The 53,442-nt window shown below is 63.3% G+C and carries 52 protein-coding genes and 5 tRNA genes (1 of these 57 only partly in view); 25 read left to right on the top strand and 32 right to left on the bottom strand.

Annotated elements, in window-relative coordinates; genetic code table 11:
* The coding region (locus KBX17_RS04265) for a helix-turn-helix domain-containing protein (RefSeq protein WP_256018644.1) at window positions 1-181 on the bottom strand (181 nt) is incomplete at its 3' end.
* Between the two features lie 334 nt (window positions 182-515).
* Between KBX17_RS04265 and KBX17_RS04260 the strand changes: the two genes are divergently transcribed.
* Window positions 516-1,013 carry a hypothetical protein gene (locus tag KBX17_RS04260; RefSeq protein WP_256018642.1) on the top strand — a complete coding sequence of 166 codons (498 nt, stop codon included), beginning with the start codon at window positions 516-518 and terminating at the stop codon, window positions 1,011-1,013.
* Window positions 1,014-1,030: 17 nt separating this feature from the next.
* Here the strand turns inward: KBX17_RS04260 and KBX17_RS04255 are convergent, their stop codons facing one another.
* The 5 genes from KBX17_RS04255 to KBX17_RS04235 form a co-directional block, all read right to left on the bottom strand.
* On the bottom strand, window positions 1,031-1,753 hold the full coding sequence (locus KBX17_RS04255) for an RraA family protein (RefSeq protein WP_005287318.1): 723 nt from the start codon (window positions 1,751-1,753) through the stop codon (window positions 1,031-1,033).
* A 97-nt stretch (window positions 1,754-1,850) separates the two neighbouring features.
* Entirely contained in the window at window positions 1,851-4,925 is a 3,075-nt protein-coding gene (locus KBX17_RS04250; protein ID WP_256018640.1) for a prealbumin-like fold domain-containing protein, read from the bottom strand.
* A gap of 344 nt (window positions 4,926-5,269) precedes the next feature.
* Window positions 5,270-6,193 carry a tRNA glutamyl-Q(34) synthetase GluQRS gene (gluQRS, locus tag KBX17_RS04245; RefSeq protein ID WP_256018639.1) on the bottom strand — a complete coding sequence of 308 codons (924 nt, stop codon included), beginning with the start codon at window positions 6,191-6,193 and terminating at the stop codon, window positions 5,270-5,272.
* Entirely contained in the window at window positions 6,190-7,002 is an 813-nt protein-coding gene (locus KBX17_RS04240; RefSeq protein ID WP_256018637.1) for a nucleotidyl transferase AbiEii/AbiGii toxin family protein, read from the bottom strand. Before KBX17_RS04240 ends, gluQRS begins: the two co-directional genes overlap by 4 nt.
* On the bottom strand, window positions 6,989-8,053 hold the full coding sequence (locus tag KBX17_RS04235; RefSeq protein WP_256018635.1) for a type IV toxin-antitoxin system AbiEi family antitoxin: 1,065 nt from the start codon (window positions 8,051-8,053) through the stop codon (window positions 6,989-6,991). Before KBX17_RS04235 ends, KBX17_RS04240 begins: the two co-directional genes overlap by 14 nt.
* 142 nt (window positions 8,054-8,195) lie before the next feature.
* Between KBX17_RS04235 and KBX17_RS04230 the strand changes: the two genes are divergently transcribed.
* Window positions 8,196-8,852, top strand: coding sequence for a queuosine precursor transporter (locus tag KBX17_RS04230; RefSeq protein WP_156774784.1), 657 nt, complete (start codon window positions 8,196-8,198; stop codon window positions 8,850-8,852).
* Between the two features lie 7 nt (window positions 8,853-8,859).
* Here the strand turns inward: KBX17_RS04230 and tgt are convergent, their stop codons facing one another.
* From tgt to KBX17_RS04200, 6 genes are all read right to left on the bottom strand, one after another.
* Window positions 8,860-10,113 carry a tRNA guanosine(34) transglycosylase Tgt gene (tgt, locus tag KBX17_RS04225; protein WP_256018634.1) on the bottom strand — a complete coding sequence of 418 codons (1,254 nt, stop codon included), beginning with the start codon at window positions 10,111-10,113 and terminating at the stop codon, window positions 8,860-8,862.
* A complete protein-coding gene (locus tag KBX17_RS04220) occupies window positions 10,110-12,509 on the bottom strand; it encodes an MMPL family transporter (protein ID WP_256018632.1) in 2,400 nt (799 codons plus the stop codon). The genes tgt and KBX17_RS04220 overlap by 4 nt, the downstream gene beginning before the upstream one ends.
* Window positions 12,510-12,596: 87 nt before the next feature.
* Window positions 12,597-12,684 (bottom strand) — tRNA-Ser (locus KBX17_RS04215).
* A gap of 56 nt (window positions 12,685-12,740) precedes the next feature.
* Complete coding sequence (locus KBX17_RS04210) at window positions 12,741-12,953, bottom strand: CsbD family protein (RefSeq protein WP_005287340.1); 213 nt, start codon at window positions 12,951-12,953, stop codon at window positions 12,741-12,743.
* A gap of 93 nt (window positions 12,954-13,046) precedes the next feature.
* Entirely contained in the window at window positions 13,047-13,535 is a 489-nt protein-coding gene (locus tag KBX17_RS04205) for a nucleoside deaminase (RefSeq protein WP_370687268.1), read from the bottom strand.
* A gap of 7 nt (window positions 13,536-13,542) precedes the next feature.
* On the bottom strand, window positions 13,543-14,031 hold the full coding sequence (locus KBX17_RS04200; protein WP_005287348.1) for a tRNA adenosine deaminase-associated protein: 489 nt from the start codon (window positions 14,029-14,031) through the stop codon (window positions 13,543-13,545).
* A 39-nt stretch (window positions 14,032-14,070) separates the two neighbouring features.
* Between KBX17_RS04200 and KBX17_RS04195 the strand changes: the two genes are divergently transcribed.
* From KBX17_RS04195 to KBX17_RS04180, 4 genes are all read left to right on the top strand, one after another.
* The gene (locus tag KBX17_RS04195; protein ID WP_255994726.1) at window positions 14,071-15,114 is read left to right on the top strand and encodes a prephenate dehydrogenase; all 1,044 of its coding nucleotides are present in this window, start codon (window positions 14,071-14,073) and stop codon (window positions 15,112-15,114) included.
* Window positions 15,115-15,260: 146 nt separating this feature from the next.
* Window positions 15,261-16,526, top strand: a complete 1,266-nt coding sequence (locus KBX17_RS04190; protein WP_256018630.1) for a glycine betaine/L-proline ABC transporter ATP-binding protein — start codon at window positions 15,261-15,263, stop codon at window positions 16,524-16,526.
* Window positions 16,526-17,407 carry a proline/glycine betaine ABC transporter permease gene (locus tag KBX17_RS04185; protein WP_255994724.1) on the top strand — a complete coding sequence of 294 codons (882 nt, stop codon included), beginning with the start codon at window positions 16,526-16,528 and terminating at the stop codon, window positions 17,405-17,407. Before KBX17_RS04190 ends, KBX17_RS04185 begins: the two co-directional genes overlap by 1 nt.
* Window positions 17,408-17,612: 205 nt before the next feature.
* Entirely contained in the window at window positions 17,613-18,518 is a 906-nt protein-coding gene (locus tag KBX17_RS04180; protein WP_256018628.1) for a glycine betaine ABC transporter substrate-binding protein, read from the top strand.
* 97 nt (window positions 18,519-18,615) lie between these two features.
* Here KBX17_RS04180 and KBX17_RS04175 read toward each other — a convergent pair.
* From KBX17_RS04175 to KBX17_RS04160, 4 genes are all read right to left on the bottom strand, one after another.
* Window positions 18,616-18,691: transfer RNA gene (locus tag KBX17_RS04175), tRNA-Arg, on the bottom strand.
* A gap of 60 nt (window positions 18,692-18,751) precedes the next feature.
* Window positions 18,752-20,116, bottom strand: a complete 1,365-nt coding sequence (gene mgtE / locus KBX17_RS04170; protein WP_256018626.1) for a magnesium transporter — start codon at window positions 20,114-20,116, stop codon at window positions 18,752-18,754.
* Between the two features lie 83 nt (window positions 20,117-20,199).
* Window positions 20,200-20,275 (bottom strand) — tRNA-Arg (locus KBX17_RS04165).
* Window position 20,276: 1 nt separating this feature from the next.
* Window positions 20,277-20,366: transfer RNA gene (locus KBX17_RS04160), tRNA-Ser, on the bottom strand.
* A 78-nt stretch (window positions 20,367-20,444) separates the two neighbouring features.
* On the opposite strand from KBX17_RS04160, the gene KBX17_RS04155 reads away from it, so the two are divergent.
* From KBX17_RS04155 to KBX17_RS04145, 3 genes are read left to right on the top strand one after another with little or no spacing between them, the layout of a single operon-like run.
* Window positions 20,445-21,476, top strand: a complete 1,032-nt coding sequence (locus KBX17_RS04155; RefSeq protein WP_256018625.1) for a histidinol-phosphate transaminase — start codon at window positions 20,445-20,447, stop codon at window positions 21,474-21,476.
* A gap of 42 nt (window positions 21,477-21,518) precedes the next feature.
* Window positions 21,519-21,932: a hypothetical protein gene (locus KBX17_RS04150; protein WP_256018623.1), complete on the top strand. Its 414-nt coding sequence runs from the start codon at window positions 21,519-21,521 to the stop codon at window positions 21,930-21,932.
* 30 nt (window positions 21,933-21,962) lie between these two features.
* The gene (locus KBX17_RS04145) at window positions 21,963-22,346 is read left to right on the top strand and encodes a phage holin family protein (RefSeq protein WP_005287384.1); all 384 of its coding nucleotides are present in this window, start codon (window positions 21,963-21,965) and stop codon (window positions 22,344-22,346) included.
* 65 nt (window positions 22,347-22,411) lie between these two features.
* Here the strand turns inward: KBX17_RS04145 and KBX17_RS04140 are convergent.
* Window positions 22,412-22,499 (bottom strand) — tRNA-Ser (locus KBX17_RS04140).
* A 48-nt stretch (window positions 22,500-22,547) separates the two neighbouring features.
* Between KBX17_RS04140 and KBX17_RS04135 the strand changes: the two genes are divergently transcribed.
* On the top strand, window positions 22,548-23,507 hold the full coding sequence (locus tag KBX17_RS04135; RefSeq protein WP_256018622.1) for an NAD(P)H-quinone oxidoreductase: 960 nt from the start codon (window positions 22,548-22,550) through the stop codon (window positions 23,505-23,507).
* A gap of 11 nt (window positions 23,508-23,518) precedes the next feature.
* On the opposite strand, the gene KBX17_RS04130 is transcribed toward KBX17_RS04135, so the two are convergent.
* On the bottom strand, window positions 23,519-24,781 hold the full coding sequence (locus KBX17_RS04130) for an aminotransferase class V-fold PLP-dependent enzyme (protein WP_005287390.1): 1,263 nt from the start codon (window positions 24,779-24,781) through the stop codon (window positions 23,519-23,521).
* A 118-nt stretch (window positions 24,782-24,899) separates the two neighbouring features.
* On the opposite strand from KBX17_RS04130, the gene KBX17_RS04125 reads away from it, so the two are divergent.
* Together KBX17_RS04125 and KBX17_RS04120 are read left to right on the top strand one after the other, a co-directional pair.
* Window positions 24,900-25,748: an ABC transporter permease gene (locus KBX17_RS04125; protein ID WP_255994744.1), complete on the top strand. Its 849-nt coding sequence runs from the start codon at window positions 24,900-24,902 to the stop codon at window positions 25,746-25,748.
* Between the two features lie 10 nt (window positions 25,749-25,758).
* Window positions 25,759-26,577, top strand: a complete 819-nt coding sequence (locus KBX17_RS04120; protein ID WP_255994718.1) for an ABC transporter ATP-binding protein — start codon at window positions 25,759-25,761, stop codon at window positions 26,575-26,577.
* 186 nt (window positions 26,578-26,763) lie between these two features.
* On the opposite strand, the gene KBX17_RS04115 is transcribed toward KBX17_RS04120, so the two are convergent.
* Window positions 26,764-27,684: a hypothetical protein gene (locus KBX17_RS04115; RefSeq protein ID WP_255994717.1), complete on the bottom strand. Its 921-nt coding sequence runs from the start codon at window positions 27,682-27,684 to the stop codon at window positions 26,764-26,766.
* Between the two features lie 89 nt (window positions 27,685-27,773).
* Here KBX17_RS04115 and KBX17_RS04110 point away from each other — a divergent pair, with 89 nt between their 5' ends.
* Window positions 27,774-28,688 (top strand): glycosyltransferase, encoded by a 915-nt coding sequence (locus KBX17_RS04110; protein WP_256018620.1) that lies wholly within the window; start codon window positions 27,774-27,776, stop codon window positions 28,686-28,688.
* Window positions 28,689-28,706: 18 nt separating this feature from the next.
* Here KBX17_RS04110 and KBX17_RS04105 read toward each other — a convergent pair whose 3' ends face one another.
* A complete protein-coding gene (locus KBX17_RS04105; protein ID WP_256018619.1) occupies window positions 28,707-29,165 on the bottom strand; it encodes a GtrA family protein in 459 nt (152 codons plus the stop codon).
* 24 nt (window positions 29,166-29,189) lie between these two features.
* A complete protein-coding gene (locus tag KBX17_RS04100; protein WP_005287409.1) occupies window positions 29,190-30,035 on the bottom strand; it encodes a hypothetical protein in 846 nt (281 codons plus the stop codon).
* Window positions 30,036-30,076: 41 nt separating this feature from the next.
* On the opposite strand from KBX17_RS04100, the gene KBX17_RS04095 reads away from it, so the two are divergent.
* The 8 genes from KBX17_RS04095 to KBX17_RS04060 all read left to right on the top strand — a co-directional run bounded on the left by KBX17_RS04095 (window position 30,077) and on the right by KBX17_RS04060 (window position 42,297).
* Entirely contained in the window at window positions 30,077-30,295 is a 219-nt protein-coding gene (locus tag KBX17_RS04095; RefSeq protein WP_005287412.1) for a hypothetical protein, read from the top strand.
* Window positions 30,296-30,311: 16 nt separating this feature from the next.
* Complete coding sequence (locus tag KBX17_RS04090) at window positions 30,312-31,727, top strand: FAD-binding oxidoreductase (protein WP_255994713.1); 1,416 nt, start codon at window positions 30,312-30,314, stop codon at window positions 31,725-31,727.
* 40 nt (window positions 31,728-31,767) lie between these two features.
* The gene (locus KBX17_RS04085; RefSeq protein ID WP_256018617.1) at window positions 31,768-32,532 is read left to right on the top strand and encodes a decaprenylphospho-beta-D-erythro-pentofuranosid-2-ulose 2-reductase; all 765 of its coding nucleotides are present in this window, start codon (window positions 31,768-31,770) and stop codon (window positions 32,530-32,532) included.
* Window positions 32,533-32,583: 51 nt separating this feature from the next.
* The gene (locus KBX17_RS04080; RefSeq protein ID WP_256018616.1) at window positions 32,584-34,590 is read left to right on the top strand and encodes a galactan 5-O-arabinofuranosyltransferase; all 2,007 of its coding nucleotides are present in this window, start codon (window positions 32,584-32,586) and stop codon (window positions 34,588-34,590) included.
* Window positions 34,587-38,090, top strand: a complete 3,504-nt coding sequence (locus KBX17_RS04075) for an arabinosyltransferase domain-containing protein (protein WP_256018614.1) — start codon at window positions 34,587-34,589, stop codon at window positions 38,088-38,090. Before KBX17_RS04080 ends, KBX17_RS04075 begins: the two co-directional genes overlap by 4 nt.
* 10 nt (window positions 38,091-38,100) lie before the next feature.
* The gene (locus KBX17_RS04070; protein WP_256018612.1) at window positions 38,101-40,041 is read left to right on the top strand and encodes a M13 family metallopeptidase; all 1,941 of its coding nucleotides are present in this window, start codon (window positions 38,101-38,103) and stop codon (window positions 40,039-40,041) included.
* Window positions 40,041-41,078 carry an alpha/beta hydrolase gene (locus tag KBX17_RS04065; RefSeq protein WP_256018611.1) on the top strand — a complete coding sequence of 346 codons (1,038 nt, stop codon included), beginning with the start codon at window positions 40,041-40,043 and terminating at the stop codon, window positions 41,076-41,078. The genes KBX17_RS04070 and KBX17_RS04065 overlap by 1 nt, the downstream gene beginning before the upstream one ends.
* A 97-nt stretch (window positions 41,079-41,175) precedes the next feature.
* A complete protein-coding gene (locus KBX17_RS04060; protein ID WP_256018609.1) occupies window positions 41,176-42,297 on the top strand; it encodes an HNH endonuclease signature motif containing protein in 1,122 nt (373 codons plus the stop codon).
* A gap of 28 nt (window positions 42,298-42,325) precedes the next feature.
* Here KBX17_RS04060 and KBX17_RS04055 read toward each other — a convergent pair whose 3' ends face one another.
* The 8 genes from KBX17_RS04055 to KBX17_RS04020 form a co-directional block, all read right to left on the bottom strand.
* Window positions 42,326-43,252, bottom strand: coding sequence for a hypothetical protein (locus KBX17_RS04055; RefSeq protein ID WP_256018608.1), 927 nt, complete (start codon window positions 43,250-43,252; stop codon window positions 42,326-42,328).
* A gap of 9 nt (window positions 43,253-43,261) precedes the next feature.
* Window positions 43,262-44,116: a VOC family protein gene (locus KBX17_RS04050; RefSeq protein WP_256018606.1), complete on the bottom strand. Its 855-nt coding sequence runs from the start codon at window positions 44,114-44,116 to the stop codon at window positions 43,262-43,264.
* Between the two features lie 3 nt (window positions 44,117-44,119).
* The gene (locus KBX17_RS04045) at window positions 44,120-44,392 is read right to left on the bottom strand and encodes an RNA-binding S4 domain-containing protein (RefSeq protein WP_255997195.1); all 273 of its coding nucleotides are present in this window, start codon (window positions 44,390-44,392) and stop codon (window positions 44,120-44,122) included.
* Window positions 44,392-44,712, bottom strand: coding sequence for a heavy metal-binding domain-containing protein (locus tag KBX17_RS04040; protein ID WP_255997196.1), 321 nt, complete (start codon window positions 44,710-44,712; stop codon window positions 44,392-44,394). Before KBX17_RS04040 ends, KBX17_RS04045 begins: the two co-directional genes overlap by 1 nt.
* Window positions 44,709-45,311, bottom strand: a complete 603-nt coding sequence (locus KBX17_RS04035) for a hypothetical protein (RefSeq protein ID WP_256018605.1) — start codon at window positions 45,309-45,311, stop codon at window positions 44,709-44,711. The genes KBX17_RS04040 and KBX17_RS04035 overlap by 4 nt, the downstream gene beginning before the upstream one ends.
* A 24-nt stretch (window positions 45,312-45,335) precedes the next feature.
* A complete protein-coding gene (locus tag KBX17_RS04030; protein ID WP_256018603.1) occupies window positions 45,336-45,542 on the bottom strand; it encodes a hypothetical protein in 207 nt (68 codons plus the stop codon).
* Between the two features lie 119 nt (window positions 45,543-45,661).
* Window positions 45,662-46,336, bottom strand: coding sequence for a LysE family translocator (locus KBX17_RS04025; RefSeq protein WP_256018601.1), 675 nt, complete (start codon window positions 46,334-46,336; stop codon window positions 45,662-45,664).
* Between the two features lie 16 nt (window positions 46,337-46,352).
* Entirely contained in the window at window positions 46,353-47,057 is a 705-nt protein-coding gene (locus KBX17_RS04020) for an SDR family oxidoreductase (protein ID WP_256018599.1), read from the bottom strand.
* Window positions 47,058-47,081: 24 nt separating this feature from the next.
* Here KBX17_RS04020 and KBX17_RS04015 point away from each other — a divergent pair, with 24 nt between their 5' ends.
* Window positions 47,082-47,666: a sugar O-acetyltransferase gene (locus tag KBX17_RS04015; RefSeq protein WP_256018598.1), complete on the top strand. Its 585-nt coding sequence runs from the start codon at window positions 47,082-47,084 to the stop codon at window positions 47,664-47,666.
* On the opposite strand, the gene KBX17_RS04010 is transcribed toward KBX17_RS04015, so the two are convergent.
* Complete coding sequence (locus tag KBX17_RS04010; protein WP_256018597.1) at window positions 47,663-48,448, bottom strand: hypothetical protein; 786 nt, start codon at window positions 48,446-48,448, stop codon at window positions 47,663-47,665. The two genes, KBX17_RS04015 and KBX17_RS04010, sit on opposite strands and share 4 nt — an antisense overlap.
* 97 nt (window positions 48,449-48,545) lie before the next feature.
* On the opposite strand from KBX17_RS04010, the gene KBX17_RS04005 reads away from it, so the two are divergent.
* A complete protein-coding gene (locus tag KBX17_RS04005) occupies window positions 48,546-50,789 on the top strand; it encodes an ATP-dependent RNA helicase (RefSeq protein ID WP_256018596.1) in 2,244 nt (747 codons plus the stop codon).
* Window positions 50,790-50,823: 34 nt separating this feature from the next.
* Entirely contained in the window at window positions 50,824-52,305 is a 1,482-nt protein-coding gene (locus KBX17_RS04000; RefSeq protein WP_256018594.1) for an amino acid permease, read from the top strand.
* On the opposite strand, the gene KBX17_RS03995 is transcribed toward KBX17_RS04000, so the two are convergent.
* Together KBX17_RS03995 and KBX17_RS03990 are read right to left on the bottom strand one after the other, a co-directional pair.
* The gene (locus KBX17_RS03995; protein WP_256018592.1) at window positions 52,280-52,579 is read right to left on the bottom strand and encodes a hypothetical protein; all 300 of its coding nucleotides are present in this window, start codon (window positions 52,577-52,579) and stop codon (window positions 52,280-52,282) included. The two genes, KBX17_RS04000 and KBX17_RS03995, sit on opposite strands and share 26 nt — an antisense overlap.
* 43 nt (window positions 52,580-52,622) lie before the next feature.
* On the bottom strand, window positions 52,623-53,381 hold the full coding sequence (locus tag KBX17_RS03990; RefSeq protein WP_256018591.1) for a TSUP family transporter: 759 nt from the start codon (window positions 53,379-53,381) through the stop codon (window positions 52,623-52,625).
* A gap of 8 nt (window positions 53,382-53,389) precedes the next feature.
* On the opposite strand from KBX17_RS03990, the gene KBX17_RS03985 reads away from it, so the two are divergent.
* A protein-coding gene (locus tag KBX17_RS03985) for an AbrB family transcriptional regulator (protein WP_256018589.1) crosses the window boundary here: on the top strand, window positions 53,390-53,442 show its beginning. 982 nt of this gene lie beyond the right edge of the window; only the first 53 of its 1,035 coding nucleotides appear in the window; it begins with the start codon at window positions 53,390-53,392; the stop codon falls past the right edge of the window.

Below are 53,442 nucleotides of genomic sequence, written 5' to 3'. Positions count from 1 at the left end.
GACATGGTGGTAGATTACCTTTCTTCCCAGCCCAACCGGGCTGGATATCAGGTGTCCACCAAAAAGGGGTCAGGTCCATGCGTTGGCGGGAGATGCCGAATCGTTTGGCGACTTTGGTGACTGGTTCGCCTTGATCGCGGACGGCTTTGACGATGGCGAGATTTCGGTTCGGGCTGTTCATCTGTCAACGATGTCCCGACTGATACCAGCACCGTCACTAAACACGCGGGGGTGGCGGGAGGTGTCAATGATGTCGCGACTGAGGTGTCAACCATCACCCCAGATTGTTTCTACCCCCTAAGTGTCAACAATGTCGCGACTGACCTGTCAACCATCAGGAATGCTGTCCCAGGCACGCCGTGTCAACTATGTCATGACTTCAGACACCACATCCTCCGCCACACGAAATGCCCTGTCTGCACTGTTCAGGCCAGGGCATTTTGCTTATCGACGCCCCCGCTGCCCCCAGCTTTAAACTGACAACCTATGTCCATCAGTGCGCAGGCGGCGTTGGCGTGATCGCCGTAGTCATAACGGTGGTTGCCGTCGGGGGCCTTGTCATTGTCGCTGATGCGACGAGCGCCCACTCCGCAATCTTCGTCCTCATGGTGACTCTCACGGGATTCGGATGGGCGCCGTTCGTCGGCAATTCGCTAGAACGCTATATCCCGCACTCCCTGTGGGATCGAATGTCCATGTCACACGAAACCTCTCGTCGATGGGGAGTCTCGCAGTTCAATTCTTTCCTATCGCGGATCGGCTGGAACAAGCTCATCTTCGCTATGCGGGAGGATAGCGCGACCGGAGAGCGAGACCGCTGGGACCCACGGCACATGAGGTCGGCCGCTGCTGGCCATGGGTGGGGGTTCCTGCTTCATGCCGCGACCGCAATCTGGGCTGGCGCGTCCGGAGGGTGGATGGCTTTGATAGTCCTTCTGCTGGCCGGGGTTGTCCTCCACCTCTACCCGGTTCTGCTGCAGATTCGTGTGCTGACCCGCTTGCGTGAACGCTAGTCCTGCACCCTAAGGGTTTAGCGCTCCTCGTCGACTTCCTCTTCTGTTTCGGGAGTGACAGTGCCCGGGTTATCCTGGCCGATGTCACCGCGCCTCTTGGCGGGCACCCATTCCTCGCTGATCTTCCGGAAGAAGTCCTTCTCTTTCTTTTCAGAATCGGCGATGTTGTCGAGGACTTCCTGGATGCGGCCGGCAGGGACGACAGTGACACCGTCGTTGTCGGCGATGATGAGGTCCCCGCCTTTGACCACCGTGCCAGCGCAGGCGACCGGGTAGCCCACCTCCGCCGGGCCGAAACGAGTCGGACCCATCGGCGTCGTACCGGTGGCGAAGACCTGCAGGCCGTACTCTTCCAGATCGTTCACATCGCGGACAGGTCCGTCGACGACGCAGCCGAGCACGCCCGCTTCCACCATCATGCGGGCGATCTGGCCGCCGATGATGGCCGATCCGTCAGCTCCGCGCGCGTTGATGACGAAGATGTCGCCCTCTTGCGCGTCGTCAAGCGCGCGCCACACGCCGAGATTGTCACCAGGGGTGCAGTTGATCGGGAATGCGTTGCCGATGGCGCTGCCTTCGCCGGTGATGCGGCGGATCCGGCCTGCCATCGTGGTCAGGTGGCCGAGAGTGTCACCCACGACGGCGGCTTCGGCATCGTGGAGGCGGTTCAGGGTGGACAGGTCGTAGCGCTTCCAAGGGTCATTGACACGGACGTTGGACAGATCAGCATCGAAGAGCATGCGCCCCACTGTATGCACAACTGCCACGGTGGGGAGAGCCCCATAATTGGGCTTTCGCCAGGTCAGTCACGCCAGACGAACGGTTCGCGCGGCAGCGCTAGATGAGAAGCCGTCTCCTGGCACCCTGAGAGTCATTAATCACGGACATACTTCCCAGAGCCAGCAACAAGAGCCCAAATGCGCCTAAACGGTGCACACCGGGACCGCCAGTTTTCGGTAGTTGTGGCTGCTCAACATTGACAACTGTCAGAGCAACACCATCCACGCCACCCGCATCTCGGACCTTTTGAGCTTTCGGATCATCTGGGGGAAGCGCCACTCCGACGCTCGTCGGTTGACTCAATAGCTGGAGTTGGGAGCGACCATCCTGCCCGCGGGTGATCATGAACTCAATCGGTTGCGCAAGCCGAAGGTAGCCCGGAGGCGCTTGCGTCTCTACCAAAAGGTACGGTTTGTCGAATTCCAGGCCACTGACCGAGTAGCCGCTCGCCGGGTTAGGGACGATGTCTGAAACCTTCGCGCCCAGTCCATCGGCAGCATTCTCGTCCTTTTCATGAAGCGCGAACTTAGCTCCATCGAGCAGCTCCAAGTTGTCGCGTCCGTCATTATCGGCCATCTTGAACAGCGCCAACGAGGTTTTCTCTGCCCCAGTAGAGTTGCTGAACCTACACGTCACGGCCTGCAGGCCGGGGTTTGAAGGAATCGTCAGCCTACTCTCGATGTCAGACCTATCAGTCAGGTCTGACAGTGCTTCCGTCGGAACCACTGTCCCGTTCGCGGACCACGCATGGCCTTCAACACATTTGAGCGCGGACGAATACTGCTCAGTGTGCTCCTTGGCTAGCTTCTCGCCGTCTCCATCGCGGAACCCCTCAAAGATCCCGTACGTTTCACCACGTTTGACATAGCTAAAAGCAACCTGGTCCTGCAGCCCGGTCTCAGGCGTTGATGCCGTAACGGCCCCTTCCAAATAGGTGCGCCTATTCGTCAGCGATGACGGGTCTCGATAGGCCCCCAGTTGGAATTGGTCATCGTCTTCGACACGATCGCCCGTGACCTCTTTTTCGATCCGTAGAATCAATTCATTAACCGGGCCCGAATCATAAATCGAGGTGGCCCCCCACAGAGATTGGTTCGGTTTAAATATTCCGTACGGAGTGCTTTCAACCGTTGCTTTTAATTCATCACCCTCAAGGTCGTATCCACCCTCTCCATCCGAGACAAAGTGAGACCACACAAGACCGGAGTTGGCAACGCGATCGTGAGTTCCCTCCGTTTGCGTCGAAAGAATGTACTCACCAAAGCGGCCCATGCCATAAGTTGGGCGGGGAAGGTTTCCTATAATTTCTCCTTCCTTGCTACGCCCCGCATCCGGGTTACCTGGCTCCAAAGCCGGCCAGCGGACAATAACGGACTCAGATCTGGAAAATCCCGAGTCAGTAGTGCCGGCTCCAAACAGGCTTCCGTCTGACCCCACGAAGAAGTCACCTGCAGACGATACTTCTTTTCTTCCACTATCTGGCCACCTAAGGTCCAGCTCTTCAATATCTGCGCCAAGCTCGCATACAGAGTTCAAAGCTGGATCTTTCACGCAAGAGGGATCGAGCTTCCAAATGGGACTGTATCCCTTAGTTTTCTTCGGTGTAGAGAAGAGTAGCTTGCCATCGTAGTCAAAGGTCAAAGAATTGAGCTGCCCACCATCTGTCAAAGCGCTACCGGCCGCAGATGCTCCCAGGTTGAACGAACCTCGGCCTACGTGAGCACCGGTACGAGCATCGTATTTATCCATGACGAAACCGTTAGAGTTCGTAGATTGACCCACAAACTGGACGGCGTAAAGGTACTTACCGTCCTTGGTTACCGCGATATCGCCGTACCCGAGTTTGGCGGGAAACTGCCGACCGATCCTTATGGACCCTAAATCCGGGGAAATGTCGTACCTAGTGAACTGGGACGCAGTATTCACCCAATAGGTATGTTCTGTCGGGGTTCCGGATAGCCCAGAATCAGGCTCGACCTCATACCCTTCGCGTGTGAGTTTGTAGCGAACCGTGAGGGTGTCACCGTTCTTAATCGTTGGCCTTTTACTGAAGATTAAGAAGTGAGTGGAAGACCAAACATCGAGAGGTGCGCCCGCTCCCTTTTCGTCCACTGAGTGCTCGACCAACTTCCTGAGCCCCCGTTCCTGCGCAGACAGCGAATTCTCCGGGTTCGTGTCCTTACTGTCGTTGAGCCACATATACTCCAGCCCCTCGAGCTTGGCCCCTTGTTCGAGAATGAACCAACCGCGGGGGTTGAATCGAAGCTCGTTGAACGGCCCACCCTGGGGACCCATGCCGTCAACTTGGAACGTGAAACGAATCGTCGCTACCTTGCCATCATCCTCTTCTGGCACGATTTCGGTCAGCTGGAAAGTCGGATTCTTACCGAGGGAGAAGTTGTCCCCGCCACCCTTGTACTCCTGAATCTTCCATATATCCGCTTGCGGATCGTCTGCCGCTGCATACTGTCGGCTTCGGAAGAGCTCTAGGGAGATGGAAAGCTCGCTGTCGAGAGCCTCATCAGCCGTTTCCAGGCGCCACGACTGCCCGCTGAAGACACTTCCTGCATCCACCTCGACATCCACTTCAACCAGGTTCGTGTCGGTCACGTGAGTTGGGCGTTTAAGGCTAATGATTTGCCTATCCTGATCATCAACGCCTTCTGATACCTCAACTTCATCCGAGTTGAAACGCGCCTCTACCGCGTTCACTTGGGCTCCGGCATCTTGGCGGACGAGCCTGATGTATTCATCTTGCCCCAGCTCGGCGGAAGACACCTTACTGGCGAGTGTGTACAGAAGATTCCCCTCGGCATTGGATCCCTTGGGAATCGAGATGACGTCACCAAAGCGCGCCGAGTTCAACGAATCAATGGTTTGATCTCCGGCACTCGGCGTTCGGTCGTCGGGCGCATCGCTCCCAGCCGCAGTCCCGCCACCGTTATCTCCCATTCCGTCAGCCGGCATATCCAAGGGAGTTTCTCCCGCATCGGAAACAGATGCTTCGTCCGAGGCCGACTCGGTTGCGGTTTGGGAGACCGCAACCGGCGCAACACTACCGATAAGCAGGGCACCGGCAGCCGAAACTGAGCACAAGAACCCCCGCACACGAGTATGTGAACGTTTGGTCATCGTCCTAGCTCCTTTAGTTTCCGGTATCTAGCCGTGCCCAAAAAGCTTGACTCCAGTTTCGAGCGAACAGGATCGTTTATGTTGGGAAAACTTCTTTTGCGATCTCTCTGGGGGCGGTAATCGTGGTCGAAGCTAACCCACCCCTTGCAGTATGTCAATTACCTGTCATACCCCTCACTACATGCGTAAAGAACATTTAAAATTAGACTTAAGCCCGGTTAATTAACCGCTTTATGTTCTCTCGGAACCCTCTGGCATTCTTCGGGGATGCTTCTCACAATTGCAGCTAATGCTCCGCAGGGATAAGGGAAGAAAACTCAAGGGTGCCTGTCTCGGTACTGTTCTCAGTCGCACCAGACGAACGGCTCGCGCGGAAGCGCTTCCGGATCGAATTCCTGGAGCAACAAGGCCATGTCCGCGCCTGGGTAACCCAGCGACTCTGCGATCGCGCCTGGGACGTCCACGGCGCCAGCGTTCATCTCGCGCAGCGTGACGGCTCCGTCGCGCTTGGCTAGCCTGCGCCCCTCCTTGTTCACCACCAGCGGCACGTGCACGTATTCCGGCTCGGCGTATCCCAGCTCGTGCGCCAGGTAGGCCTGCGCCGGGGCGGAGGCGAGCAGGTCATCCCCGCGCACTACCTGGTCGACACGCTGGTCGCCGTCGTCCACGACCACCGCGAGGTTGTAGGCCCAGTCCCCTGCCTGCGCCTGTTCAAGGTTGCCGCCGCGGCGCAAGATGACATCGTCGACGGGGCCGGTGAACTCGCCGTGATAGAAGTCCCGCACCGTCCACTGCTCCGCCTGGGACTTCAGGCGAAGAGCGGGAAGGCGGTTTTCGGCGCGGAGGAGGGCACGTTTCTGGGCGCGGGTCTCGTCGTCAAGCTCTCTGCACGTGCCTGGATACATGCCGGGCTGAACATGCGGGGCGGACGCTGCTTCGCGGATGTCGCGGCGCGTGCAATAGCACTCGTAGACCAGGCCTTTTTCGGTGAGCGTGGCGAGTGCGGCCTCGTACGCCTCGGAGCGATTCGACTGGTAGATGACCGGCTCGTCCCACTCGATGCCGACCGCCGCGAGGTCCTCGAGCTGGCGCCGGGCCGATTCCGCCGACGACCGCTCCGAATCAACATCCTCCACCCGCATGTAAAATCGTCGGCCCGACTGGCGCGCGAACAACCACGCCAGCACCGCCGTGCGCAGGTTGCCAAAGTGGAGATCACCGCTGGGGCTGGGGGCGTACCTGGCTGCGGGGGCATCGAACGGGGTCATATGCTCATACCTCTGATCCCCTCGTTGAGCCCGTCCAACAGAGAATCTACTTGGGCTCGCCTGCGATCCTTTGGGAGAGAGTGTTCACCACGACAGGTCAACTCTTTGGCAAGGAGTTCAATGCCATTCTCAGGCTCACGCTCGAACCTCTCATGCAGAATGGACGCGGCCTCCACACCCAGCTCTACGGCTACATCTGCCCCGAGGACGAAAGCGGCCAGTTGGTCATCTGGGAAAATTTCCTCCGGCTCCCGGTATTCCAAGAACCGATCAAACAGTCGTTCAGCTTGAGGCTCTCCGTACCAAGCCATGATCAGGGCGAGGTCATAAGCGTCTTTGTAGTTCCCCTTCAGATAGCGGTCTAACCATGCATGCAGCTTTAAAGCCGCTAGACCAGGAACAGTAGGAATCTTGATCTGCATACCGTTAGACAACGTGTGGAGGTCTGCATTATCAAACGCTTCCTGAAATCCGGCGACATTCATTTGGATCCCGTCATCTGTGACGACAGTCCCAGGAGGGGTCTCCAAGGGCCCAAAGGGCACCAGATCAACAGGGATATCACCGATCTTCACCTCTTGCCAGGCGCTCGAGTGTGGTGAGAACGCAGAACGGAGAGCCAAGAAGGCACCCCAATCTTCAACCGCAAGGCCTAAATCCACATCCCCGGTGGCGCGAGCCGGTTCCGCGTTGCGGAAACTGGACTGGTGAATGTCACGACAGGCCGCCCCAACGACCATCACGCTATCGAGTGAAATAAACTCCCCCACCTGCTCTAAGACAGTGCACATATGTTCATCGTTGTGCATCGATATCCCTAAGCAACTGCGCTCTGATGGTTTGCGACACTTCGACCAAGCGAGGATCACGAGTCGCTGCGAGGTCAGCAATCAGGAGGATGCGCGGGGCAACCGACCATCCGTGCATGTCCGACTCAGAATCGATCACCCGCTGAAGATCAGGTGCCCACGGTTGTGACCAAAAGGCCCTCCGAACGAGCACATTCCCTTGCGGATCGTTGCGCATCCTTGAGTCTTTTATCAAGCTCTTCAGATCATTTCGATGATCGACGTACAACGTGACAGAGTCGCCACCGCGCACCAATTCCGGAACAGCCGCTTCCCCGCTGACCCAGCCACGTGGATCTATGTCTCCCAGGCGAGACAGCTCAGCTTTCCCGTGGAACAACTCAAGACGCTTCCCGAGACCTGTCGAGTAAGCGTCCACCCACGTGTCCACCAATGTCTGCACCTTGTTGGGCGTGAAGCTGAATCCGCTGCCCGATTCGAACAAATACCCCGTCTCCTTCAGCAGGGAAAGCGTTTGCGAGGTCGTTCCTACAGAAGTGTCTGAAGCCTTCGCCAATAGCCGGGTCGGTTTGCCGAGCAGCTCCGGAAACGACAAAAGCACAGCTATCACTTGCGCACGCCGCGGTGTGAACAAGTTTTGCGCCGAATTCACTGGACCAGAAAGCTCCCCGCCTCTCGCCCTTCCGGAGCTTTCGGGGGCGCGAGTCCGGCCTCGGATATCCACAAATATCGGACCCTCATTGACGAAACAGTTGCCCCGCGCATCGAGGTACATAATGTTTCTCTGGCGCAGCGATTCAGCGACTGCAGGAGTGATGTTCTCCGATAAAAGAAGGAATCGCTCCCCCGTCCGTTGCTCTGGAAAATACTTAGACGGCAGTGCTCCCATGAAACCCACCACCGGGTAAGCAACCGCTTCCGGATCCCGAACGTCGATGAGATTAAGGAGGCCTGAAGGCGGCTCAGATCCGAACTCAGATCTAAGCTCCAGTCGGACCGGCAGCCTTTCGAGCGCAAGAACCCGATTCGCAGCGTCGATTTCACGCAACATAGCAATCAAATTAACATCCAGACGCCCTCATCGCTCATTTTAATTGAACGTTCATTTTTACTGAACGTTCCAAGTTCATAAACGCTAGCCACTTATGCACGCGATCGGGTTAAAGCTAGAGATGTGTGCAAAGATCATGCGCATGAGTCATCCCGTTTCGCGGTCCCCGTACCCCTACCTGCTCGCAGTGTTTTGCGCGGTGTTCCTGATTTCCAACATCACCGCGCAAAAGGGCGTGCAGATCGGCCCGCTGATCACTGACGGCGCCTTCTTCCTCTTCCCCATCTCCTACGTGATCGGTGACGTTATCGCCGAGGTGTACGGCTTCAAAACCGCCCGGCGCGCCGTGTTCACCGGTTTCGGCATCGCGGTGCTCGCCGTGGTGTCTTTCTACATTGCAATCTGGCTCCCGGGCGCGCCGTTCTACGACATGCAGGACACTTTCGAGGCGGTCCTCGGCCTGTTGCCGCGCATCGTCGTCGCGTCGCTGACCGGTTACGTCGTTGGCCAGCTGCTCAACGCGTGGGTCCTGGAGAAGATGAAGGACCGCTTCGGCACCGACAACCTGTGGGCCCGCCTGATTGGCTCCACCATCGTCGGCGAATTCGCTGACACGTTCCTGTTCTGCTCCATTGCGGCCGGGGTCATCGGCATCGACTCCGCGGGCGCGTTCATTAACTACGTCGCTGTCGGGTTCTTCTGGAAGACTTTCATTGAGATCGTCCTGCTGCCGATCACCTACCCGACCATCGCTGCCGTGCGCCGGAAAGAAAAGGAAGTCAGCTCGACGACGGCCTAGCAGCCCCTTATCCGCGCCCCGCGTAGTACCGCCCCAAGAATTCGTCGCGGTACTCATAGAACCTGCCCTCGTCGATGGCAGCGCGGATATTGTCCACCAGCCGCAGCATGAACTCGAGGTTGTGCAGGGTGCATAACGTGCCGGCGAGGAACTCCTTCGCCTTGAGCAGGTGGTGGATGTAGGCGCGAGAGTAGTTCTCGGAGACGTAGCCGCCGAACTCCTCGTCAATGCCGGTGAAGTCGCGTTTGAAGCGGGCGGCCATGAGGTTCATTCGCCCGTCGAGGGTGTACACGCCGCCCCGGCGGCCGAGGCGGGTCGGCGCGACGCAATCGAAGGTGTCGGCACCGTTCTCGATGCAGGTGAACAGGTCGTCGGGTTCGGAGATGCCGAGCATGTGGCGCGGTTTGTCCTCGGGAAGCTCGTCGGTGACCCAGCTGGTGATGGTGCCTAGAATCTCCTTTTCCAGCGCGCCGCCGATGCCGAAGCCGCCGAATCCGCGCCGGCCTTCCGCGCGTGCCTCCTCGTCCAAGGCAAGCAGCCCACGTACTGCTTGGCACCGCAGGTCCTCGTAGTTCGCGCCCTGCACCACTCCCCACAACGACTGCAGAGGCTTGCCCTCGCGCTCCCGCGTGAGCCGATCATGTTCGCGCAAACACCGCTGCGCCCACAGCCGCGTGCGCTCAACAGAGTGCTCTTGGTAAGCGCGCGTATCGACGAGCGTTGTCAGCTCATCGAACGCGAACATGATATCCGCACCGAGCTGGTGCTGGATCTGCATCGACTTCTCCGGGGTGAAACGGTGGGCGGAGCCGTCGATGACGGATTTGAAGTCCACGCCGTCGTCGTCGACACGCGCCATGCGGTCTTTGTTCGCGGCGCGGATGTCGCTCTCGGTCAGGTCGGTGATGTCCATCGCGAGGATCTTTTTGAAGCCGACACCCAGGCTCATCACCTGGAAGCCGCCGGAGTCGGTGAATGTCGGGCCGCGCCAGTTCTCAAACGCCGCCACTCCCCCGGCCTCGTCGACAATGTCGGATCCGGGCTGCAGGTACAGGTGGTATGCGTTGGACAGAATCGCCTGCGCGCCAGCCGCCCGCACCTGCTCCGGGGTGAGCGTTTTCACCGTCGCTTTCGTGGCCACGGGAATGAACGCGGGCGTGCGGATGTCGCCGTGCGGAGTATGGATGACGCCGGTGCGGCCGTTCGCGCCGTCGAGACGCGTGCCCAGGGTGAAGCTCAGATCCACGCGCTGTTCTGTCATGCGTGGACTCCTCGTTCCTCGAACTGCTTCTCCAGTGCTTCACCCTCAACATCCAGGTTGGGCAGGATGCGGTCGAGCCACCCCGGCATCCACCACGTCGCCGTACCCAGGATGAACATGGTGGCGGGGACAAGCGCCATGCGGACGAAGAATGCGTCGAAAAGCACGGCGGCGCCGAGCGCGAAGCCGAAGATCTGGATGAACGGCAGCGGCTGGTCGATGAAGGCGACGAAGACGGCGATCATGATGATCGCGGCGGCCGTGACCACGCGCGCACCGCGCACAAAGCCCTCCACCGTGGACTTTTCGACGGCGGCGAGCGTCGCCTGTGAATCGCCGCGCGCGCCGTGCGAACGCGCCCCGGTGTACTCCTCCCTCATGCGTGTGACCAGGAAGACTTGGTAGTCCATCGCCAGGCCGAACGTGACGCCGATGAGGAGGATGGGCAGGAAGGACAGGATCGGACCCGGCGTGTTCACCAGCCCAAACAGGCCGTACTGGAAGAACGCGACCGTGACGCCGAACGCCGCGCCGACGGAGAGCAGGAAGCCCAGCCCCGCGACCAACGGCACCATGAGGGACCGGAACACCAGCACGAGCAGGATCACCGCCAGGCCCACGACAATGCCCAGGTAGAGCGGCATCGCGTCGGCGAGCTCTTCGGTGATGTCCATCTGCACGGCGGTGAACCCGGTCAGGCCGATGTCAGCGCCGGTGGCGTCGGTGATCTCGCGGTCGACCTCGCGCAGCGCGTGCGCGGTATCCACGGTGTAGGGATTATCCGGGCCGGTGGTGGGCGTCGCCAAGATCTGCGCGGCGGTCATGTCCTCGTTGACCGCGATGAGCTGCGCGTGGGTGATGCCGTTGACGGATCCAGCGCGCTCCATCGCGTAGAGGAAGGTCGACAGCTGCGCCTTATTCTCCTCCTCATCCGGCAGCACGTTGACGTAAGGCTGCAGTGCCTGGGCGTCGGCGTTCACGTCGTGAGCGTCGACGATCAACAGGAAGGGCGCATTGACGCCCTCACCGAAGCCCTCCGCCATGAGGTCGGCGGATTTACGCTGCGTGGTGTCCAGGTTGGAGTTGGAGTCCGACGGCAGCGACATCTCCATCCCGAGCACCGGCACCGCGAGCGTGCCCAGCACGAGCACGACGCTGGCCATGACCAGAGCAGGTGCGCGCTTGATCGCGTTCACCCACGACCTGCCCAGGGACCTTTCCTGCAGGTTCTTGCCGGGCCGGTCGCCGGGGCCGGGGTTGCCGGCCACACCGGGAATCTTCGCGGCGAACATCTTGTCGCCCAGCGCGCCCATGAGTGCGGGCAGCAGCGTGATAGCCACGAGCACGGCGATCGCAACAGTGACGGCGGCGGCAATGCCCATCCAGGACAGGAACTCGATCTGCGCCAGCACCAGGGCAATGAGCGCTGTGAACACTGTCGTGCCGGCGAAGACGACTGATGACCCGGCTGTGCCCACCGCCAAACCCGCAGCTTCCGGGCCAGGTAAACGGGTGCGCTCGGTCTTGTAGCGCGACAGGATGAACAGCGCGTAGTCAATGCCGACGGCCAGGCCGATCATGATGGCCATCGTCGGCGTGACCTCGTTCAAGTCGACCCAGTGCGTAGTCATGAGGATGAGGAACACGCCGAGCCCCACGCCCAGCACCGCAGTGATCACCGGCATGCCGGCCGCGATGAGCGAGCCGAACGTGACAATCATGACCACGAATGCGATCGCAATGCCGACGATTTCCGAGGTGGCCTTGATCTCGATCGGGTCGCCGTAGCCCGGCCCGCCTGCCTCCACCTGGAGGCCTTTGTCGCGGGCGAGCTCCATTGCCTCCGCGACGACTTCGCGTTCTTCGGCGGTCACCTGCATCGACGTTTCGGCGCCGAATTCGAAGGTGGTGTAGCCGATGCGGCCGTCGTCGGAAAGCAAGCGCACATTGTGGGCGTCGGCCTTGGCGCGCTCCTCCGGCATGCCCATGTCCGTCATCATGGACACGATCTGTTCGGTTTGGGCCTTGTTGACCGTGACCGGGTTGCCGAAGCGGTCTGTGCCAGTGAGCCCGTCGAGGTTGTCTTCGATGTAGGCGATGGTCTCGTCAATCGCCGCCATGTTGTGGGCGGCGTCCAAGCGCTGTCCCTCCTGCGCGGCGAAAACGAGGTTGACCGACGGGGCTTGGACCGGATCGCTCTGGTCAGGAAAGTTCTCGTTCAGCGAGTACAACGCGTCAATCGACGGTGTTCCCGAGATTTCGAAGTCGCTTGTCAGCGGCTTCATCAGTGTCAGTGCCCCGGCCAGTCCGGCGACAAACAGCAGCAGCCAAGCGACGATGACCTTCCACTTGTTCAGGAAGGACCATTTGCCGAGCCGATAAAGAAACGTCGCCACATGTACCTTTCAAAAAAGTTCGGAGCCTGGGTGCGATTCAGCCTGTTGTCGACTGAATATTACCCAAACTCCGAACTTCAAAATTTTTGGCGGTAGCGGCGGGATTTGAACCCGCGGAGGTTTTACCCTCACTCGCTTTCGAGGCGAGTACCTTCGGCCGCTCGGACACGCTACCGCAGAACAGACTAACGGCAACGTGACCGGCGAACCAAATTCGCCTTAAGGGGCTACTTAAGCCTCGTCGCGCTTGTCCTGGACCTTGCCAGCGACCTCGTTGAACTTGTCCTTAGCAGCGTCACCAGCGTCGGACAGCTTCTCCTTGATGTCGCCGCCGAGCTGGTCAGCCTTGCCCTCGTTCTTCAGCTGGTCGTTGTCGGTAGCGTTGCCGAAAGCTTCCTTAGCGTCGCCCTTCAGCTGGTCTGCCTTGCCTTCAAAATCAGCCATGATCTTCTCCTTTATCTAAGTGAGTTTCGCTTACGTCGCCCATGGTAGAGAAAGTCGGCTGTGGCGTGGGTAACGATTTCGTTTCAATCGCCTTCAAGCTCGCCCATCGGCCGTGTGACCACGGACTTCACGCGCAAAGAAGTCCCGCATCAGTGAGGCGGTTTCAGTCTCCAGCACGCCTCCGCGCACTTCGACGGTGTGGAGATGAGGCGGGTCACGCAAGACGTCGATAAGCGATCCGACAGCTCCCGTCTTCGGCTCGTACGCGCCGAAGACCAGCGATTGCACGCGCGCGCCCAGGATTGCGCCGGCACACATCGTGCACGGTTCCAACGTGACCACGAGCTCGCAGCCATCCAAACGCCAGGTTCCCAGTGCCTGCGCCGCCTTTCGCGTGACGACGACCTCCGCGTGCCCCACCGGATCCCGATCCGTTTCACGCCGGTTCGTCCCGGTGGCAATCTCTTCACCGTCCGGGCCGTAGAGGACAGCACCGACGGGAATGTCGCCGATGGGTGTGGTCCGGGCGACCTCGATGGCGCGGCGCATCCGCTCCTCGGCCTGTGCCTGTCGCCGGCTCACCGCGGGATCACCGCCTGATCACGCGGTCCAGTTCGTCGGCAAAGCCGAGTTCGTCCGCAATGGAGTCGATGATGGTGGAGGGGTCGGCGGAGGTGTCGTCGATAAGCACTGCGAGCACCTGCTCGGAGAGACCAACGTCTTCCAGAATGGCGAAGTCGCCGTCCGCCCACCCGTCGACATTGTCCAGCTCATCCGGATCGATGTCCGGGATGTCAATGCCTGCCTGGTCGAGGATCTCCGCAGCGAAATCATCGTCCACGCCCATCGTCGCGTCCGAAATGAGCACGCGCACGTCACTCGGGCCGGGGCGCACAATGACGAGGTACTCCTCCTCGACGTTCAGCAATGCGAAAGCAGCGCCCTCGCTACGCAGGTTGCGGACCGCCTTCACAGCGGTGGACAGGTGCTCGAAGTCATCGTCGAACCCTGCGACAACCCACTCGCCACCACGCATGGCCACGGTCACCGCGTAGCCATCCTCAAACTCTGCACCCATGCCTAGTCAGACTACCCGCGTTGTGGAACACTTGTCAGGGTGAACGGCCACAATCTGAGCAAGCGCGAACTCCCCCCTACCTGCGTGATCGGGCTAGGGCTCATCGGGGGATCCATCATGCGAGATCTGGCCGCCGCCGGCGTAGATGTCTACGGCTACAACCACTCCCGCTCCGGCGCACGCGCCGCCTCCCGCGAGGGTTTCGACGTCCACGATGACCTTTCCAGCGTGCTGTCCCGCGCCGCCTCCGACAACGCCTTGATCATTGTCGCCGTGCCGATGCATGCCGTGGAAGATGTGCTCGACGGCATCGCCCTGTACGCCCCGAACTGCGGGGTGACCGACGTGGTGAGCGTGAAAAAGTCCGTTTACGATCTGATCCGCGAGCGTGGCATGCAGCTGCGCTACGTTGGCGGGCACCCCATGTCCGGCACCGAAGATTCCGGCTGGGGCGCCTCACGCGAAGGCTTGTTCACCCGCGCGGCCTGGGCCGTCACCTACGACTACGCCGTCGAGTGCGACAACGCAGGTCGCCGGGTGCCGGCGGACTGGATCGAGCTGTTTGCCGACGTCTGCGAGCTCGCCCGCATCTGCGGCGCGGAAGCCGTGCCGGTGTCTGTGGCTGCCCACGACGAAGCTGTCGCACGGGTCTCCCACCTGCCCCACGTGCTCGCCGAGGCGCTGGCCATCGTCGGTGACCGTGGCGGCACCCTCGCCCAGTCGCTGGCGGCTGGGTCCTTCCGCGGAGCGACCCGCGTCGCCGGTACCGAGCCCGGACTCGTGCGCGCGATGTGCGAGACCAACGCCGATGCCGTGGTGAAAACTATCGACGAGATCTTGGTCCTCCTGCAGGATGCCCGCGACTCCCTCGCCGACCCGGACCGCCCCTCCATCGAGCAGCTCGCCGGTGCCGGCTACCGCGCCGCCACCCGGATGGGCGCACGCAAGGGCGCCCGCGCCGAATCCGTGTCCCCGGTGAAAATCTCCTCCCGCCCCGTCATGCGCATCCAGCTTGGTGCGCACGGCTGGGTCAAAGCACTGCGGCAAACCGAGTCGCTCGGCGGGCGCATCGACGTCTTCTAGTCCACGCGTGCCCTCGTCTATGCCCCTGTTTCATCGTGCGGCATGTCGTGATCTCCACTCTCTGAGCTCGATACTGGGTGAAGTATGTGGAAAGATGAAATCCCTGAAGAACCTGAATTTTCAGTGTAATTTTTCTGGAGGCATGCATGACAACGATTTCAGCTCGGGGACTCTATAAAGTCTTCGGCAAAGATCCGCAGAACGCGATCGCCGCCCTTGAAAACGGCGTGAGCCGCGAAGAACTAATGAAAAAGGGCAGCACAGCCGCCGTCATCGACGCCTCTTTCGATGTGGAGCCGGGCGAGATTTTCGTCATCATGGGCCTGTCCGGCTGCGGCAAGTCCACGCTCATCCGCATGGTCAACGGACTCTTGCCCGCCTCCGGCGGCACCCTAGAGATCGACGGCACCCCGTTGACGGAGATGTCCGAATCCCAGCTGCGCGACCTCCGCCGCGACAAGATCTCCATGGTCTTCCAGCATTTCGCGCTGCTCCCCCACCGCACCGTGCTGCAGAACGCAGCCTACGGCCTAGAAATCAAGGGCGTGCCGAAGGCCGAGCGCGACGAGAAGGCGCACGAGGCGCTGCGCATGGTCGACCTCGACGGATGGGCCGACTACATGCCGGGCGAACTCTCCGGCGGCATGCAGCAGCGCGTCGGCCTCGCCCGCGCGCTCGCTGCGGACACCGATGTCCTGCTCATGGACGAGGCATTCTCCGCGCTCGACCCGCTGATCCGCAAAGACATGCAGGACCAGCTCATCGAGCTGCAGGGCAAGCTGAACAAGACCATTTTGTTCATCACCCACGACCTCAACGAAGCCATGCGCATCGGCGACCGCATCGCGATGATGCGGTCCGGCCGCATCGAGCAGATCGGCACCGCCGAAGAAATCCTCCAGAACCCGGCGAATAACTTCGTCGCCGACTTCGTCAAAGACGTCGACCGTGCGCGCGTGCTCACCGCCGACAACATCGCCGAGCAGCCGAAGGAGACCCTCGGCGCAGGCCACGGACCGCTCACCGCGCAGAAACTCCTGCGCGAGACGCAGAACCCGTGGCTCGTCGTTCTCAACCGCGACCGCACGCCCGCCGGCATCGTGTGGGAAGACGCTGTCGCGCGCGCCGTGCGCAACAGCGAGAACGCGCTTCCGCTTAACGACGGCCCGGCAACCCACACCGTCCACAAAGACACCCCCCTCCACGAGCTGTTCCAGCTCGCCGCGGACTCCCCGACCCCGATCGTGGTCACGGACAACGACGGCAAATTCTGCGGTGTCGTTCCACGCGTGACGCTGCTGTCCGCAGCATCCACCGAGAGCAGCGATCCCGCCGCGGCGGCCGTCGCCGACGATGCCGATGCCCGCGCTGCAACCACTGCACACACCACGACCAACGAGGTGAACGAGTAATGGACCAGACTTTGATTCCCCGCATCAACGTCGGCGACTGGGTCAACGACGGCATCGACTGGCTCACAGACAACGCCACAGTGCTTTTCGACGCCTTCAGTGCCGTCATGACATTCCTCGTCGAGGGCTTTTCCAACGCACTGTTGTCCATCCCGGTCTTCATTCTGCTGGCCATCCTGGTGCTCATCGCCTGGTTCGTCCGCTCCTGGCGCTTGGCCCTCGGCGCTTTGATCGGCTTCCTGCTGGTGATGGGCATGCGGCAGTGGGAGACCATGCTGCAGACAATGTCGCTGGTGCTCGTGTCCACCCTGACCGCGGTAATCATGGCGATCCCGCTGGGCATCTGGGCGGCGAAGTCGGAGACGGTGAGCAAAATCGTCCGCCCGATCATGGACTTCATGCAGACCATGCCGGCATTCGTCTATCTGATTCCGGCCGTGACCTTCTTCTCCATCGGTGTCGTGCCGGGCGTGTTCTCCACCATCATCTTCGCGCTGCCCCCGGGCGTGCGCATGACGGAGCTGGGCATCCGCCAGGTGGACGAGGAGACCGTCGAGGCCGGCCGTTCCTACGGCGCGACCCCGTGGCAGATTCTGCGCGGCATCCAGCTGCCGCTGGCAGTGCCGACGATCATGGCCGGAATCAACCAGGTCATCATGCTCTCGCTTTCCATGGCCGTCATCGCCGGCATGGTCGGCGCCGACGGTCTGGGCAAAGAAGTCACCGCCGCGATCTCCACGCTGGATGTCGCCCAGGGTGTCGAAGCAGGTCTGGCCGTGGTCATCCTGGCGGTCTACCTCGACCGTCTCACCGCCGCACTGGGCGATTTGAATGCATATAAGTCGTCTCTTTTGACCCAGATCCGGAATCGAAAAAACTAGCGCACTCCGCCCTACCTGCAATTTTCCTTGGCTGAAGATTGGATCATTCTCTATAATTGGTGGAATGACCCCACATCTGCTGGAAAAATGAATGCGCTGCTTCACCGCTGAACCGCTCGGGGTGAGGCGGCGTCGCCTTTTCTGGCGGGGGCGGGGGAGGCACGGAGATTTTGTCTTACACAGTCGAAGAAGGGACTTACTTTCAATGACCATCCGTAAAACGCTAGCTACGCTGTCTGCCGCCACGCTCATCTTCGGGCTGACGGCATGCTCCGACTCTGGCGACACCGCTTCGAGCGAAGGCGGCGAGGGAGACAAGGGCACCATCACCCTGGGCTACCTGCCGTCCTGGACCGACGGCCTGTCCACCGCTTACCTGCTGGAGAACAAGCTCGAGGCCGCCGGCTACACCGTCGAGCACGAGACCCTCACCGACGCCGCCGTCCTCTACGCCGGCCTGGCCAAGGGCGATATCGACCTGTACCCGTCCGCATGGCCGGAGAAGACCCACGCGCAGTACATGGACAAGTACTCCGACGACATCGAGGACTTGGGCGCCTACTACGACAATGCACTGCTGACCTGGGCTGTGCCGGAGTACATGGAGGACATCAACTCCATTGAGGACCTGAAGGGCAAGGCGGACGACTTCGGCGGCAAGGTCGTCGGCATCGAGCCTGGCGCCGGCCTGACCAAGGCATCCGAGGAGGCCATCACCGAGTACGGCCTGGATGCCGACGGATACTCCTTGTCCACCTCTTCCACCCCAGCTATGCTCTCCGAGCTGCAGACCGCGGTGGACGGCGAGAAGGACATCGTCGTCACCCTGTGGCGCCCGTTCTGGGCCAACTCCAAGTTCCCGGTCAAGGACCTGGAGGACCCGAAGGGCGCACTCGGTGAGCCGGAGTCCCTGCACTGGCTCGCACGCGGCGGCTTCGCCGAGGACAACCCCGAGGTGGCCAAGTGGCTCGAGGACCTGAAGCTCTCCGACGACGAGTACGGCTCCCTCGAGGACACCGTGGTCAACGAGTACGGCGAAGGCAAGGAGCCTGAAGCGATCGAGGCATGGCTGGGGGAGAACCCCGACATTGTCAAGGATCTCGAGAGCTAGTCTTTTGAGTTCCTAGCAGCTCCGCGCTCGCTGCAGCGCAGGGGTAGGCAAAAGCGAAGGGCCCTACCTGAAACACCAGGTAGGGCCCTCATTTTATTGGTGCGCCCGGAGGGATTCGAACCCCCAACCTTCTGATCCGTAGTCAGATGCTCTATCCGTTGAGCTACGGGCGCGTGCTTTTTGCAACGAGATGTAACGGTACACCACGGTGAACAGCAGGCAAAATCAGCAGGTCACAGGCCCAGGACCGAGGTAGCGATGAGGAAGTAGATGATCAGACCCGTCGCATCGCAGAAGGTGGAGATGAACGGGTTGGAGAACACTGCCGGGTCAGCGCCCACCGTCTTCGCCACGATCGGCATGGCGCCGCCCACCGTCGCCGACATTGTGCAGATGGCCAGCAGGGTCGATCCGATGATGATGCCGATGTCCAAATCGTAGACCAACGAGGCCAGCACGAAACCGATCGAGCCGAGAACGGCACCCAGCATGAACCCGACGCGGATTTCACGCCACATGACTTTGAGGATGTCGGACTTGTGGACGTCGCCAAGCGCAAGGGCACGCGTCACGGTCGTTGCCGCCTGGTTGCCGGTGTTTCCACCGGTGCCGGTGAGCAGCGGGATGAACAGGGACAGCACCACGGCCTGCTCGAGCTTCCCTTCGAACACGTCCAGGACCTGCACGGTGAGAATCGCCGAGATCGCCAGCACCAGCAGCCACACGATGCGCGAACGCATCAGGGTGAACACGGGCGTGGATAGGTACGGCCGCTTCAGCGCTTCCGAACCACCCTGGCGGGCACTGTCCTCGGTGTCCTCAGACTCGACCACGGCCTGAGCCTCGTCGAAGGTGAAAATGCCCACGAGGCGGTTATTATTATCCACCACCGGGATGGCCAGCAGCGCCAGCGGGAGGAACCAGCGGGCGGTATCTTCTGCGTCATCCTCCGCCCGCGCCCACGGCGAATCCTGCACCAGGTCAGACACGAGGTCGTTGGCGTCCGCGAGGAACAAGTCGCGCATCTTCACAATGCCCGCCAGCTGCCGGTCCTCATCCATCACCGGGATGGTGTAGATGGTCTCCAGCTCCTCGGCCTCTTCGCGCAGCAGGTTCGCGACCTCTTGCGCGGTCATGTCCCCGTAGATCTCCGGAATCTCCGGGGACATCACACGGCCGACCGAGCCCTTTTCGTAGCCGAGGACCACATTCGTGTTCTCTTGGTCCTGCTCGTTGAGCTCTTTGAGGAGGCGGTCGGCCACCGGGGCGGGAAGCTCGTCGAGAAGCATGACGCGGTCTTCCGCACCCATCTCCTCGAAGAATGCGGCGACTTCATCGTCGCCAAGCGCGCGCACCATGTCGGCCTGGTGGTTGGGGTCGAGCGCGTCGAAGACAGCGCCGGCGCGCTCGGGCGACAGCAGGCGGAACAGCACGGCACCGCGCTTGACGGGCGAGCGTTCAATCAGCCAGATGATGTCGTTGAGCTGGGCCTCTTCTAATAGGCCGGAGATTTTTTCGGCGTGGTCGCCGTCGATGTCGTGCGAGTCGATCATGCGCTCGAGTTCAAGCAGGGCGTCGTGCTGCTCAACGGTGGCCATGCTGGTCCTTTCGCCACGGGATATTCCGAAGCTTGAGGGTAGCGGAATATCCCGGCCAGCGAAGTCCGAGCAGGAGCTAAAAATGGTGCGCCCGGAGGGATTCGAACCCCCAACCTTCTGATCCGTAGTCAGATGCTCTATCCGTTGAGCTACGGGCGCGTGGCGGAGATGACAGGATTTGAACCTGCGGACCTCGTGAAAGGTCAACTCCTTAGCAGGGAGCCCCAATCGGCCACTCTGGCACATCTCCAACGGCCTTCAGCAGGCCTGGACTTACATTACCCACATTCGTGCGGTCGGCCAAAACACCTGTCTAGAATCTTTGAGCATGATCCGCCCTGACCTCGCCGCCATCCCCGCCTACGTCCCCGGCACGTCTGATCCGGAGGCGTTGAAGCTGTCCTCGAACGAGGTTGCTGGCCAGCCTCTCCCGGCGGCTGCGGAGGCGATGGCCAAGGCCGCGATCACCGGCAACCGTTACCCGGACATGGGCACGACACAGCTGCGCACGGCGCTGGGCAAGCACCTCAGCGTCGATCCCGGCAACATCGCCGTTGGCTGCGGTTCGTCCGCGCTGTGCCAGCAGCTCGCACAGGCCACGTCCACACCCGAGAACAACATCGTCTTCCCGTGGCGCAGCTTCGAGGCGTACCCCATCTTCTGCCGCATCGCCGGGGCCGAGCCGCGACCGGTGCCTTTGCTTGACGACGGCCACCTCGACCTGCACACCATCGCGTCCACCATTGACGAACGAACGTCCCTGGTCTACCTCTGCTCCCCCAACAACCCGTCGGGCGCAGTGGTGACCCGCGCCGAGTTCGACGACTTCATGGCCCGCGTTCCGGACCATGTCACCGTGGCGCTCGATGAGGCGTACGTCGAGTTCAACCGCGACCCCGATGCCGTCAACGGCTGCGACGTTTGGCGGGAGCACGACAATGTCCTGTGTTTGCGCACCTTCTCCAAGGCGTACGGTCTGGCGGGCGTGCGCATCGGATACGCCTTCGGGCACCGCGAGCTGATCGACGCCGTGAACAAAGTCGGCGTCCCCTTCCAAGTCTCCGCCATCGCCCAAGCCGGGGCGCTCGCTTCGCTGCACCACTCCGACGAGCTGTTGGCCCGCCTCGAAGACACCATCGAGGTCCGCGACGAGGTCGCCGACCGGATCGGCGCCGCCCGCTCCCAGGCCAACTTCGTCTGGCTACCCGCCGAAAAGTGCAGCCGTGAACCCGCCGCGATCGCCGCTGACTTGGCCCGGCGGGGCGTGCTCGTGCGCGCCTTCCCCGAAGGGCTCCGCGTGACAGTGACCGACCGCGAGGAAGCCGACGAGTTCCTTTCCGCGTGGGACGCGGTCAACTAACCGCCCCCGCACTGCCGGGCGAAAACCCGTACGCTGGTGCTCATGCAGCTGAATTACTCTTTGAACTCCGGCTTCGCCACTGGCGACGGCTCCGCCCCCACCCGCGACAACGTTTCGTCCTGGATCGCATGGGCCCCTGCCCCTGACGCCACCACTCTTTACCTGGCCCCGCGTGCAATGGCGCTGAGCAATGACACCGTGCTCCTCGGCATTCCCGTTGGAGAATTAGACGGCGCGGCTGACGCACTGGCCGGGCGCAACATTGACCCGCAGCAACTTTCTTATGGTCAGCCCGACGCGCACGCCACGGTGGAGATTGCTGCACCGATTGCACTGGAGCAGGTGAAGGTCGTCGTTGCGAAAGACGGCCCGACGCGCCGCAAAGCTCAGCGCGAGTTCGCCGAGATCCCCGGTGAGCGCCAGTTCCACATCATCCACGAGTTCTTCGAACAGTAAAAACAAGACCACTAAAGAAAAGGTAAGTTCATGCGTTTCATTGTCGACCTCGTAGTTACAGCACTGGCCCTGTGGCTGGTCACCGTTATCGTCCCGGGCGTAGAGATCTTCGGCGGCATCGGCGCGTTCATCTGGGTCGCCCTGGTGTTCATGTTCGTCAACGCGTTCATCTCCCCGCTGGTGAACCTGATCAGCTTCCCGCTGAAGGTTCTCACGCTGGGCTTGTTCTCCCTGATCGTCAACACCCTGCTGTTCTCCCTGACCGGCTGGATTTCCGACAGCATCGGTAACGGCCTGCAGATTGACGGCTTCTGGTCCGCGTTCTTCGGTGCCATCGTCATGGCGATCGCGTCCTGGATCGTCGGCGGCATCTTCCGCGCCATCGGCGGCGACAAGGTGAAGACTGACGCTTAAGTAACGTCCACTCCCCCACACAAGGCGCCCCCGCTGGGGCGCCTTTCGTCTTTGAGCGAAAATTCTGGCGGAGACGAGGGGATTTGAACCCCTGGAGGTGTGACCCTCGCTGGTTTTCAAGACCAGTGCATTCGGCCGCTCTGCCACGTCTCCTTGCTGCCCGATCAGGGCGCCCACAAAACTTTACTACCCTGGGGCACCATGAAAGCAATTACCGTCACGGACCCAGAGAACCCGCGTTCGCTCGAGCTTGTCGACGCCCCCACCCCCGTCCTCCGCGAAGGCGAAGTCCTCGTGAAAATTCACGCGACCGGCGTCAACCGCGCCGACCTCGTGCAGGCGGAGGGCAATTACCCACCGCCGAAGGGCGAGTCCGAGATTATCGGCCTGGAATGCACCGGTGAGATCGTCGACGCGGGCGACACCGACCGCAAGGTCGGCGACGAGGTAGCGTGCCTGCTCGCCGGCGGCGGCTACGCGGAGTACGTCGCGGTGCCGGAGGGCCAGCTCATGCGCATCCCGGACGGACTGTCGCTGATCGAGACCGCTGCTGTCATTGAGGTGGCCACCACCGTCTGGTCCAACCTGGGCATGCTCGCCGGTGTGGGCGAGGGCGACCGCGTCCTTATTCATGGCGGTTCCGGCGGCATCGGCTCGTTTGCCATCCAGCTGTGCAAGGCACTCGGTGCGGAAGTCGCGGTCACCGCGGGCTCGGCAGAAAAGCTCGAGTACTGCAAGGAGCTCGGCGCCGACATCCTCATTAATTACAAAGAGCAGGATTTCGTCGACGAGCTCAAGGGCTCCTGCGACGTGATCCTCGATGTCATCGGCGGGCCCTACCTAGAAGACAACATCAAGTCCCTGGCGACCGACGGCAAGCTCATCGTCATCGCTGTGCAGGGTGGCCCGAAGGGCGAGCTCTCGCTGGGCCGGATGATGCCGCGCCGCCTGTCAGTGCACGCCACGACCCTGCGCGCTCGCCCGTGGGCGATGAAGGCAGATATTTGCCGCTCCACCGAGGAGCACGTGTGGCCGCTCATTGAGGACGGTTCGATCAAGCACCAGCTGACTAAGACGCTCCCGCTTGCCGAAGCCGCAGCAGCCCACGATCACCTCGACTCCGGCACCTCCACCGGGAAGGTCGTCCTTGTTGTCGATTAGCCCGAAGCCAGCTACGCCAGCGACGCGACGACGCGCATGACCTGCTCGATGTCCTGGTAAGTATTGAACGGCCCGAGGCCGACGGTCACACCGCCACCGATTTCCTCCAGGCCCATATCGGTCAAAAGCGGGGTCGGACGGGTCAGGGTGGTCACGATGCCGTTGTCGAATAACCGCTCATACACCGTCGGTGCCGGCACGCCCTGCACACCGAAGGTCAGGCGCGGCAGGCGTTCCGTCGTCGCATCCGCCGCCGCCTCCCCGGAGCTGCCGAGAATGTGCACGTGCGGCCACGTACCCAGGAAGGTGTACAGGTCATCGCGTAGACCACCCAAGTAAGTCGACATCTCAGCCATCGAACGGTCGAGGCGTGCCCGGCGCGTGCCCCGGCCGGGCAGCTCCGGCGCGAGACCCGCCAAGTGGTCCACAGCAGCGGTGACACCGCCGGCAAGACCGGGGGCCACGCCGGCGCTGACGATGCCCAGCACCTGCGAGTCGACACGCTTGAGCATCGCCGCGTCGCGCAACACGAGCGCCGCGACCTGCGGCCCACCCAGCGCCGCCATGTCCAAGGCGACGATGTCAGCGTCCCACTTATCAAAATCGATGCGGTGGTACGGGGCGTACGCCGTCGCGTCGACAAGCACCCAGGCGCGCGAACGGGAGCGGACACGCTCCGCGATCTCGGACACTTCCGTCACCGAACCCAGTTCTGCGTGGGCGGCGGGAATGGAGACGAGGCGGGTGGAGCCGTCGACAAGCTGCTCGTATTGCCACGATGGAAGCTCGCCCGTGCCCAGCTCAGCGTGAGCCGTGCGGACCTGGGCCCGCGCCCGCGACACGGCCGTGCGCAACTCGCACCGGTCCAGGCTGCTGACCACCACAGACGAGTCGTACCGGAACTGCGGCTCCATCGACGTGACCAGAGCGCTGTAGAGCACCGGCAGGCTGGCGCCGAGAATCACCCGGTCCGCGCTCGCCCCCACGAGGTCTGCCACGGCATGCCGCGCGGCCTCCAGTAAGTTGTCACCCTCAGGACGACCGACAGACTGCCCCGAGTGCGAACCGGAGTGAAACTCACGCGCCGGCACCTGCGGCGCCATCCGGAACGACCGAGACACAGCCGCGGAGACTCGCTCTGGGATCTGGGGGCAGTCGTGGGAATTCAGGTAAGTCCAGCCGTCGGAAAGCGAGGCGTACAGCCCGCGAACGCGGTACACGTCATACTCCGCACCGTAATCCACGGTCTCCTCCTTCCGAACTAAGTGTTTCACTAGTATGCACCCATACCAGGCGGGACGCACCATCGGCCCCTTAGCAATATTTAAGGATCTTGGCACTAAGCTGTTAAGTGTGCAAGACAAGGCAACATTGCTTTCCGACGTCTCCCGCATGACGTCCTCCGCCGACGAGACCACCCCAGCGTCGAAGTCCAAAACCTTCCGCGCTGCGGCAGCCGACCTCACCCGCGGGTGGGGCCAGTACGAGCTGTGGCTGCAATTGGGCTGGCAGGACATCAAACAGCGCTACCGCCGCAGCGTGCTCGGCCCGCTGTGGATCACGATCGCTACCGGCGTGATGGCGCTGGCCCTGGGCCTGCTGTACTCCATGCTGTTCCAGATTCCGGTGCGCGAGTTCCTGCCGCACGTCACCGTCGGCTTCATCGTGTGGGGCTTCATCTCCGGGTGCATAAAAGACGGCGCGAATGTATTCATTGAGAACGAAGGGCTGATCAAGCAGCTTCCGTCGGCGCTGTCTGTCCACGTGTACCGCCTGGTGTGGCGCCAGCTGCTGTTCTTCGCGCACAACATGGTCATCTGGCTCGTGCTCGTGCTGATCTTCCGCCTCGAGCTGGGGTGGGATCTGTTGCTGTTCATCCCGGCACTGGCCCTGATGATCCTCAACGGGGTGTGGGTGACCATGCTGTTCGGGATCATCGCCACGCGTTTCCGCGATGTCGCGCCTCTGCTGGAGGCGCTGGTACAGCTGCTGTTCTACGTCACCCCGATCGTCTGGACCACCCAGACCCTGAAGGAGCAACGCGGCGATGTCGCCCAGCGCGCCATGCTCGCCGAGCTCAACCCCCTCTACCACTACCTCGAAATCGTCCGCGCGCCCCTGATCGGCCGCGACCTGGCCGCTTATCACTGGTGGATCGTGCTGGCCTTCACTGCTGTCGGCCTGCTCGCCGCCCTGCTGGTGATGCGCCAGTGGCGCTTCCGCGTACCGTACTGGGTGTAAGGAGTTTCACGTGGTTTCTATTGACACCTACAACGCCTGCGTCGACTTCCCTATCTTCGATGCCAAGTCCCGCTCCCTGAAGAAGGCCGTCATGTCCTCGGCCGGAGGGGCGATCGGCAAGAACGCCTCCAACACGGTCGTCGTCGAGGCGCTGAAGGACATTAACCTGCACCTGCGCGAAGGCGACCGCGTCGGCCTTGTCGGCCACAACGGCGCCGGCAAGTCCACCTTGCTGCGCCTGCTATCTGGCATCTACGAACCGACCCGCGGCGTCGCCGATGTCCGCGGCCGCGTCGCCCCCGTCTTCGACCTCGGCGTGGGCATGGACCCGGAGATTTCCGGCTACGAGAACATCATCATCCGCGGACTGTTCCTCGGCCAGACCCGCAAACAAATGAAGGCCAAAATGGACGAAATCGCTGAGTTCTCCGAGCTCGGCGACTACCTGGCCATGCCCCTGCGCACCTACTCCACCGGTATGCGCGTGAGGTTGGCGCTCGGAGTGGTCACATCCATCGAGCCCGAGATTTTGCTTCTCGACGAAGGCATCGGCGCCGTCGACGCCGCCTTCATGGCCAAAGCCCGCGTCCGGTTGGCTGAACTGGTCAAACGCTCCGGCATCCTCGTCTTCGCCTCCCACTCCAACGACTTCTTGGCGCAGCTGTGCAACACCGCACTGTGGATCGACAAAGGGGAAGTACGCCAGGCCGGGCTTGTCGACGACGTCGTCGAAGCCTACGAAGGCAAAGAAGCCGGCGACTACGTCCGCGACCTGCTCGTCCGTTTCGACGATGAGGACCGGGACGATCAGGCAGACCAGGAGGACTAGGGACCTAAACTCCAGGGCCTCGGGCCCCAGCCAAAGCATCAGCGGTGAACGATGTGAGCATTTCGGCCCCGTATCGTTCAGGCCATAACCCCCTGACCTGCACTTACTGCTCGGGGCTTATAGGTCGGTGCGCTAAATCGTTCACACCGCCCGCCGCGGCCGCCGCCCGGGCCATAACCGCCTGGTTCACAACCGCTGGGAGATCAGCTCCCTCAGCAACTGGGCGATCTTGCCCATCGTTCCGGCGGTGAATCTAAGTACTGTCCACCCTTGCATGACGCACCTGAGGTTGATGGCCGAGTCCCGGTCGCGCTGACTACGCTGCAGGTGGTGCTCGCCGTCATACATGAGGCCGATCCCTAGTTCGGTAATAGCCAGGTCAAAGGTAGTAATGATGCCGTTGTCATCGGAGACCGTCACCTGCTCACACAGTTCGACCCCGAGTTCTTCGCAGATCTGTTGGGCGATCAGCCGCATTTCGGTCTCTTTCGGGGAATCGGCGAGATCACTGGACGCTTCGACGATCCTTTTCAGCCATGCGCGGGGCAGGCGGTTCCGGGCAGCGTTGTAAATGAGGTCGGGGTGGATGTTGAGGTGGCGGCGGGAAGCGTCGATAAGCTGCAGGGCTCTGAGGTCCGCTGGACTCCACCCGTCAACCGTGGCGACGGGCCACCGGATCTCCCCGGCGCGGATGCACTGCAGGGCTTCCACGACGGCGGACCCTGGCTCTGAGATCCGAATCGGCTGCCCCTGGTAGCGGACAGTCCATGTATTTCGTGGGCGGGCTCGGGTAATCCGCGGTGTGTATTGGGTCGCTTCGACGGTTTTTCGGACAGCACCATGCAGTGTCGTATGGAACGAATCCGCAAAGAACCTCAGGCCGAACACGGCTAACGCGCTGAATCCGCTGACTGAGCAACCGGGGTGCTCCAACACCATCGCAACGGCCCGTGTGGCTGCGGGCGCCCGGTGCCCCAGCTCCGAAGAACGTGCCAAAGCGAACGGCTCCGCCATCCAGAACCGCCGCGAAACCTGCACCCCAGGACCGTCCAGGTAGAAGCCGCCGTGCACATTGGCGGTGATGTCCATGTTGTTGCGCAATGCCATGCACTGTTAGACAGGCGCAGACACCGTTACGGTTCCCTCACCGCAGCGCTTCCCTTATCCGTTCCCTCCGCCGTGGCACAATAGTCCCCATGACTTCCACCACCGATGCGCTGCTGAACCCGAACGGCACCACCGCGGCGGTGATTGTCACGCACAAGCGCGCTGGGCTGCTCAGGCACTCGCTGGAGATGGTGGCGAATCAGACTCACCCGGTCGATTGGGTGATCGTGGTGGATAACGGCGCAGAAGATGAGGTGCGCGCCATGGTGCACCAGCTCGGCGACAAAGGCGTTTACATGGCGTCGCACACGAACCTCGGCGGCGCGGGCGGATTCGCATACGGCTTTCTGCACGCGCTCGCCCTCGGCGCGGACGCGATTTGGTGCGCCGACGACGACGGCCGCCCCGCCGACCCGGGCGTGCTGGAGGAGCTCTACCACGTCGCCGCGCGGGAGGGTCTGGCTGAGGTCTCCCCCGTCGTGGCCAATATCGATGACCCTGACCAGCTCGCCTTTCCGCTGCGCCAAGGCCTGATCTGGCACCGGCGCCGCAGCGAGCTGGAGGGAGACTACCTCCCGCAGTACGCGAGCCTCTTCAACGGCGCCCTGATCAGCGCAAAGGCGATGGAGCGCATCGGCGTGCCCGACTACCGCCTGTTCATCCGCGGCGACGAGGTCGAATACCACCGCCGCCTGGCCCAGTCCGGCATGAAATACGGCACCGCGCTGACCACCAGCTACCTGCACCCGGACGGCTCCGCCGAGTTCCACCCGATCATGGGCGGCCGCGCGCACGCCCAGTGGCCGGATAATGAGGTCAAGCGCTACTTCACCTACCGCAACCGCGGCTACATCATCGGTCAGCGCGGCATGAAGAAGATGCAGCTGCAGGAGCTGGTGCGTTTCGGTTGGTTCTTCCTGATCCAGCGCAAGAACCCGCGGGAGTTCCGCGAGTGGTTGCGCCTGCTGCGGATGGGCGCGAACGAGGACTTCCGCCGACCTTGATCCGGGCCGACGTCCGGATCAAGATGGATCAGTGTCGACGACGACCTTCGTCGGCTGCTTAAAGATAAGGACGCGCTGGAGGATGAAGTTGGTGATCGTCGCCACGCCTTGGGCGATGACGAAGGCGATGAAGTCTTTCCACGGGTCCTCGACGCCGAGCGCGATGAGCGGCGGATTAGTGATCCAGTAGAGGAACACCTGGATGCCGAACGTCGAGGCGTAGAGGATGAACACGGCTAGCGCCCGCTTGCCGGTGATCTTGGCCTGGAACGTGAACCGCGAGTTGAGCAGGTACGCAGCGAGCGTGCCGAAGCACCAGCCGACCACTTTCGCAGACACGCGCGTGAGACCGAAGGAATGGTCGAGCAGGTACGTCAGCCCGAAGTCGAGCATCGCGCAGAAGATACCGATGATCACGAACCGCAGCAGTTGCCGCTTCGCGCTCATCGGGTGCGTCGTTTCAACCTTGGAGGTCACAGCGGTTCACCTTACCCCCACCAGTCACCGTCGCAGCAAAGCGCGGTACATGTCCAGCTTATCGACGGCACTCACGCCCCCGGCCCCATACCCACCCACCGAGGCCAGCCGCACGAGGGATCCGGCGCACAGGGAGCGGATCTGGCGGGCGGAGTATCTCTCGCCGCCTGGGTTGGCCCAGTTCAGGGCGCTCATGGTGGTTTCGATGACGTCGTCGGTGGTGTCGTCGTCAGCCAAGCACGACAGGGCGAGCACCGTGGACCAGAAGGCGTCCCGGGCCAGCGGGGTGCGTTCGCGCGGCAGGCTGGCCAGCGTGTCGGCCACCAGCGGGTCGAGCTCGCACGGCCGCGGCAGGTCAATGGCCTGCAACAGGGGAAGGAAGTCGAGAGTATGGGAGCGGTCGACGATGTCGACGACGTCATCGCGCGCGCCCGCGAGCACATTCTCAATCGCGGACGGCCCGAGCAGCTCCGCGTTGATGGCGGGGATGTCAAAGGGCTGATCGGCGAAGTCTCCGTGCCCGGCCACACACAGCGCGCTCGGGGTCGCGCTATCGCGCGGGTAGATATCCAGCAAGGTGAGTTCGAATTGCCACAGCCCCCAGTGGAAAAACAGCCGGTCGCCGCCCCGGCGCAGGTAGGAACCGATCTGCACACCGGCCTCCAGGCGGCCTGCATCCTCGGCGTCCGCGGTGAAGCGCGTTGGGCTCGGCGGGCCGTCCGGCATCGCGAAACAGACTTCCAGGACGCGCTGCACATCTTCGAGAGTGCTTTCGGAGTTCAGGCCGATGTGGCGGAAGACGGATTCGTCGGCAAGCATTGTGGCGCAGCGCACGAGCAAGGTGCGCTTGAGCTCGACCACGACCGACATGACCCCACCCTAGCGATTGCGCGCCCCGTAGGATGTCATCCATGCAGCAACCTGACAAACCCCACATGTCGGCGCAACTTGCCGACGTCCCCCTCGACGACTTCATGACGCGCCTGATCGCCCAAGAACTACCCTTGCTGGACAGCACCTCCCGGGGCATCGTCTACGAAGAGCTCCGGGCACACAAAAATGCAGGCAAACCGGTGATCACCAATCAGGGGGAGCTGCCAAAAAGGATCCGGGAGATCATGGAACTCTAGCGGTAGGGTGGGGTTCATGGAACTCCACACCACCACCAAGTCCCTCTACGGCTGGGGCCGTACCGCGCCGTCCACCGCGCAAGTCCTAGCCACCGCCGACGTGGACGCGATCAAGGAGGCAGTGCGCCACGTCGCCGAAGACAACGCGACCCTGCCGGAAGGCAAGCGCCGCGGTGTGATCGCCCGCGGAATGGGCCGCTCCTACGGTGACCCGGCCCAAAACGGTGGCGGCCTTGTCATTGACATGCAGCCGCTGAACAAGATTCACGAGATCAACCCCGATACCGCGATCGTGGACGTCGACGGCGGCGTCACCCTCGACCAACTGATGCGCGCCGCGATCCCCTACGGCTTGTGGGTCCCGGTGCTGCCCGGCACCCGCCAGGTGACCATCGGCGGCGCGATCGGCCCGGACATTCACGGCAAGAACCACCACTCCGCCGGTTCTTTCGGCGACCACGTCGTGTCGATGGAGCTGCTCGTCGCCGACGGCCGCGTCCTGCACCTCGAGCCTGCTGGCACCCCGGATGACCCGGACGGCACCTTGTTCTGGGCCACCGTCGGCGGCATGGGCCTGACCGGCATCATCCTGCGCGCCCGCATCAAGATGACGCGCACCGAGACGGCCTACTTCATCTCCGACACGGTCCGCACCTCCACCCTCGACGAAACGATCGAGGAGCACTCCCACGGCCAAGAAGAGGGATATACCTATTCTTCTGCATGGTTCGACGCCATCTCCGCCCCGCCGAAGACCGGCCGCTCCACCATCTCCCGCGGTTCGCTGGCCACGCTGGCGCAGCTCGAGGAGTTCGCGCCGAAGCTGGCGAAAGACCCGCTGAAGTTTTCCGCTCCGCAGCTGATGACGGTGCCGGACATCTTCCCGTCCTGGACCATGAACCAGCTGACTCTGCGCGCCATCGGTGAGGCCTACTACTTCATGGGCAAGGATTCGAAGAACGACATCTTGAACCTGACGCAGTTCTACCAGCCGCTGGACATGATCGCGGAATGGAACCGCGGTTACGGCCCGGCCGGCTTCCTGCAGTACCAGTTCGTTGTGCCCACCGACGCTGTCGAGCCGTTCAAGCAGATCATCTACGACATTCAGTCCTCTGGCCACTACACCGCCCTGAACGTGTTCAAGCTGTTCGGCGACGGTAACAAGGCCCCGCTGTCCTACCCGATGCGCGGCTGGAACGTGTGCGTGGACTTCCCCATCCGCGACGGCCTGCACTCTTTCCTGGATCGCTTGGACGACCAGGTGATGGAATTCGGCGGCCGCCTCTACCTGGCCAAGGAGTCCCGCACGTCTGCCGAGAAGTTCCACCAGATGTACCCCGGCATGGCCGGCTGGCTGGAAACCCGCAACGCGATCGACCCGACTGGGGTGTTCGCCTCCGACATGTCCCGCCGACTCGAGCTGCACTAGTTGGCTGCGTAGCCCGCTCAAGAAACCGAAAGGAACCGCAATGCTGAACGCAGTAGGACAAGCACAGAATATTCTCCTTCTCGGCGGCACGTCCGCGATCGGCCTGGCCATCGTCTCCGAGCTGACCAAGCGCGGAGGCAACCCGACCGTCACCCTGGCTGCCCGCCAAGACAGCCCGCGTATCGACGCCGCTGTCGAAGAGGTCTCCCGCCACGGCGCCGGTAAGGTCCGCATCGTCGACTTTGACGCCTTCGACACCGACTCCCACCCGGCCGTCATCGACGCAGCCTTTGCGGCCGGCGATGTCGATGTGGCCATCGTCGCCTTCGGCACCCTCGGCGACCAGGAAGAACTGTGGCAGAACCAGCAGGCCGCCGTCGCGTCCGCCCAGACCAACTTCACGGCGCCGATCTCCGTCGGCGTGCTGCTAGGCCAGAAGATGAAGCAGCAGGGCCACGGCACCATCATCGCCATGAGCTCGGTCGCGGGCATGAAGGTGCGCCGATCCAACTTCGTCTACGGCTCCACCAAGGCCGGCATGGACGGCTTCTACACCCAGCTCGGGGAGGCGCTACGCGGCAGCGGTGTACACGTCACCGTTGTCCGCCCTGGCCAGGTGCGCACTAAGATGACCGACGGCCTGGACGAGGCACCACTGACCGTGGACAAGGAAGACGTGGCCAAGGCTGCCGTCTCCGCAGCTCTCGACGGTAAGAGCCACGTGTTCGTGCACAAGCTCTTCGGCCCGATCTCGCTGGTGCTCCAGCACATCCCGGCACCGATTATGCGGAAGCTGAGCTTCTAACCGCTTCTTCTAATACCTGTTTGCGGCCGAGTCTGTGGGAGACTGTTCGGTATGACCACGGCCGTCACGGACACAAAAGAAGAGCCCCAGGAAGAGCTTCGCGGCAGCACGCGCGCCATCCGCGTCTACGACTACGAACCGGACAGCATCGACACGGTTGGCACGACCGTGCGCATGCTGGTCTACCCCCTGGTAGGAGGGGCACTCACGCTTGCCGCGTGGTACTTACTGCGTGCGTCGAGCTTGGCGGCGTTCAACGTCTCCATGGTCCCCCGCGCGTTGGCTACAGCGTGCTCATTCGCGGTGATTCTTGCGGTGGGCGCGTTGTTGCTCGCGTGGCTTCGCGACGAATCCACCTCCCGCCGGCGCCCCACCTGGCGCGTTTGGCTCACTGAGTTCGTCTGCTCGTTCGCCCCTGCGGGGCTGGTCGTGTCCACGCTGGGGATCCCGCTGGCCTCCACGAAGCTTTATCTCGACGGCATCCAGGTGGACCAGGGTTTCCGCACCCAGTTCCTCACCCGCATGGCCGACACCATGTCCAACCAGGACATGAACTACGCCGACTTGCCGGCGTTCTACCCGATCGGCTGGTTCTGGCTGGGCGGACGCCTGTCCGATGTTTTGGGCATGCCGGGCTGGGAGGTGTACCAGCCGTGGGCTCTTGTTTCTTTGGCGACCGCCGCGTCGCAGCTGGTCCCGCTGTGGCGCAAGCTCACCAGTTCGCTCCCGATCGCCACGGCGATTGCACTGGTAACCATCGCGATCATCCTCACCCAGACCCCCGACGAGCCGTATGCGGCCATCGTCGGCATGTTCGTGCCCGCCGCAGCTGTCCTCGGCTACTACGCCATGCGGGGATCGTGGGCACCGACTATCACCTTGACTCTTTACCTGGGTCTCTCGGCCTGCTTGTACACCCTCTACACAGGCATTGTTGCTGTGACCATGATGGCGTTTGCCCTGACGGGGTTCTTGACAATGGAAGGCAAGCAGCGTTGGGTGCCCCTGAGACAACTCGCTTTGATGGGCTTCGGTTCGATCCTCATTGCCCTCATCGCGTGGGGCCCGTACCTCATGGCCGTGCTGCGCAGTCCGGAGACCACGCGCTCGACGGCGCAGCACTTCCTGCCGTCTGAAGGCGCGGAAGTACCCTTGCCGTTCTTTGACCTCTCCCTGGTCGGGTTGCTCAGCCTGGCGGGTCTGGTCTTTCTTGTGGTGCGGTTCCGCCGTCCGGAGATCGCACACATCAGCATTGCCGTGGGCGTGTGCTACGTCTGGGTGGTCGGCTCAATGGTGATCACGCTGGCCGGCACCACGCTGCTCGGCTTCCGTGTGGAGGTGCTTGTGGCGCTGCTGCTGTCCACCGCGGGCATCCTCGCGATCGCGGATCTGCGTTTGTCCGGTCTGGCCGTGCTCTACCCCAACTCGATTAGCAAGCGCTGCAGCCATCTCTTGACAACGCTGTTTGTCCTGCTGCTCGCTACGGCGACCTTGGGGTACGTGCAGCAGATCCCGGCGGAGAATGAATCCTTCATCGACGAGGCCTATGCCAGCACCGACGGCAACGGCGAGCGCTCCGACCTGCGCGAATCTGACGTCGGCCGCTACTACAAGCAGATGGACGAATACATCCAATCCCGCGGCTACACACCGGGCGAGACCGTGCTGTTCACCGACGAGATCAACTTCATGGCCTACCACCCCTACCGTGGTTTCAACGCGTTCACCAGCCACTACGCCAACCCGCTCGGTGAATTCGACGCGCGCAACGAGTCCTTGAAGCAGTGGGCGAACGGATCGTTCAACGAGTTGTCGAACCCGCAGGCGTTCGCCGCAGCTATTGACGACGCACCCTGGGCCCCGCCCCAAGCCTTCATCTTCCGCGGCAGCGAAACCGACCCGGAAGCGCCGTGGAAAACCCACATCGCGCATGACATCTTCCCCAGCCAGCCCAACGTGCACTATGAGGCTTTGTTCTTCAACCCGGCAGCCTTCAACTCGCCCGAGTGGGACACCCAGCAGTTCGGCCCCTTCGTGGTGGTGGTCCGGAACCGATGAAAGGTAGACGAGTGAATAACGTCGAGACACAAACCGTGGTTGAGCCGACTGGCGGGTCCACCGCGTTCACGCCCGAATCCGACCCGCTGGCGCATTCCCAGCGCGCGCCCCGGAATCTGGCGCTCACCGCGATGATGTCCGGTCTGCTCGCCTTCATCTTCTTCGCGCTGCTGCCGTTTTTGCCGGTCAAGCAGGTGCAGTCCTCGTTCGACTGGCCGCAGAACGGCTCGCTCAACTCCGTCAACGCGCCGCTGATTTCGCTGGCGCCGGAATCGCTCGAGCTGACCATCCCCATCAGCGTGCTGGAGGAGCTGGCCCCCGGCCAGTCGAACGTGCTGTCCACGCTGCCTGTGGACTCCACGGAAGCGCTCGACCGCGGCCTGTTCGTCACCGCGCCTGCCGACGGCAGCGTCAACGTCTCCTCGCTCAACGAGGTCGTCTTCGAGCTCACCGCCGAGGAACTGGCCACACTGAGTGGTGACGCCGTGCTCGAAGTCTCCGCCACCGACGAAGCGCTAACGGTTTCCGTCCCGGGCACCGATCTCAGCGAAGAAACTGAGGACGACATGCGTCCCCAGGTCACAGGCATCTACAGCGAGCTCACGGGCGACGCTCAAGCGCTTATCGACGCTGGCCTGACCGCCCACGTCGAAATCAACTCCCGCTTCACCTCCAGCCCGTCGCTGGTGAAGTGGTTCGCCATGATCGCCGGCACGATCGCCGCCCTGATCGCCCTGTGGTCCATCGCTCGGATGGATTTGTTGGACGGCCGCCGCCTGAGCGTGTTGCGCCCGGAGTGGAGGTCGTTCAAGCCGTTGGATGGGGTCGTCGTCACGCTGTTGCTGTTCTGGCACTTCTTCGGCGCGAACACCTCCGACGACGGCTTCTTGCTCACCATGGCGCGGGTGGCCAACGAGTCGGACTACATGGCCAACTATTACCGCTGGTACGGCGTGCCCGAGGCTCCGTTCGGCTCACCGTTCTACGACTTACTGTCGCTGCTGTCGAAAGTCAGTACCGCGTCAGCCTGGATGCGCCTGCCCACGCTCATCGCCGGCATCCTCATCTGGTGGATCCTTTCGCGGGATATCCTGCCGCGGCTCGGAGCCACCATCGCGACACGGCGCGTGTCCTATTGGACCGCCGCGTTCATGTTCCTCGCGTTCTGGCTGCCGTACGACAACGGCCTGCGCCCGGAGCCGATCATCGCCCTGGGCACCCTTGCTACCTGGGCGTCGTTTGAAAGCGCCATTGCTTCACGACGCCTCCTCCCCGCCGCCCTAGGAACCATCTTCGCCGCCGTGACCCTGGCCTGCGGGCCGACCGGCCTGACGGCCGTGGGCGTATTCCTCGTCTGCTTGCCGCAAGTGCTGAAGATCCTGTCGGAGCGGCGCGTCATCGCCCCGCTGGTGTCCTACGTCTTCCCGTTCCTCGGTGCCGGCTTCGCCGTCATGGTGCTCGTGTTCAAGGACCAGACACTGGCGACCGTGCTGGAGTCCACCTCCGTGCGCTCCGCCGTCGGCCCCGCGCTGGAGTGGTACAACGAGTACGTCCGCTACGCGACACTGCTGGAAGCAACCGTCGACGGCTCCCTGACCCGCCGCTTCCCCATGCTCATCCTCGTCCTTTGCCTGGTGCTGGTGCTGTGGAGCATGTCTCACTACGGCGCAGTCCCGGGCGCCAAGCCGGCACCGACGCGCCGCATGCTGGCGATCTTCGGGTTGTCGATGTTCTTCCTCATGTTCACCCCGACGAAGTGGACCCACCACTTCGGCATTTACGCCGGCATCGCCGGTGCCGCTGCGGCCCTAGGCGCGATCGTGCTGGCACAGGTTGCGGCACGCTCCCCGCGCGCGAGGACCTTCGCCCTGGCAGCGGTGATGTTCGTCTTCGCGCTAGCACTCGGCGGATGGAACGCGTGGTGGTACGTTTCCTCCTTCGCGGTCCCGTGGTGGGACAAGACAGTGCAGTACAAGGGTGTGGAGGCCAGCTCGGTCATGCTGGCGCTGTTCCTGCTCACGCTCGTCGTCGGAATTGTGCAGTCCCTGTGGCACAAGCCGCGGCCAGGCGCGAGCGAGGGCCCCGTTGCCGGTGCCGGCGCTGGCAGCACCAGCATCACCCGCATCTCTCGCGCCATGACCGCACCGATCGCGCTCGCCTGCATTCTCATTGTGGCGTTCTCCTGCCTGACCTTCCTGAAGTCCTTCATGGACCAGTCGCCGGCCTACTCCGTCGGCATGGGTAACGTGCGCTCGCTCAAGGGTGAGACCTGCCAGATGAGTGCCGACGTGCTCTTGGAAGCCAACACGAACGACTCCTTCCTCACCCCCGTCGACGGCGTGCCGCTGGGCAAGTCACTGGAATCCGGCACGGTGCGCGGGTTCCACCCGGAGGGTGTGCCGGCCTACATCGACTCGGACAACGAGGGCGCCGCTAACGTCGGCGCCATCCAGAACACCCCGGCGACAGACAGCGGTGCCGGCAGCCCCGCCACCGGCGCCACCGGCGCAACCAGCGGTAGCGACCAGAACGCATCGACCGCGACGACCGACACCGGCTCCAACACCCAGAGTGATGACGCCGGCTCCGACACGGTCCAGTCCACCTCCCGCGCCGCCACCCAGGGCAACCGCCCGTCGGACCAGATCGGCGTCAACGGCTCCACGGTCCGCCTTCCGTTCAACCTGGACTACAACCGCATCCCGGTGCTGGGCACGTTCAGCGAGAACGCGTTGAGCGCCTCGGAAATCAAGACGTCCTGGTTCGAACTCCCCGACGCCACCGAGGAAGCCCCGCTGCTGGTCACCTCCGTCGCTGGCCGGCTGGAGCACCGCAACATCAGCGGCGAGGAAAAGGAGGGGCAGACCCTCAAACTCGAGTACGGCACACGCGATGAGGAAGGCAACGTGACCGAGATCGGCGACGTCGAAATGCTGGATCCGGGCCCGACGACGAAGTGGCGCAACCTGCGCTACCCCATCGCGGATCTACCGGAGGGCGCAAACGTCGTCCGCCTCGTCGGCGAAGACGTCAACCTCGACCCCGAGGAGTGGATGGCCCTGACTCCGTTGCGCAACCCCACGTTGGAGCCGCTCACCGAGGTCTTCGGCCCCGACGTCCCTGGCTTGCTCGACTGGCCGGTCGCGATGCAGTTCCCCTGCAACCGCACCTTCAACCACTACGCCGGTGTGACAGAGATCCCCGAGTTCCGCATCGCCGCCGACGCGAAGGCGAAGGAGCAGCTCTCCGGCTTCCAGGACTTTCTCGGCGGAGGAGCCATGGCTACTGCGGAGGCGGTCAACTCCGCCTACGAGATGCCCGGCTACCTCAACCAGGATTGGCACCGCGACTGGGGCTCGGCCTACCGCTACGTCCCGCGGACCAACTCCCGCGGTGAGACACCGGACGTGGCGGAGATCAACCACAAGACGATCACCCGCTCTGGCTTGTGGCACCCGTCCGACATGAAGATCAGGGATCCGTACGAGAACGAAGACTAGTCTGGAGGTCATGAACGACCTCTACCAACTAGTCAACGGCCCCTGGCTGGAAAGCCACGTCATCCCTGAGGACCGCGGTGTGGACGGCACCTTCCACGCCTTGCGCGACAAGGCGGAGGAGGACGTCCACGCCATCGTTGAGGCTGGCGATGACCGTGCAGCCGATCTATACGCCTCCTTCATGGACGTCGACGCGATCGACGCCGCCGGCCTGGACCCCCTTACCGACGATTTCGCCCTGCTCGACGTGGACACGATCCAGGATTTGGTCCGCGTCTTCGGCGAGCTGGAGCGCTCCGGTGTGGGCGCCCCGCTGACGTACTGGGTGGAAAAAGACTCGCTCGGCGAGGAGTCCGTGCCCTACGTGATCCAGTCCGGCCTGGGGCTGCCCGACGAGGCCTACTACCGCGAGCCCGCCCACGCCGAGACGCTCGAAGCGTACCGCGAGCACGTCGAGCGCATGCTCGGTTTCCTCACCGACGAGCAGCGCCGTGGATTCGGGGCGGGGGACGCGGCGGAGCGGGTGTTGGACGTCGAAAAGCGCATCGCCTCGCACCACTGGGACGTGGTGACCACGCGCGACGCTGTGAAAACGTACAACCCCACTGAGCTGGCGGAACTACCCCAGCTCATCCAGACGCTCCTGCGCGCCTCCGGCCTTGAGGACGGCAAGGTCATCGCGATGATGCCCAGCTTCATCGACGAGCTCGCGCAATTGCTTGTCGACGCCCCCCTCACCGACTGGCAACTCTGGGCCACCTGGGCCATCCTGCGCTCCCGCGCCGGCCTCCTCCCGCAGCGCATCGGGCAGGCGAACTTCGAGTTCTACGGCACCGTGCTCTCCGGCGCGACCCAGCAGCGCGACCGCTGGAAGCGCGGCATTGCGCTCGCGGAATCGCTGGTGGGTGAGGATATGGGGCGCGCGTACGTCGCAAAGCACTTCCCGCCGGAGCACAAGCAGCGCATGCTCGACCTCGTCGACCACCTCGTGCGCGCTTACGAAGAGCGGATCAGCCAGCTGACCTGGATGTCGCCCGAAACGCGCGAGCGCGCCCTAGAGAAACTGGGCAAGTTCACCGCGAAGATCGGCTACCCCGACGAGTGGCGCAACTACGACGGCCTGACGTTCGACCGCTCCGGTGCCCAGCTCGTCGCGAATGTGCGCGCCGGCGCCGCCTTTGAGCACGACTACCAGCTGTCCAAGATCGGCAAGCCGGCCGACCGCGGCGAATGGGTCTCCACCCCGCAGACCGTCAACGCCTTCTACAACCCGGTGGTCAACGACATCACTTTCCCGGCCGCGATCCTGCAGCCGCCCTTCTTCGACCCCGACGCGGACGCCGCCGAGAACTTCGGCGCGATCGGCGCCGTGATCGGCCACGAAATCGGACACGGCTTCGACGACCAAGGCTCGCGTTACGACGGCGACGGCAACCTCAACTCCTGGTGGACCGACGCCGACCGTGCCCGCTTCGAGGAACTGACCGCCAAGTTGATTTCGCAATACGACGGTCTCGTCCCCTCCGTCCTGTCCGGCCGCGGAGGAATCCGCGGGGTGAACGGCGAGTTCACGCTCGGCGAGAACATCGGTGACTTGGGCGGGCTTGGCATCGCCGTCGTCGCGTACAAGGACTACCTGGCCGAGCAAGGTCTCGACCCCGCCACCGACCAGGGCCCCGTGCGGACCTTCCACGCCCCCGGCGCCAGCGACACCATCGACGGGCAGGAATTCACCGGCCTGCAGCGCCTCTTCCTCGCGTGGGCGCGCGTGTGGCGCACCGCCATCCGGCCCGAAATGGCCGCGCAATACCTGGCGATCGACCCGCACTCGCCGTCTGAGTTCCGCTGCAACGTCGTCGCCAGCAACATCGCCGAGTTCTATGAGGCCTTCCCCGACGCCGCCGAAGCCCCGGACGCAGTCGCGGAAGCGGACCGCGTGGTGATCTGGTGATGCCCGACCAACCTGGCCAACCCGACCAACCGTACCGCGAGGCGCAGGACCGGATGCGCCACACCCCCTCCCCCGAGGAACCTGCCGCGCCACTTCCCGCCGGTGAGGCTGGGCCGTTGAACGATCAGGGTTCGCCTGAGTTCAACGTCGGTGGTGTCGAGCGCGCCCTGTCGCCGAAAGAGCAGCTCGAGCAGCTGATCAGCTACATGAACGCCACCTACCCCGCACCGGATACGCCCCCGCCGTGGGAGGGCGGCACCGGCGACCCGGCCGAGGCAGACCGCTACATGGGACACCTCGCTGACCGCATCACCCACGCGTCCATGCTCATGCTCGGTTCCGGGCTCGACCACACGATGCCAGGGGTCGCGTACGGGATGAACATCGCCAAGATCCGCGATCTGCCCGCCCTTTCCGACATCCCCGACACTCCCGGAGAGCCGGAACTGCTTGCCCGCGTGTTCGTCCCCAGTTCCCCAACCCGCCGGTGGGCCGTCTCACTGCACCCGGGTGGCTTGTGGCGCGGTTCCGGAATCTCCCTTGAGCAGCACTGGCGCCCCGATGTTGCCGCGGCAGCGGAGTTGTCTGGCACCACGATCCTCGACTTGGACTACCCGCTGCTGCCCGGCGCCACCCTCGACGAGGTCGTTTCCAGCGTGCACAAAGCGCTTGACTACGTCGCAGCCCAAGAGCCGGCGTCAGTCACCCTTTGGGGTGCCGGCTCCGGCGCTGCGCTTGCCGTTCTCGCTGCTGAGCAGCGCAGTGTGGATGGGTTGGTGCTGACGAATCCGGGGCTTGGGAGCGTCGATAAGCTACCGGCGGAACTGCGTGGAAACCGCACCGTGCCAGCTCCGAGCGCATGGCCGCGCACGCTCGTGCAAACCGCGCTTTACGACGACACCACCACCGAGGCCCACAACGCAACTGTCATTGAGTACCACTCAACACACACCATTGCGACACCGGAGGAATCACGCCGCCGCATCCGCGACGTCGCCGATTTCCTCGCGACCGTAGACGCCACAAACCCTTATTAGACTGCCGCAGAGGCCCGTCCGGTTCCATGAATCCGGGATTTGTGACGTATTCCAAAAACCCTTTCCTAGCTGCAAAAACAGGGTTAGTGTTGCGGGCATGGACACTTTCAATGACCTTGTCAGCGCACACAGCGCCCCAAGGTTGGGGGCACTGAAAGACTTCAACAAACAACAAGCGTTGAACGCCGGCGTGGAACCGTCGGTGGTCAACAACTGGAAACTCGTCCACGACGCCTACTTCGGGGAAGGCTTATCGGACACCAAGCAAGCCAAAGCGGTTGCGAAGGCGACCGCGCTGGGCTTGTCCATCGGGATGCTCGCCACCATCGAGCGCGCCATCCGCCACATCAAACACGCCACCCGACGGCACACCATGCGCATGAAAGTGCTGTCGGCGGCCTCCCGCATCGGACGCACATGCGCCGCCATGTCGAAGCTGCTCAAGAACATCGTCCCGCCGAAGGAGCCGCCCGCTCGCCAGGAGCACGCCAGTATCAGCGAGCCGAAAGACGGGTACGCGACGTTGACGTTGACGGCGTCGGAAAAGTTCATGGCCGACTTGAAGCACCTGCTCATGTCCGGGCTGGACAGCGTCACTTCCCCCGGTCGCCATATGGCCGCCAAACTCATAGCACTGCTCAGAGACGGCGGCGGTGTACCAGAGGCCGTGCCTCGGCCCTTGCTGCTCGTCGGGTTGCCCGATTACACCAAGATCATGGACGGCGAGGGGGACGACGTCGTCCTCGGCCTCACCAACGGCACCACCATGACCGGCGCCGAATACCTCAACCAGATCGCATCCAACACCCCGCACCTGGAGGCGGCGCTGTTCCACCCGACTGAAGGGGCCGTGAACATGTACCGCTCACAGCGTCTGGCCAACGACAAGCAGCGCGACCTCGCCCGCGCGGTGCAACCCGTCTGCGCGCATCCCGACTGCCACCACGCCGCCGACCTGTGCCAAGTCCACCACGCAGACGCCTGGAAGAACGGCGGCGAAACCAACGTGTCCAACCTGGTCCCGCTGTGCCGCTACCACAACCGCATTAACGACGACGACCCCTCCATCCACCGCACCCGCGGCCGCATCGAGATGCGTGACGGCAGGCCGGTGTGGATCTCCCCATACGGCAACCAACGGATCAACCCCCGACACCGCTTTGGGGCAATGGACGTGCTTTTCGGGGCGGCCCCTGTTGAGCGGGCATTAGCGGCTTAACCTGGCCAGCAAGAGCGATAAGCGCCGTCTAGTCGTCAGCGTCGCGGTCGTCGGCGTCCTCTGTGTCGCGGTCGCCGGTGTCGTTTTCGGGGATGATCGGCCGGATCGTGGGCACGGGTTCGCTGCGGCCGTAGTCGCTGAGCCACACCTGAAGCCGGTCGGTGCCGTCGGTCAGCCCGCGCTCCTCGGCTTCCTCGCGGTCGAGGTTGAAGATCAGATCGTCCTCGCTCTGGTCGATCCAGTCATGGACGTCATTGGTGTGCTCGTCGACATCGCCGTAGGACATAGCGGCGATGACCCAACTTGGGCCAAAGGACACCGAGCCGAACGCGCCAGCGCGATCATCGGACCAGCCGAACTTCGAGCCAATCACACCGGCCATTTGATCGGTGCCGAAGTCCTGTTTGAAGCCGTCCTCGGCAAAAGGGGCGTGGTTGGCCATGCCGCGGATGATGGGTTCGGCGACGGGATCGTCGATAATTGCGGTGATGAAGCGTGCGAGGTCGTACGGCGAGGTTGACGACCGGCCCCAGAAGCCACTGCTGTAGGTGTTGGTCAGCTCGAAAAGCTCGGCGACCTCGTTGATCGCCTCCGGGTACGCAGCATCCAGCTCACCGGCGACGGCATCGGACGACGTGCGCATCATCCGCAGGACCTTCCCCTGATCCTCCGGCTTTCCCTCCAGCAGGACCCAGTAACCGAGGTACAGCTTCGCCAAAGACAGTGCTGGTCGGGGGTCTTGGGCGCCCGGGGAGCCGGTCCACCGGCCGTCGTCATGCATGACGACGAGATCAGTGCGCTCACCCGGATCCCCCGGCAGCACATCGACAGCCGCCGCAGGGGGCAACGGCGCGACGACGAAGGCCGCACCGACTACGCATGTTGCACTGGCTACGCCAGCAGTACGGACTGCTCTGGCTACGCGTGTCGCCGCGGCGGCAAAAAACCGCTTCACAGCACGCAATTATGCCTGGTGACGGTCAAGAACCTCAAGCACGGACTCGGCTTCGTCGAGTTCGTCCTCGTCGACAGGTTCATTGACTTCGCACAGCGTGACGACGGCACCCGTCGAATCCGCCACCGTCAACAGCACCCCGAACGGTGAATTCTCCGGGCCACGCACAATCTCCCCGCCGAGCTCCTCGACCCGGCCGCGCACCTGAGCCACGTTGGCGACGCCAAGGAAGGTCTGCCAAAAGCTCGGCACCTCCGCCGGAATCGTGTCGGATGCATCCCACACACCGGCAAATGCGGCGCCGTCTTGCATGGCAACGTGGTAACCGTTGTCGTGGTCAACCCCCCACTCAAAGAGCGAACGGTAAAAGTCCACCACGGCCTGCACATCCCCGGTGCAGGTGTACTCGTGCCACACGGGGGTCCCAGGTTCGCCAGCCGCCACAAAGGCGTCCTCCCCCGACGGCTGGAACAGTCCGAACCACCCACCAGCAACGTCGGCGCACAGAGCCATCTTCCCCAAGGACACCTGCGCCGGCTCTGCAAGAACACGTCCACCGAGCTGCGCCACCTTTTCCGAGTCGCGCTCAATGTCGGTGGTATAGAAGTACGTCACCCACGCGTCGGGCATGTCCGTGCCGGTGGAATCAGTTTTCTGGGCGACGAGACCTGCAACCGGCAGCCCCTGAACGCGAGCAACCCGGTAGGAACCGTCGTCAGCGCCCTGGTTATCTGCGCCTGGCATGTCGGCACCCTCCACATCCCAACCGAGGATGCGGGAGTAGAAATAAGAGGACTTTCGCAGCTCGCTCGAGAACAAGTCGATCCAATACGGCATGCCCGGACGGGCTTCGAAAGCGGGCATGGGTTAGAGGTTCCTCCACTTCTCAGGGTCGAAATCGTCGTTCGCGGTGCGCTCGTCAAAGTAGTCGTCATCGTCGTCTGCACCGGTACCGGTGACGGTGATGGTGTGGCCTGGGATGGAGACCTCGTCGCCGTCGTCAAGCGAAAAGCCGCGCGACGTGACTACCTCACCATTGACCGCGACCTCACCTGCGGCGATGAGCTCTTTCGCTTCGCCTCCGGACTCGACGAGATTGGCCAGCTTGAGAAACTGGCCGAGCTTAATGGGTAATTCCATTAATCGAGTCTGACGGCAGTGCCAGTCGCCGCAACCAGCATCATCGTGTTGTTCTGCCCCATCGGCGAGTAATCCACCTCGATGTTGACCACCGCGTCAGCGCCGATCTGCCGGGCGCGCTCCCACAGCTCGTTGAGCGCGCTGTCGCGGGACCGGACAAGCTCCTGTTCCCACGAGCTTGCGCGGCCACCGACCATGTTGCGGAAACCCGCGCCCATATCTTTGAACATGTTCATGCCGGCAATGGTCTCGCCGCCGATGATGCGCATGTACTCCGTGATGCGCCGGCCTTCGACGGTAGGCGTCGTTGTAAGGATCATGGCCTGAATTGTACCGGTCCCGCGCGCACGAGGACATCGCGCGGAACGGCGTCACGGATCTGGTACGGCACCTGCGGGGGCAGAATGTCGCGGAGCGGGACGAGCGGGATGCTCCACGGGCCGACCGAGCTCATCGGTGCAGACGGCGCCGGTTGCGCCGGATCGATCATGGCCAGCGCATCGTGCGTGTTCGCACCCGCATCACCGACCGTCATCGCGGCGGCGGTCCAGCCGGGGCCGAAACTGACGGTGGCGGTGTAGGAGCGGCGGTCGTCGGACCAGCCGAACTTCGTCCCCTCGGCGCCGGGGAGACGCGACGTTCCGTAGTCCTGGCGGAAGCCGTCCTGCGCGATCGGGGAGGCGGTCCGCATGCCGCGGATGATCGGTGCGGCGAGCGGGTCGCGGCGGATGCTTTCGACGAACTTGGCAGCGTCATAGGTCGAGGTCGCCGTGTTACCCCAGCGGCCGCGGCGCGCGGTGTTGGTCAGGCCGAACTGCCGCGCGACAGCGTCAATGGCCTGCGGGTACCGGCGGTCAAGGTGTGCCGCGATCGAGTCTGACGACACACGAATCATGTGCTCTACCTGGGCCTTATCCACGGGCGCACCGTGCTGGAGTACCCCCTAGCCGAGGTAGAGCTTGCTCAGCGACAACGCCGCGCGCGGCTGGTGCGCGTCCGGCGACCCGGTCCACGATCCGTCCGGGTGGTAGACGGCCACCGCGGTTCGTCCGCCTGGCGCGCCGCGCTTCACATCCACTGCCTGTGCGGCCGGCGCCAGACCGACGGCTATCACCAGCACGAGTACGAGCGCGCACATTCGTTTTGCCATGGTTCTCACAGCGTTGTTGTACCCCGTGGACTCACGTTCTGCCCAGCGGCCCAAGCGCGGTTCCAGCTTCCCCCAGCTCACCTGTTACTGGAGGTGAAGGTGTGTTTAGGTGTGAGAATTTAAAGGCTTGCGGCGACACTGAGCGCGCCCTCGGCGATCATCCATACCGCCAGCGCCACGAAGATCACGCCCGTCACAACGTCAACAATGTGCCCCCAGCGCGCCAAAACCCCCGCAAGCTTATCGACGCCCACCGCGAACCCCACAAACCACGCCACCCCAATTAGCGCCAGCGTGACGAGGATGAGGGCCACCCACCCCCAGCCCATCCCCGGTGTCATGAACTGAGCGAACACTGCCCCGAAAAACAACACCGCCTTCGGATTGGAAAGATTGGTGAGCACACCGGTGGCGAACGCCCGGCGCGCGGATAGCACGGTGCCAGCCGGTGGCGCATCGGTAGTGTCTGTCGCGGCCGTGGAGACACTGGAAGCACCCTGGCCGCGCGCGGCCAGCCCGGAACGTACCGCGCCCACACCCATCCACAGCAGATAGGCCCCGCCGATCAGCTGCAGCACGGCGAGCACCTGCGGCACAGCCTGAATCAGGGCGCCAAGCCCTAGCAGGGATGCCGCGATCCACAGCGCGTTGCCGGCCATAATGCCGAACGCGCAGGCGACACCGGCGGCGCGCGACTTCGCACCGACGCGGATGATCTGCACGAGATCAGGCCCCGGGCTGGCGATTGCGGCGATCCAAATGCCGATCAGGGCGAGATAGGTCGAAACAGTCACTACTAGCTCCTAATGTTTAGCGTTCTGCTTGGTCGCGCGGCATGATGTTCATCGTGTCGATGTTGACGTGCGGTGGCAGTGACGCAACCCACCGGATCGCTTCGGCGACATCCTCGGCGGTGAGGTTGAGTTTATCGGCATAGACCTGCGCGGCTTTTTCTTCATCGCCGAGGCGGTTGAAGGCGAAGTCGGTTTCCACCCGGCCGGGGTCGATTTCGGTGATGCGGATGGGGGTGGCGGCTTCTTCTCGTCGAAAAGCGCGCGTGAGGGCGCGCAGACCGAACTTCGCCGCGTTGTATCCGGCGCCGCCGACATAAGCGTCCCATCCTGCGACCGATCCGACGTTGATGACCAGGCCCTCAGCCGCCACGAGCGCGGGGTACAGCGCCTTGGTCACGCGCACGGTGCCCATGACGTTGGTCTGGTACATCCAGTCCCAATCCTCCGGCTTCGCGTCGCGCAGAAAATCAAGGCCCTTCGCGCCGCCCGCGTTGTTGACCAGCAGATCCACGCGCGGCACAAGCTCCGCAAGCTTATCGACGCTCCCCTGATCCGTCACATCCAACTCGACCGCGACACCACCGATCTCGTCGGCAATAGCGCGGCACCGCTCCTTGCGCCGCGCCGCAACGTACACGGTCCATCCGTCACCCGCGAGCGCCCGGCACGCAGCCTCCCCGATGCCAGCGGAACCGCCCGTGACTACAGCAATTTTCTCCATGCGGGGAAGTCTATCCTGGCGGGCATGGACTACACCCTCCGCGATCTCGCCGCCGGCAACTGGTACCAACCTGGGTCACCCGAGCCCGAGGCCGCGCACGCAAAGGTGTGGAAGCTGATGCGTGAATTCAACGCGCTCGGCAACACCGACCCGGCCCGCGCCGAGGAGCTGCTGCGTGCGATGCTTGCCGACGGCTCCTCCCTCCCCGGCGTCTTCGCCCCCATCTACTTCGAGTTTGGCGTGCACACCACCTTCGGCGAGGACTGCTTCCTCAACTACAACTGCGTCATCCTCGACGTGGCCGAAGTGACAGTGGGCAAGCGCACGCTGTTCGGGCCGGCCTGCCAGATCATCACCGTTGAGCACCCGGTCGACAACGCCCAGCAGCGTGCCGACGGTTGGGAGCGCGGCCGCCCCGTCCGCATCGGCGACGACTGCTGGTTCGGCGCCGGCGCCATGGTGTTACCCGGCGTGACCGTCGGCGACCGTTGCGTCATCGCGGCGGGGACGGTGGTCACGCGCGACATCCCCGACGACTCGCTGGTCGCCGGGGTGCCGGGAAAGGTCGTGCGGAAGCTGAACGGTGCGGGTGAGGAAAGCGCGGGCTAGGCGCTGCGCTCCTCAAAGTCGTCGAAGTCGTCGAAGTCATCGAGGTAGTCCCAGTAGTCCTCGATCTCGTCGTCGAATTCCTCAGCGCTGTCGCCGAAGTGGGCCACGTAGAGGTCAGTGATTCCTAACTGGAGGGCCTTGTGAATGTTGCGGGTGTGGTAGTGATCGATGCGGAATACACCGAACCGCGGCCGGTCGAGCCTGCTCAGTGCCTCTTGGGCGTTACCGGCGTTGAGGCGGTGGAAGAAGGCGTCCATTTCGCGTTTGATTGTCCGCTTTTGCTGGCGGTTGAGGCGCGGTAGGAACGGGTTCGGTTCCGCAAGTGCGAAACCGGTGAACCGGCCGCTGGTCTGGTGGTAGCTGAAGATCGCCAGCGGGTAGTGCTCAGTCTGGTTCGGCCGGTAGTCGATGGTGAACGTTTCGTATGCGCCGGCGGCGAGCTGCGCTGGGCCGGTCACGTGGACCTGCATGAGCATGGTCAGCGCGGCATCGATGTCGTCGCCTTCGACGTCCGGGTTGCATTCGCAGGTGATGTGGTCGCCGGTGGGCACTTCGTGGAATGGGATGCCGATGGTGAAGTTGGCGTAGAACTCGTCGATAAGCTTGTGCAATGCGGCGACGGCGCGGACGTCGTGCGCTGCGGGCGCGGCTGGATGATCGACCCGCAGGATGGCGCTGACTGTCTCCCCCGTGGACAGGTCGGTGGCCATGATGGCGGCTGGGTAGCTGTAGTCGTCGTTGAGGTCTGGCTGGTAGTGGAAAGTGTGGCTGTGAAATGTCATGTTTCCCCCTTCGCTTCCTGACACTAAAGCGCCCCGCAAACCCCTGTAAACCGCGCTTTGCGCACTACAGTGTGCATTTCGGCTACCCTAGTCCGACATGTTCGACCTCTCCGTGATTGGCCAGGGCCTCCCCGTCGCCGGCGTGATCGGCGACCTGCCCGCGCACGGCCCGTTGGTGGTTGAGGCTCCGCCCGGCACGGGTAAGACGACGCTGGTCCCGCCGGCGATCAGCAACAAAGTCGAAGGGTTGACGCTGGCCACGGCCCCGCGCAGAGTTGCGGTGCGTGCGGCCGCGCGACGCCTTTCGCTTCTCGACGGCTCCTCCCACCGCGTCGGCTACTCCATCCGCGGAGAACACCGGGATGGGTCGTTAGTCGAGTTCGTCACGCCGGGGGTTTTGCTCAACCGCCTGTTGAAGGACCCGGAACTGACCGGCGTCAGCGCGGTGATCATCGACGAGGTTCACGAGCGTCAGCTAGACACCGACCTTGTCCTGGCGATGGCCATGGAGGTCGCCTTCCTGCGCGAGGACTTATACCTGGCGGCGATGTCGGCCACCCTCGACGCGGCCGCCCTGGCGGAGCACATGGGTGCCCAGATCCTCTCCACCGAAGTAGTCACCCATCCGCTGGACGTCTCCTACCACCCGCATCCGGGCCGTGCTGAGGGGTCGCCGGAGTTCTACGCGCACGTCGCCGACCTGGCGCACGGCGCCAGCGAACGCACCCTCGTGTTCGTTCCCGGCGTGCGCGAAGTGGACCAGGTCTGCGCGCACCTGCCGAACGGTTCCGCTGCGCCACTCCATGGCCGGCTGAGCTCGAAAGAACAAGATGACGCGCTAAACGGTGATGCCCCGGTCGTCGTGGCGACATCCATTGCCGAGTCCTCCATTACCGTCCCCGGTGTCCGTCGCGTCGTCGACGCCGGGCTGTCGCGCGTCCCCCGCCGCGACGCTGCCCGCGGCATGACGGGCCTGGTCACCGTTTCAGCGGCGAAGACCAGCGCGGACCAGCGTGCCGGCCGCGCGGGACGTCTCGGACCGGGCGAGGTGCTGCGGGCGTACTCGGAATCCGACTACCAGCACTTCAGCGCCGATATTGTGCCGGAGATCGCCACGTCGGACCTGACCTCTGCGGCGTTGACGTTGGCGGCGTGGGGCTCACCGGATCTACCGCTACTGACCCAGCCACCTGCCGGCGCACTGGAAGCCGCGCATCGAACGTTGGAGGCGCTCGGCGCGCTCGAAGACGGCACCATCACCCCCATCGGCGAACAGCTCTCCCGCCTTCCGCTCGACCCGCGCCTCGGTGCCGCGCTGTTAGAACACGGCTCCGGGGCCGCGCCGACCGTCGCTGCGCTCGCCGAGGGAATCGGCGGCGACCTTGCCCACGCCCACGCCCGCGCGCCGAAGAACCTGATCCAACGCCTAGCGAAGATGGTGCCAGATTCTGCGCCGGTCCCGGCGGGCGATGTGGTCGCCTCCGCCTACCCGGAGTGGGTGGCGAAGCGTCTCGACGAGCGTGAATACTTGCTGGCCAGCGGCACCCGCGCAACTCTCGACTCGTCCATCCCGCCCGCCGACTGGATCGTCGCCGCCGAAGTACAGCTGACGCACAAGGGCGCCATCATTCGCGCGGCGGCGGCGACTGACTTCCCCGCACACCGCGTCACCACCGAGACCACAGCCACGCTCGAGGGCGGCAAAGTGCGCGGCCGCCGGGTTCGTTCCATAGGCGCCATTGAGCTGGATTCAACACCCATTCAACTCACCGCCGAGGAAGCGGCGGAGGCGCTGAAGCACCTGAGCTTCGAGCAGTTCCCCCTCGACGACAAAGCCAGACGACTCAAAGAGCGGCTCGATTTCCTCCACGCCCAGCACGGCGACCCGTGGCCGGACGTTACAAAGGGCGACTACTCGCCAGAGACCCAGCAGCTCGCCCACGGCACCCCACTGGACAAGCTGGATATGCACGCCGCCCTCACCCGGCAGCTCCCCTGGCCCGAAGCCGCCAGGATGGATGAGCTCGCCCCCGAAAAGCTATCTGTGCCGAGCGGCTCCCACCCCCGCATTGACTACAGCAGCGGCCGGCCGGTGGTGAAGGTGAAGTTGCAGGAGTGCTTCGGTTTGGGGGTGAGCCCGTCGATAAGCAATGAGAGGGTGCTGTTTCACCTGCTCTCGCCCGCGGGCCGCGAACTCGCTGTGACCGACGACCCGGAGAGCTTTTGGAACGGGCCCTACCAGGACGTGCGCAAAGAAATGCGCGGCCGGTACCCGAAGCACCCCTGGCCGGAGGACCCGTGGACTGCGCCTGCGACAGCGCGGACTAAGAACCGGATGTGAATTTTATAGGCTTAACACAGTAAGTTATTTATCTATGAGTACTGCCCATAACCAGCGCGCGCCCTCAGTGACGATTTGGACGCTGGTCTCCCTCATTATTGGTTCGACTGTCGGCTCCGGAATTTTCGCGCTGCCGCAGAATATTGCATCGGTGGCCAGCCCCGGCGCGATGCTCATCGGCTGGGCGATCGCGGGCGTGGGCATGTTGTCCGTTGCTTTCGTCTTCCAGACCCTCGCCCGGCGCAAGCCGCACCTGGATTCCGGCGTGTACTCCTACGTGCGCGCCGGCCTCGGCGACTTCATCGGTTTCACCTCCGGTTGGGGCTACTGGCTCGGCTCGGTGATCGCGCAGGTGGGGTATGCCACGCTGTTCTTCGGCACGCTGGGCCACTACATCCCGTTCTTCGACCCGGACAACACGTGGGTGATGGCCATTTCGGTGTCGCTTTTGACGTGGGGTATCTTCTTCGCGCTGACACGCGGCATCAAGCAGGCGGCGGCGATGAACTTGATCACGACGATCGCCAAGCTCGTGCCCATCCTCGCCTTCATCGTGCTCATCGCGTTCGTCGGCTTCAGCTGGGACAAATTCACGCTCGACTTCTGGGGTGAGAACTCCGGCATTCCGCTGTCCGAGCAGCTCCAGGGAATCATGCTGTTCACCGTGTGGGTCTTCATCGGCATTGAGGGCGCGTCGGTGTACTCCAAGCAGGCCCGCTCCCGCCAGGACGTTGGCCGGGCGACCGTGATCGGCTTTCTGTCGGTGCTGGCGCTGCTGGTAGCGGTGTCGACGCTGTCGTACGGCGTGCTCACCCGCGAGGAACTCGCCGCGCTGCCGGACAACTCGATGGGCGCAGTGCTCGAAGCTGCAGTCGGCCCGTGGGGTGGTGTGCTCATCTCCATCGGCCTGTGCTTGTCGGTGCTCGGCGCCTACATCTCGTGGCAGATGCTGTGCGCGGAACCGATCGTCATGATGGCCACGGACGGCCTACTGCCGAAGCGCCTGGCCACCACAAACGCCTCGGGCGCGCCGTACATCGCACAGTTGATCTCCACGGCGGTGGTGCAGTTCTGCGTCATCCTCTTCTTCGCCAACGAGACGTCCTACAACGCGATGGTGCAGCTAGCCACGATCATGTACTTGCTGCCGTACATCTTCTCGACGCTGTACCTCATTCTGCTAGCGGTGCGCGGCAAGGGGCTGACACACCCGCACGCCGGAAAGCTTTTCGACGACTCCGGCCCCGAAGTCTCCGCAGCCGACAACCGCCGGCACCTCGCCATCGGAATTATCGGCTTCATCTACTCACTGTGGCTGATTTACGCAGCTGACCCGGTGTACGTCCTATTCGGTGCGTTGGCCGTCATCCCGGGCCTCATCGCCTACGTGTGGACGCGCCTAGCCGTGAAGGAAAAGCCGTTCAACACCTTCGAATGGGTCGTGGTGGCGCTCATTGCAGTCGGTGCTGTCTTCGCCGTGATCGGTCTGGTCAACGGCTCGCTTGTTCTCGAGTAAGTTTCAGGACGAAGTCGGAGGAGACGGCGACGAACTCGTCGTTGAGCTCGTGGCCGGTCTCCACAAGCACGAGGTTATCCGGGATTTCCTCCCGGGTGGCCAGGGCGACGGCGAGCTGCAGCATTTCCTCCGGCTCAGCAATGAGGCGAAGTTTCTCCGCGCTGGTTTGACGCGCAAACCATAACGCCGCTTCCACGACGTCCTCGACGTCTGCACAGTCCTCGCCGCCCAGCGGGCCGACAGTCACGGCGACCGCATTCATCGTTCTAAGCACACACTCACCGTAACGCCGGGGGCTGAACGCGAGCTGTGGCCCGCTACGCGATCTGCTGGTAAATCAAATAGCCAGAAAGCACCACCACGAGGGCCAGCAAGGCGTAGCGGACCAGCCGCGCCCCGCCACCGAGGACGGTGCGGGCACCGATCTGCGCGCCGACGATATTCGCGGCCGCTAAGGCGAGCGCAAGCGGCCAGTCCACGAACCCGGCCGAGATGAACACCACCAGCGCACCCACGTTGGTGGCGGTGTTGACCACCTTCGCCATCGCGGCCGAGCGCAGAAAGTCTTGGGCGAACAACGCCGTGAAACCCATGATGAGGAACATGCCGGTGCCGGGGCCGAAAATGCCGTCGTAAAACCCAATTGCCGCCACCAGGCACGCGCCCAACACGACGCGGCGGCGCGTCAAGATCGGGTTCGCCGACGCCGTCCCGAACGACGGGTTGAATGCCACGAACACCCCCACGGTCAGAAGAAGGGTGATGATGAGGGGGCGGAGGATGGAAGCGTCGATAAGCGAAGCGAACGCCGCGCCGCAGGCTGCGAGTAACCCCGCGATGAGCGCGTAACCCCAGATATGCCGCGACGCGCCTACGCGACGGACCAGCGTGACCGCCGCCGAGCCCGTGCCGGAGACTGATGCGATCTTGTTCGTCGCCAACACCGCCGCCGGCGAAAGCGACGTGCCGGCCATGAGCGCCGGAATGAGAATCAGCCCTCCCCCGCCGATGACCGCGTCCACCCAGCCCGCGAGCGCAGCGGCGAGAACAAGGAGGACAGTCACGGGGAGTAGCATAGCCCGACGTGAAGCAGTGGCAGCGGTGGATGATCGTCGCCCCGGCGTCGGTGGCGTTGGG

This window comes from Corynebacterium sp. CCUG 65737 (assembly GCF_024454115.1).
Classification (GTDB): domain Bacteria; phylum Actinomycetota; class Actinomycetes; order Mycobacteriales; family Mycobacteriaceae; genus Corynebacterium; species Corynebacterium genitalium.
This window is presented reverse-complemented; position numbering and strand designations above follow the sequence as displayed.

Bases quoted from the DNA above. Each gene is read 5' to 3' on its own strand.
- KBX17_RS04005 (WP_256018596.1), top strand. From the start codon at position 48,546: ATGTTCGACCTCTCCGTGATTGGCCAGGGCCTCCCCGTCGCCGGCGTG.
- KBX17_RS04050 (WP_256018606.1), bottom strand. From the start codon at position 44,116: ATGCCCGCTTTCGAAGCCCGTCCGGGCATGCCGTATTGGATCGACTTG.
- KBX17_RS04185 (WP_255994724.1), top strand. From the start codon at position 16,526: ATGGACCAGACTTTGATTCCCCGCATCAACGTCGGCGACTGGGTCAAC.
- tgt (WP_256018634.1), bottom strand. From the start codon at position 10,113: ATGACAGAACAGCGCGTGGATCTGAGCTTCACCCTGGGCACGCGTCTC.
- KBX17_RS04150 (WP_256018623.1), top strand. From the start codon at position 21,519: ATGCAGCTGAATTACTCTTTGAACTCCGGCTTCGCCACTGGCGACGGC.
- KBX17_RS04085 (WP_256018617.1), top strand. From the start codon at position 31,768: ATGCTGAACGCAGTAGGACAAGCACAGAATATTCTCCTTCTCGGCGGC.
- mgtE (WP_256018626.1), bottom strand. From the start codon at position 20,116: ATGGCCACCGTTGAGCAGCACGACGCCCTGCTTGAACTCGAGCGCATG.
- KBX17_RS04060 (WP_256018609.1), top strand. From the start codon at position 41,176: ATGGACACTTTCAATGACCTTGTCAGCGCACACAGCGCCCCAAGGTTG.
- KBX17_RS04240 (WP_256018637.1), bottom strand. From the start codon at position 7,002: ATGCACAACGATGAACATATGTGCACTGTCTTAGAGCAGGTGGGGGAG.
- gluQRS (WP_256018639.1), bottom strand. From the start codon at position 6,193: ATGACCCCGTTCGATGCCCCCGCAGCCAGGTACGCCCCCAGCCCCAGC.
- KBX17_RS04125 (WP_255994744.1), top strand. From the start codon at position 24,900: ATGACGTCCTCCGCCGACGAGACCACCCCAGCGTCGAAGTCCAAAACC.
- KBX17_RS04180 (WP_256018628.1), top strand. From the start codon at position 17,613: ATGACCATCCGTAAAACGCTAGCTACGCTGTCTGCCGCCACGCTCATC.
- KBX17_RS04090 (WP_255994713.1), top strand. From the start codon at position 30,312: ATGGAACTCCACACCACCACCAAGTCCCTCTACGGCTGGGGCCGTACC.
- KBX17_RS04095 (WP_005287412.1), top strand. From the start codon at position 30,077: ATGCAGCAACCTGACAAACCCCACATGTCGGCGCAACTTGCCGACGTC.
- KBX17_RS04200 (WP_005287348.1), bottom strand. From the start codon at position 14,031: ATGGGTGCAGAGTTTGAGGATGGCTACGCGGTGACCGTGGCCATGCGT.
- KBX17_RS04080 (WP_256018616.1), top strand. From the start codon at position 32,584: ATGACCACGGCCGTCACGGACACAAAAGAAGAGCCCCAGGAAGAGCTT.
- KBX17_RS04210 (WP_005287340.1), bottom strand. From the start codon at position 12,953: ATGGCTGATTTTGAAGGCAAGGCAGACCAGCTGAAGGGCGACGCTAAG.
- KBX17_RS04070 (WP_256018612.1), top strand. From the start codon at position 38,101: ATGAACGACCTCTACCAACTAGTCAACGGCCCCTGGCTGGAAAGCCAC.
- KBX17_RS04255 (WP_005287318.1), bottom strand. From the start codon at position 1,753: ATGCTCTTCGATGCTGATCTGTCCAACGTCCGTGTCAATGACCCTTGG.
- KBX17_RS04115 (WP_255994717.1), bottom strand. From the start codon at position 27,684: ATGGCATTGCGCAACAACATGGACATCACCGCCAATGTGCACGGCGGC.
- KBX17_RS04020 (WP_256018599.1), bottom strand. From the start codon at position 47,057: ATGGAGAAAATTGCTGTAGTCACGGGCGGTTCCGCTGGCATCGGGGAG.
- KBX17_RS04235 (WP_256018635.1), bottom strand. From the start codon at position 8,053: ATGTTGCGTGAAATCGACGCTGCGAATCGGGTTCTTGCGCTCGAAAGG.
- KBX17_RS04000 (WP_256018594.1), top strand. From the start codon at position 50,824: ATGAGTACTGCCCATAACCAGCGCGCGCCCTCAGTGACGATTTGGACG.
- KBX17_RS04030 (WP_256018603.1), bottom strand. From the start codon at position 45,542: ATGGCAAAACGAATGTGCGCGCTCGTACTCGTGCTGGTGATAGCCGTC.
- KBX17_RS04250 (WP_256018640.1), bottom strand. From the start codon at position 4,925: ATGACCAAACGTTCACATACTCGTGTGCGGGGGTTCTTGTGCTCAGTT.
- KBX17_RS04135 (WP_256018622.1), top strand. From the start codon at position 22,548: ATGAAAGCAATTACCGTCACGGACCCAGAGAACCCGCGTTCGCTCGAG.
- KBX17_RS04045 (WP_255997195.1), bottom strand. From the start codon at position 44,392: ATGGAATTACCCATTAAGCTCGGCCAGTTTCTCAAGCTGGCCAATCTC.
- KBX17_RS04065 (WP_256018611.1), top strand. From the start codon at position 40,041: ATGCCCGACCAACCTGGCCAACCCGACCAACCGTACCGCGAGGCGCAG.
- KBX17_RS04040 (WP_255997196.1), bottom strand. From the start codon at position 44,712: ATGATCCTTACAACGACGCCTACCGTCGAAGGCCGGCGCATCACGGAG.
- KBX17_RS04010 (WP_256018597.1), bottom strand. From the start codon at position 48,448: ATGACATTTCACAGCCACACTTTCCACTACCAGCCAGACCTCAACGAC.
- KBX17_RS04145 (WP_005287384.1), top strand. From the start codon at position 21,963: ATGCGTTTCATTGTCGACCTCGTAGTTACAGCACTGGCCCTGTGGCTG.
- KBX17_RS04155 (WP_256018625.1), top strand. From the start codon at position 20,445: ATGATCCGCCCTGACCTCGCCGCCATCCCCGCCTACGTCCCCGGCACG.
- KBX17_RS04230 (WP_156774784.1), top strand. From the start codon at position 8,196: ATGAGTCATCCCGTTTCGCGGTCCCCGTACCCCTACCTGCTCGCAGTG.
- KBX17_RS03990 (WP_256018591.1), bottom strand. From the start codon at position 53,381: ATGCTACTCCCCGTGACTGTCCTCCTTGTTCTCGCCGCTGCGCTCGCG.
- KBX17_RS04110 (WP_256018620.1), top strand. From the start codon at position 27,774: ATGACTTCCACCACCGATGCGCTGCTGAACCCGAACGGCACCACCGCG.
- KBX17_RS04075 (WP_256018614.1), top strand. From the start codon at position 34,587: ATGAAAGGTAGACGAGTGAATAACGTCGAGACACAAACCGTGGTTGAG.
- KBX17_RS04190 (WP_256018630.1), top strand. From the start codon at position 15,261: ATGACAACGATTTCAGCTCGGGGACTCTATAAAGTCTTCGGCAAAGAT.
- KBX17_RS04100 (WP_005287409.1), bottom strand. From the start codon at position 30,035: ATGTCGGTCGTGGTCGAGCTCAAGCGCACCTTGCTCGTGCGCTGCGCC.
- KBX17_RS04015 (WP_256018598.1), top strand. From the start codon at position 47,082: ATGGACTACACCCTCCGCGATCTCGCCGCCGGCAACTGGTACCAACCT.